This window comes from Bartonella phoceensis (assembly GCF_902825145.1).
Lineage (GTDB): Bacteria > Pseudomonadota > Alphaproteobacteria > Rhizobiales > Rhizobiaceae > Bartonella > Bartonella phoceensis.
The window spans coordinates 1-45,488 of record NZ_CADEAD010000005.1; the positions used below are offsets into that span (position 1 = coordinate 1).

Here is a 45,488-nt window from a genome sequence, read left to right on the forward strand (position 1 = left end):
ATGTTTGTTGTATGAGACATATATTCTTCAGCACATTTTTTATGTGAAAAGAAGAGGGAAAGAATGGCAGATTTAACACACCTGAAAAAAGGGCAACACATTTTGTTGCCCTTTTTGATAAAATATACAGCTAACAATACACTTGTTGTTATGGCCTAGCCTTAAAATTGGTAGCGTATACCTCCTGAAAAACTTGCTCCAGATATACCAGTTTTTTGAAGCTTTTTTTCCTTGGTTTGAATTTGTTTCATAGGTACTTAGTATATACTTATTGGGTGAACCATTGATTGTGGTATAATCATTGACCAATTTAAAGGAGTCTTCTTCAGCTTTTCCAGAAATTTGAGTAAGTGAAAGCCTTCGTATATTTGAGCTGTAGAAGTATTTTCTTAATTGTCGGTCCCTTTTAAATAGCCCTTAACAAGAATATTTGTCTTTCCTGATACATCACCATTGATCAGAAGCCGATCGGTTTTTTGGTCAGAGATTGGTGCCCCATCACTCCAACAAGTATTGAAAGAAATCTGTGCATTCCCTGGGGCATTATAAACTGTTGTGGTGTCTGGTTTTCCCGAACCTATATGCAATGTGTGGTAATGATCATCTATGAATTCTGCAAAAACAACAGAGCTATTGTTGAGATTAAGCACAGAAACATCAGAGCGTGATCTTTGAGCGATATCACGGAGTTTTCCATCAGCGCCTTTTTCTTTTGTACTGGTTGTCAGCGTCCATTTCGTATCAGTTTCAGGTGAAAGAATACGTTTCTCCGTTGTGCAGTATTTACTCTACCTTCTAGAATAGAATAATCTGCGTTTAAACGGATTTCTGAATTTATGGGATTGGCTGTACCGATTGACAGATTGGTAAGATTTTTAATGGTATTACCATTGGAAGTTTCAAATGAGAATTCCAGTGCCATTGTTGACATGAATTTTTGTGTTAGTCAAATTGATCTCAGCGTTTTAATAATTTTTTGAATCATGTAATTCATTTGAAAAAGTAGAAAGAACAGATGCAAGCTGCAAACCACCGATTTTCCCTGTTCCAGAGGCGTTTGTAACATCAATGTGCCCTCGTTTGCATATAATCCAGCACCATTAGATGAGATAATTTCAGCTTTGTCTTTTAAAGTAATGATGCTATAACAGTAGATACTCCTAGAGTGCTTGTAGAAACTGATCCCCCTGATACTGTTATTTGAAAATGATCATCAGCATGTGTGCTTTAGGTATGCTTGAGTAATTGTTACATTTTTCAAAGAGAGTTGGCTTTTTCTGAAAATATATACTCCGGTGGATGGTGTCTGATCATCTTTAAAACTTGATATCACCACATCTTCCAGTTTATTTTCATCACTGTTACTCTCAATATAGTTAGCTCCTATGGTAGAAGCTGTAATGGAACTTCCGATCATCTTGATTGTGCTATCCTTTTGTACATCAAGCCCGATGGAAACATCTTTAATTGTTGTGCCATGTAACTCAATTACACTGCCCTTGTCCCTTACGAAAGCACCAGTTCCTCTGTTATAGCTCTTGATGCTATAACAACATCTGTAACATCAATGTGACCTCCGTTTTCTGCAAACAATGTTCTTAGAGTAGTATCCGCTTACTGTGCCTCCCGTCATCGTGATCTTGGATTTTGGATCCTCTGCATGTAAACCACTATAAAGCGATGAGGTAATCTTAGCATTGTGGTCTATAGTAATGTTGCTGCCTTACTTGGCAGATATTCCATCAAGTTTTCCATAAAATTTCCCTCCTGATATTGTTATTTGAGAATGATTATCTGCCCTTAGAGGATTGAAAACATGAACGGTTACTCCTTGTAAAGTAAGATTGTTGTTCTCACTAACTATTCCTGAAGATGTTTGCAGGTCATCATTTGCATTCGTTATGAGTACATTTTCTATTATATTTTCGTTGCTCTTTACTATTGTTAAAAGAAGCAGAAATGCCGAAAGTTATAATAGAAACTCCAATTATTTTGATTGTCGCACCGTCTTTGGCTTAATGAGGTGGAAATATTATGATAACTCATTGTTTTTACTCACATCATTAAATTCATGGTGTATCAAATTGGATTTTATCAGCAAAAATAACAGAAAGGTTTTTAAAGGTTTTAAAAAATTCTTTGAAAGTCCAGAAAACTGTAAAATTCTTTGAAAAAAATAAATTTATACAAAACTTAAGTGTAAAGATATACTGTAGTTTGACACTAGGTTTTATACTAAGTGGGAAAAGGTGGGATTAGGTAGGAATACGTGATAATTTGTTGTTTTTATGTATAAAATTTAGCATTAAATGCGCGTTTTGTCAAAATAGATTTTGACACCTAAAATTGTAAAAAAGAGCGAAAAAGAGTGAAAATCAGAAAAAAGTGCGTTTTCATGGTAAAAATGAGAGAAGGCTTTGAAAGGTCTGTGAAAACCCTGTGAAAAATTTTGAAAAGTCTGTGAAAGCCCAGAAAACCGCCTTTGAAGACCCTGTGAAAAAAATTCGGTAAATTGTGAAGCTCACTCCGAAATCAGCCAAAAATAACCAAAAAAGCAAAAAAGATTTTCACCTATTGATGATTATCTATTTTTATAGGAAATATATACTTATTAATCAAATGGTTATATTATTTTTTTAATGTAAAAAGATTTTCATATCGATTTTTCATATTAAAGAGGCATTAAGCTATATCTTATGTAGTTTCTAGATGTACTCTTTCAGCTTCTATTTGACGCTTTAAATGAATTTTAAGAAGAGGGAAAGTTGCTTCGACCTCTTCCGTGTCGTTGATGTCTTGAACAAGCTCTTGCAACTTTATACAAAGCTCTGCCGCTAATTCCGCTATATCTTCAGGGGGGAGTTTTATATTTGCATCGCGATAAGTTGTATAAGCTATGCGACCAAGTTTTTTCATGAGACCAGCAGGGATGGTTTGTGGTTTAAAACCCGCTGCTTTCGCTTTTGCCATGTCACTAAACATTTCGCCTTCACCAGTGAGAAGCCAATGAAAGTCTACACCATAAATTTTGTGATAGGCAATTACGATAGATGCTGGTGGCTCATTTATACCGAGCTCATAATTTGCAAGCGTATTTTTCGCCAAATCAAGAGATTTTGCAAAAGCACCACGTTCTTCGTTTCCGAGGATTCGTCTTATTTCACGCAGGCGTTTTGCTAGTTCTGTTTTAGGTTCTAGTTCGGGGCGTGCCAAAAGTGCTCCTTATTTATATTTAGGTTAGCTTAAATTACAGGATTTTAAAAAGAGATTCCCCATTCATCTTAGAGAGGCATTAAGCCGAATTTTGTGCAGCTTTGGAGTGTTCTTTTTCAGCTTCGATTTGGCGCTTTAAATGCAATTTTAGAAGAGGCAAAGTAAGTTCGACCTCTTCCATGTCGTTGATGTTTTGAACAAGCTCTTGCAGTTTTCCATAAAGTTCCGCCGCGAGTTCCGCTATATCTTCGGGGGGGAGTTTAATTTTTGCATCGCGATAGGTTGTATAAGCTATGCGACCGAGTTTTTTCATCAGTCCAGTAGGAATGGTAGGCGCTTTTAAAACCGCTGTTTTCGCCTTTGCTACGTCTGTAAACATTTTACCTTCACCTGTAGCTAGCCATTCCACAGATACACCAAAAATATTTTTGTAAATTACCAACATTGATACAGGAGGTTCGCGCAAGCCAGTTTCGTAGTTACTCATAGTACTTTCAGGTACTGCAAGATGATCAGCAAACTGTTTGCGTTCCAAAAAACCAAGGGCAAGACGTACTTCACGTAATCGTTTTGCCAGTTCTGTTTTAGGTTCTTTTTTAGGTCGTCCCAAAAAAAATTACTCCTAATCCACATTTAGGTTGACTAATTCACAAAAGCGAATTATATCTCATATTACCGCCCGCTATTTAGGGCGTTTATTGTACATTTAACCCCACAAAAAACGGATGGTTTGAGCATCCGTTTGAAGCAGGAGCGAAAGTTATGACAACCACCCAAACATGCATCCAAGTATGGGATCGCCATAGTATTTTAGCCGAGCTACGCCGCCGTAACATGACCTTGGCGGAGCTCGCGAAAGCTTATCAACTATCGTCATCCAGTGTTCAACATATCTGGACACGGTCTAACGAGAAAGCCGAACGTGCCATTGCCGATTTTATCGGTTTGCCCGTCGAGCAGGTTTTTAGCGACCGCTACCCCAAAAGTCGCCGTCGCATTTTTAAAGCAGCAAAACATGCCAATACAGATTCGCGTGCGCATTCTGCTTTGCGTGGGAATGCTGCTTGAGTTTCGTTACACGGCTTTGCGTTTTTGCGCATTTGCCATGAATTTATTACCATAAGATAAAAAGGTTTATCAATGTCTAAAGATCAGTACGAAATAGGCAAGATAAATTGCATAGAGTTGCATCATAGAACAGCCATTTGGATGGATTGGTTCTGGCGATTAGGGGATAATCATATTGTTTTTATAGGGGGTGGTTATGGTTGCTGCTTGTAATTTATGGACCCCAGATGCCAGAAGCGATATCGTTAATCCTTATTCAGAAGTTGAACGTTTACAGGTGATGCTTTCCTGTTCTTTAAAAGCCGTGAGTAGTGGATTTAAGCATCTGCCGATCCGGTATATTATTGACCCACCGCATGGCCTATTTGATGCGGCGTTAGCGCGACAGATTGTTATTCATATCTTGCATTATCAGTTTGAGGTGCCACGGCGGCGTATTGTTGCGATACAGGCACGTCAGCGGACTTCTATTTCTCTGTCACTGCAGGTGATTAACCGGCGGTTAATGGAACCAGTTTTTGCGAAAGCCTATCGAAGATGGGCGGAGCGTGCGATGGATTTATTCTTTAAAGAGATCAGAAAGGCGGCGGGGTGATGGCACAGTTTCAAGAGATTGCTTTAGATTTGATTGTGGTGCCGGAACGTATACGCCCTGTAGATGATGAGCATGCCAAGGCACTTGCGCAATCGATGGCGCGGGAGGGATTGATGAATCCGATTACGGTGCGCCATACCCCCAATGCTAAGGAAGGCAATTACACGCTGATTGCTGGTGCGCATCGGCTGAGGGCTGCGGAGCTTTTAGGTTATAGCAAAATTGATGCGGTTGTGGTGCAAGCGGATAAAGAGAATGCTGTGCTTTTGGAGGTTGCGGAAAACCTTTTTCGCAATGAATTATCGGTGATTGATCGTGCTTTGTTTGTCCAGACCTACCGCGAGTTGTGGGAAAAGAAGTATGGGGAAATTAAGCGTGGTGGGGATGGTAGTAATCAACATAGAGTCAAAAAAGAGCAATTCGGTCAAGTTGACCGAATTGCTCATACAGATGAAGAAAGTGATAAGGGAGTTACTTTTTGCTTTGCTAGACATGTGGCAGATCGCATTGGTTTATCTGAAGAGTCAGTGAGACGACTTAATCGTATTGCCCAGCATTTACAGCCGGAGTTGCGGTCTGTTTTGCGTGGGACGGCATTGGCGGATAATCAAGCGCAGTTGTTGAAGCTGGCGAAGATGGAGCCGGTTGCGCAACGGCGGGTGGCGATTGCTTTGCAACAGGTTGATGGGGATTTGAGGCGGGCTGTTGATTTGGTCAATGGGGTTAATACGCCGCCGCAAATTAATGAACAGGAACGGATTTTTGCTCAGTTATTAGGGGTGTGGCAGAGAGCAGATGCGCAGACAAAGGCGCGGTTTTGTGATTATCTTGCAAGAGAATGTGGGGAGGTGCTGTCATGAAGAGGCATGGTTGCGGGCAGCTTGATTTTTTCCAAAAGCCGGTTTTTCCCTGCCGCGAACCCGTTGCGCAGATTGATTTAGGGCGGTTTCGCTCGCGCATTAAGCGTGCGATGGCGCGGGCTTTGAGAGAATGCCGGCATGAGCGCAGTGTGATTGCGGAGCGTATGGCGCATTATTTAGGGATTGGGTGTTTAAGTAAGGCCAGTTTGGATGCTTATGTTGCGGAAAGTAAGCAGGTGGATATTTCTCTGCCGCGGTTTAAGGCATTTGTGCGGGCGACAGAGGCATTTTGGCTCTGGGATGAGGTGGTGAGTGAAGATGGATTATTGCTGTTGCAAGGAGATGAGGCGCGGTTAGCAGAAATTGCGCGGCTTCAGCAGGAACAGCGGGAGATTGCAGCGCAATTGAAAGCCATGCGCGCAACGCCGGTGCAAATTAAAAGGGGGCAGCCATGAAGGAATGGTTTACTATTGCCGAATTGGCTGAGGCAGCTTTGCCAGGGTTGCCGAAAACAAAGATTGGTCTCAACAATCTTGCGCTTAAGAAATGGCGTTTGAATAGACAATTGTTTCGCCAAACATTAGGCAAAACCAAGCCGGTTTGGGAGTATCACATCTCTTTATTGCCGGAGGGGGCACGGGCGGCATTGTTGGTGCGGTTTGGTGGGGTTTGTGTAGAAGGAAAGACAGAGAAAAGCGATCAAAAGGCAAGTATTTGGGTGCGTTATGAGGGGCTTTCAAAGGCGCATAAAAGGCGCTGTGAAGAGCGTTTGAAGGCACTTTGCTTTTGGGAAGATTTGCTCCATGCCGGTATGGGTGTGCATGATGCGGCAAGTTTGAGTGCGGTGCACTTTGGTGTGAGCCGGATGTCGCTTTTTAATTGGCGGCAGATGGTGGAGGGGTATGAGCGCCCTGATTGGTTGGCAGCTTTAGCGCCTTGTTATGGTGAGGAGAATGTTTCGCAATTTGCGCCGTGTCATGAGGGGGCGTGGGAGGTTTTTTGTTCGGATTATTTGCGCCCGTCTCGCCCTGCTTTTTCGGCGTGTTATCGGCGGATGGTTTCGGTTGCGCAGGAGCGGGGTTGGCAGCCCATTCCTTCAGAGCGGGCGTTACGCCGCCGTTTTAAAGCGCAAATTTCTAAATCGGTTGTGGTGTTGGCGCGTGAGGGTGAGGAGAAGGCCAAGAAGCTTTATCCGGCACAACGGCGTGATCGCTCGAGCTTGCATGCTTTGCAAGCTGTGAATATGGATGGGCATAAGCTGGATGTTTTTGTGCGTGTTCCTTGGACAGAAAAGCCCGTGCGGCTTTATTTGATAGCGATACAAGATCTTTATTCGGGCAAGATTTTATCGTGGCGGTTATCGGATGTAGAGAGTTGGGAAATCGTGCGTTTGGTGATTGGTGATATGGTGGAGTCTTATGGGATACCGGAGCGTATGACCTTGGATAATGGGCGTGCTTTTACCAGCAAATGGATTTCTGGGGGTGTGCAAAACCGCTTTCGCTTTAAGATTAAGCCGGATGATCCGCAGGGGCTTTTGACGAGTTTGGGTGTGCAATTGCAATGGACGACGCCTTATAGTGGACAGTCGAAACCGATTGAGCGGGCATGGCGTGATTTGGCAGAGGCGATTTCGAAGCATCCTTTTTGTGCGGGGGCTTATACGGGCAATAAGCCAGATGCGAAGCCTGAAGATTATGGCAAACGTGCGATAGGATTTGAAGCGTTTAAAGCCCATGTTGGCGCGCAGATTGTGGCGCATAATGGGCAAACAGGGCGCAAGGCGCTCAATTGTGCGGGGCGCAGTTTTGATGAGACTTTTGTAGAAAGTTTGACAGCAGAGGGGACGATTATCCGGCAAGCAACAGCGGCGCAGCGTGCTTTATGGCTTTTGACCTCAGAGGCATTGCGTACACAAAAGGGGACGGGGGAGATTCATTTTTATGGCAATCGTTATTGGGCGCGGGCGTTAAATGAGTATGCGGGGAAGAAGGTGATTGTGCGCTTTGATCCAGATAATTTACACCAAGATTTACGGGTTTATGATTTGAACAATCGGTTGCTTTGCATGGCAGAGTGTCTTGCGGATGTTGGCTTTTATGACCAGCAGGCAGCGCGTTTGAATGGGCGTTTGCGTAAAGAATATGTGAAGGCAGTGAAAGCAGAAAAACAGTTGGCAGCAAAGCTTTCGCCTGATCACTTGGCTGATGTTTATGGACGGGTCGAGAAAAAGGATGAAGCGTTCAAATCGAAGCTTCCGATAAAGCCAAAGGTGAGCCGCTTGATGCCAAACCATGTGGGGAATTTAGCTTTGAAAGCCAAGAGTTGTGAAGATTTAGGGGATGAAGAAGCTTTGGAACCCCAAGAATTTAGTCAACATTTGCACAAAGCTTTAAGACGGCTTTCTGCCTCTGATGAGGGGCGTGAAGTGATAAAGTTTCCTAAACGATAGGAAAGGAAAGGGGGGGATTTGCAAGAATTCTCACAAGGATAAGGGGGGACAAGGAAGCCGATTTTGTATCGCGTACGGCTTGAAGCATTAATTAAAGAAAGGGGGGGAGGAATCTTATCCATTTCACAGTCTTAATCAATACAATCAAATTTTTAGGCAATTTTTTAGGTAAATCTTCAGATGCCTTTGCCTGACCAGGTGAGGAACATGGAGTGATTCAACTTTCCCAAGAGGAGAGGGGGATTTTAAAGGGAGCCGGTTTTGTATCGCGTACGGCTTGAGGAGCAAAATGAATGGGTAGGTGGGAGCCTACCCATTCAATAAAATCTAAAATCAATACGAATCTAGATCAATACGAGAGGGAGGTTATAGATGAAAAACGCGATAAATGCAACGGTCGATAAAAATCCTTGGGCGCGACCTAAAAACCAGCCCAGTGGAACAGCACAAAACCGCAATAGTGATGATATTGCTTTATGGAATGAGCTTGTGGATGCGGTGAGAGCTTTGGCACAGATGAATGATTGGACAAAAGCAGAAGTGGCGCGGCGCATAGGCATGCCGGATGGGACGTTTTCGCAGTGGTATGCGGGCAGTTATGCGGGGCAATTGGGTAAGCAGAATGCGAAGGTTCACCAATGGGTTGAGGCTTTAAAAGAAACAGCAGGTTTTTTGGAGAAGATTCCTGAAAAGCCTGCGTTTCAGAGGAATCGAATTGCCAGCGAGATTATTGATACTTTGACGTTGGCGCAAAGCACGGGCGATATGGTGATGATTACGCTTGATGCGGGCAGTGGCAAGACGGAAACCTGCCGCTATTACCGTGCGACCCGTCCACATGTTTATCTGGTAACAGCAAGTCCACATACGCGCAGTGTGCATGGTATTTTGAATGATATGGCGGCGGAACTTGATGTGGTGGAATATAATCCTACTCGCTTAACGCGTGCGATTGGTAGGAAATTAGAGCGAGTTGGAAGTGGTACGTTACTGATTGTTGATGAGGCGCAAAATTTAACGGATGAGGCGATTAATCAATTGCGCCACTTTGTTGATATCAATGGGACGGGTTTGGCTTTGGTTGGGAATGATGAGATCTCGGGGCGTTTGGTTCACCGTCAAAATGGTCCCTCTTATGCGCAGATTAAAAGCCGATTGGCGATGCATTTAAAACGTCGCAAGCCTTATAGCGAAGATATTGCCGCGCGCATTCACGATTGGGGGATTGAAGATGTTGGTGCGATAAAGTTTTTGACGGGAATTGGTTTCAAGGCTGGTGCATTTCGGCAAATTGATAAGACGATGATGTTGGCACGCATGGCGGCGCTTGGGGATGGGTGTGATGTGACACTTAAACATGTCAAAGCGGCGTGGAAAAACCGTGATGTGGAGGAATTGGCATGATCCCTTTATGTGACAAAGAATTATCCAATACGCTTGTTGGTCTTTATGATGATTATCAACGTGGTTTTGACATTGGTGAACCACTTAAGCTGTGTGTTGATTTGGCTTTAGCCCTTGAATTGGAATTGAGCGTTCACCGCTTAAGTGAGGCCGATGCGGTTTTAGAGGGGCAAGTCGTGAAAGCATTACGTCGTAGCCAAGCCTCTTGTCTCAAGAGTGATGAGACAATTGATGAGAGAGGAAGAGTTATTCCTATGGATTTTGGAGGAGGCAAATAATGGAACGCAACCCTTATATGGTGAGAGAGTGCTTGATTGCTTTGCGCTCTGCCTTTTTGAAGTATGAGGTGAATGGCATTTTTATGAGTGCGCAAGATGTTCGAGAATTGACGGAGTATTTGCGTCGTCTTTCGGGTTATAGCCACATTTTAGGTCATGAGCTTATGCGGTGTCGTTGGCAATTAAAAGCGGGATGTGTGCCTCATCGAGGTGAAGTTGTGCCGTTTCGCCGGTTTCAAGAAACACAGGAGGAGTTTTGCGATGAATAAACAAATTGAGCTTGAAGGTGTGCATTATATGAGAGATGCAAAAGGGGCTTTGGTGCCGGTCAGTCTGATCCGCCCTGCGGATTTGCTTGAGGATGAAACGGTGCGTAAGGTTATGGGATATGCGAAGGAATTATCGGCAAGGATTGCACGTTTTAACAACCATACGCTTGCGGATTTGAGTGCTTTTGATGGCTTGCTTGCGCAGGAATATGGTGTGGAGCGTCGTGGTAAAAAGGGCAATTGTACGTACACCAGTTTTGATGGTTTGCAGCGTATTAAGGTGCAGGTACAAGAAAGCTTTGATTTTGGTCCGCAATTGCAAATTGCCAAAAGCCTTCTTGATGAGTGTTTGAATGAATGGTCTGCGGATGCGCGCCCTGAAATCCGTGCGATTATTACGCGTGCTTTCAATACGGATAAGGAAGGCAAGGTGAATCGGGGGGAAATCTTTATGCTGTTGCGTTTGGATATTGATGATCCCCGTTGGAATGAGGCGATGCGGGCGATCCGTGAAGCCATTCGTGTGACAACCTCTAAAGAATATGTGCGTTTTTATGAGCGTGATACGTTGGAAAGCCCTTGGCGGGCTGTGACGCTTGATTTGGCGAAGACGTGAAGGGCTAACATGTCTTTAGCGGCTATTCATATGGGCAAACGCGCGTTAGGTCTTGATGATGAGACCTATCGCGCCCTGCTTTTTCGATTGACGGGCAAGCAATCGGCAAAAGATTTGAGTGTTTCAGAACAGCGTTTGGTGATGCAAGAAATGCGCGCCTATGGTGGTGGGGTCAATGGCAAGCTTTTGAGAGGCAAATATGCCAAAAAGCTTCAAGGCTTATGGATTGCAGGGTGGAATCTTGGCATTATCCGTGATCGTTGTGATAAGGCATTGCTTGCCTTTGTCAAAAGACAGACAGGGATTGATCATATTCGTTTTGTACGCGATAGCGATGATGCTGCAAAAGCCATTGAGGCGTTGAAAAGCTGGTTGCAGCGAGAGGGTGGGGTTGACTGGAGAGGAAAAAGCCGCCAAGATTTATGGGGAATACACCCAAGCATTGCCATTTTGTGTGCCCAGTGGAAGCGTTTGCATCCCAATGCTGTATTTGACCCAGTGTCTGATCTTGAGGATTTTGCTCAAAGTGTTCTGGCGGTGAGTGGTAAAGCTTTTTGTGAGATGGATGCACGTGATTTTTGCCAAGTGATGAATGTTTGGGGGCGGAAAATCCGTAAAAGTATTAAAAGCGAGGGGTAAGCTCTTGATGCAGAATAAAACCTATAACCATTTTCCCCTTATACTGCGGGAAATAGCTGATGTTGCGGGTATAGATGCGGCATGGAATATGGTGCGGGCTTTTGGAGGACGACAGATTTATCTTCCAGGTCGTCTTGAAAATGCTGATTGGTTGATTGAGATTGTTGGTTTTGAAGAAGCTGGGCAACTGATTGCCCATTTTTGTTTTAATGGTGCTGGTGTGCGCCTTCTTATTCCTCTTGGCAGAGATGTTGAACGGCGGCAAAGAATGGTCAAAGCGTTGCAAAAAGGCTGGTCTGTGGATACCGCGGCTGCTGTTTCTGGTATGCATGTGCGCACGGCTTATCGCTTGAAGAAGAAGCTTTCTTTACAAGAGCCACAAGGTTTATTATTTCCAGAGTTTAATGACCCCAGAGTTTAATGACTTTAAATTTCACCATAGTGTTTAGGTTGTCTTGTTATGCTGTAAAACAGTGTCATGAGATTGGTGAGGACATCAATGACTGACAGTGTCAGACTTATATGAGAGGGATGAAATCCAATAAACTGCGAATGGATTTTTATTCATTCAGTGGTTTGTTATGATTTCAATAGATGCTTCTTTTCTTCATCGTCTTGCGCCTAAACTGGTCTATCATGCGCGTCAAGATTTTATTATTGTTGAAATGGCACGCGTATTGCCTAAAGCTTTATCTTATGGCGGGATAACGACGCGTTTACGTATTGCACATTTTTTAAGCCAATGTGCCCATGAGAGTGATGGCTTTTTTACCGTTTGTGAATATGCTTCAGGGCGCGCTTATGAGGGGCGGCGTGATTTAGGCAATGTCAACCCTGGGGATGGGGTGCGCTTTAAGGGGCGTGGTTTGATCCAATTGACGGGGCGCAATAATTATCGCCGTTTTACGAGGTTTTGGCGCTTAGTCGATGAACAAGCGGTTGATTGTGAAGCATTTCCGCAAGTGCTGGAAAAGTTTCCCGCTGCTCTTTGGTCTGCTGTTTGGTTTTGGCAAATGAAAGGTTTGAATAAGCTTGCTGATCAAGATGATTGTCTCAGGATTACCAAGGCAATTAATGGGGGAAGAAATGGACTTGTGCAACGTTTGACCTATTTGGATCGAGCCAAAAAGCTTTTGGGAATTGGAGGCGAGGTGGAAGCATGAAGCCGTCTTATCGTGGTTCTCGACGTTATTTATGGTGGTCTTTTTGGTTTGCTTGGGGGGTTATTTTTCTGCTGATTGCTGGTGGTTTGTTTGGTGCTCCGCGTATTGTTGATATGGCGAGCATTTCTATTCCTTCGATGGTGGCGATTATTGTTGGCAATCTGGGGGTGCATCGTGGTTTTGGTTCTGTAGATTTTTCCAATAGGAAGCATTCTCGTAAGCGGCATATCAGCTCCTATGATGGCGTGGAGATAACGGGGTGGGGGAATAAGCGCAATGTTTAGCTCTGTTTCAAAACTCTCTTTAGGGATGCTTTTTTCTGCAATTATAATATTGGCAGCTTTTGGCTTTATGAAAGCGCAAGTTTTAAAGGCAGAAAAGGCGCGTGATTTATATTGGCAGTTTGAGATTGCCAAAGCTTCTGCACGTGCGCAATTTGAGCAGGAGCGGCAAAGGCAAGCAGCATGGAAAGCAGAACATCAAGCTCAAGGAGCGATTTCTGCTTTAAGACAAGAGCTTATCACCATGGAGGAAGCAAATGGGAAGTTGCCGGTTCATCGCTGTGGCATTGAGCTTGAGCGTGTGCGCTTGCTCAACAAACAAGCCGATGGGTAACCTTTTCAATCACTCTTTATCGGTTGCTTTACCGGCAAGTGCAAGGGAGGCTTGTGAGCGCCCGTCTTTGTTACCTGGACGTGCTTTGAATGAGCAAGAAGTGGTGCATTATTGGGGGCGTGATCGTGCTGCTTTATTGATCTGTGAACAACGTCGAAAAGCTGTGGTGAGAGCAGTTTTGTTGAAATGAGGAGGGGTTTCGTGAACTTGGATATTAGTGTGGCAAATGGTTGGTTATCTTTGTTGTTATCGCTTGTTGCCATTTGTGGTGTTTTGAAAGCTTATTTTTCTTCTGGTGCGCGGGAAATGCTGAAAGATGTCACGGCGCTTAAAGAACGGGTGCAAAAGTTAGAAACGGAGATGGATTTTTTGCCTGATCGTGATGCGTTGCAAAGATTGGAAGTAAATATGGAGAAATTGAATGGTCGTCTCAACACGCTTTCTGCGCAATTACAACCGGTTGCAGCGATTAGTGAACGTTTGCAAGAGTTTTTACTGGAGAATGCCAAGAAATGAAAGCAGATATGGATAAAATCATCCGAGAAGAAGCGCGGTTGATTATTTTAAAAGGGCTCCTTTGTGAGCGTAGCGAAACCTTATCGAGTGCAATGATCGAGCGGCTTTTATACAGTTACGGCATCAGGCGTGATGGTGATTTTGTCCGTAATGAACTGGCTTGGATGGAAGATCAAGGGGCTGTTACGTTAAAATGTATGGGTTCTGTTTTAATTGCGGCTTTAACGGAACGAGGAGCGCGTCATTTAGATCGTAGCTTTTCGATTGAGGGGATTAAGCGCCCCAAACGTTCATCAATAAAAGACGAGGTGAAGGATGCGCAGGGTCGGTCGTGGACGGTTAACAGCGATTGATTTATTGCCGCAAGCTTGTGATCATATTATTGCAGTGGCGGCTGAGGCTTTAAATGGGCGCGAAAAGACGCAAATGGCTATTTATGGTGAGTTTAAAGCGTCTTTGAAGGCTTTACAAAAAGAAACGGGTTTAAATTTTTCTATTCCCTCCTTTTCCAGTTTTAATCGTTATTCTTTACGTTTAGCGGTGATGTCACGGCGTCTAGAACAGACAAGAGAAATTGCGGCAAGCCTTTCTCAGCGCTTTGATGCCAAAGCTTCTGACAATATTACTCTGTTGACGGCAGCAGCGATTAAAGAGCTTATTTTTTCGACGTTAAGCAGTGGAAAGAACCTTTCGCCAAAAGCGGCACAAGAGTTGGCGAATGCGCTCAAAGGGGTTTTGGCGGCTGAACATTTATCCACCACCAGACGACAAAAGTTAGAACAGGATTTTGTCGCAAAAGCAAGCAAAGCGGTTGATGTAGCGGCAGCAGCAGCGGGGCTTTCAGAAGAAACAGCGCGAGCTATTCGTGCGCAGGTGTTGGGGATGAGGCATGGCTGAAGGGCATGAATCTTTTGAACAGATTACTTTTAAAAGTCATGCCTATGCGCATCAAAATGCCTATAATATTTGGCAGGCAAGCATTTTTCCCAAAGAGAATGATCCCTTAGCGGATGGCGTTTTGATGGCGCATCAACGGGTATGGATTGAAGATAAGTCGCCGTTAAAACTGGTTGAAAAGGGGCGGCGGACCGGCATTACTTTTGCAGAAGCTTTGGATGATACACTGATTGCTGCGGCGGCGCGTGAAGCGGGGGGCGATAATGTTTTTTATATTGGCGATACCAAAGAAAAGGGTCGTGAGTTTATTAGCTATGTGAGCAATTTTGCCAGAGCAATTACGAGCCACAGTGGGGATGTAGAGGAATTTTTATTTTCTGATCAAAGGGAGGATGGTTCCACGAAATATATCTCTGCTTATCGAGTGCGTTTTGCTTCAGGTTTTCGGATTGAGGCGCTTTCTAGCCGCCCTGAAAATATCCGTGGGTTACAAGGTATTGTAGTGATTGACGAGGCGGCGTTTCATCAAGATGTGCGCGCTGTTTTGGATGCGGTGAATGCTTTGTTGATTTGGGGGGGAAAAATCCGTGTGATCTCCACCCATAATGGTGTGCTCAATCCTTTCAATGAACTGATCCGTGAGGCGCGAGCAGGTAAGGTTCCTTTTTCGGTGCATTGTTACCCCTTTGGTGTTGCTGTTAAAAATGGTTTGTTTAAACGGGTGTGTGCTATGAAGGGGGCGGTGTGGAGTAGGGGAGCAGAACAACAATGGGAAGAGCAAATTCGTGCCTCTTATGGGGTGCGTTTGAGTGCGATGCGGCAAGAATTAGATGCCATACCAGCCGATCAAGAAGGGGCGGCTTTAACGCGTTTGCAAATTGAAAGTTGTTGTGCACCAGATATTGCGGTGTTGCGTTTTGCCTGTGTGGATGATTTTAAAAATCAATCGGATGATCAGAGAAGTCAAACTGCTTTTGCTTGGTGTGAGAGGTACGTAAAGCCCCTTCATGCTGGACTTGATCGGCGGCGCCAACATGTTTTTGGCGTTGATTTTGCGCGCAGTGGGGATGCGACATCCATTGTGGTGATGGAAGTGGGACAAGATTTGGTGCGCCGTGTACGGTTTATGGTGGAATTGCGCAATATGCCCTTTGACCAACAAAGAGAGATTTTATTTTATGGGGTGAATGGTTTGCCGCGTTTGTTGGGAGGTGCGCTAGATGCACGGGGGAATGGGGCTTATTTAGCAGAAAAAGCGGCGCAACGTTATGGGGCTTGTGTGAGGGAAGTGCAATTGTCGCAAAGTTGGTATAGCAAAGAAATGCCAGCTTATTTAGAAGCTTTTGGGGATGGGACAATTGTTTTGCCGCGTGATTTTGATATTGTTGCGGATCATCAAGCGCTTGCTTATGTTAATGGCATTGTGAAAATTCCAGACAATCACCGTTTTAAAGGCAGTGATGGTTTTATGCGCCATGGTGATAGTGCGATAGCTTGTGCATTGGCTTATTTTGCCAGTCGCCAAACCCCTGAAATTTATGATTATACACCTGTGAGAGAGGTCTATGGTTTTGAGGAAAGCCCGCTCTTTTCAACGCCTTTTTTTTCAGGACCAAGATCAAAGATTTATTGATGGGATGATGAGATGGTAAAACTTGTGGATCAATGGGGTAGGGCGCTTAATATCAAAGGGTTAGAGCGTGAAGTCGCAGGCCCTACCATTGGCGGTGTTCGTGATGTTTGGTCACAAACTATTGTGAGTGGTCTCACCCCTGCGCAACTTGCTGATATTTTGCAACAGGCGGCAAAGGGAGCGCCAGAACAGTTTTTCCAGCTTGCCGATGATATGGAGGAGCGTGATTTACATTATCGTGCTGTGCTTGGCATGCGCAAAAATGCACTTACCGGCGTGGAACCTGGTGTGATTGCCGCAAGCAATAGTGCATTGGACAAAAAGATAGCGGATGCTGTTCGGGAAGTGATTAGTGCACCGACCTTTGTTGATGATTATGTCACGGATTTATTGGATGCTTTGGGGAAAGGTTATGCGGTTGTAGAAACCTTGTGGGACAAGAGTGCTAAGGAATGGTGGCCGATTGCATGGAAATGGCGTGACCAACGGTTTTTTCAATTGGATAGGCGGGATGGTTTTCATTTACGTTTAAAAGAAGAGGGGTCTCACTATGGTATTGAACTGCCTGCTTATAAATTTTCTATTCACCGACCCAAGCTTAAAAGTGGTTTACCCATTCGCACGGGGCTTGCGCGGCTTTCTGCTTGGGCATTTTTGTTTAAGTCTTATACGCTGAAAGATTGGATGGCATTTTTAGAAGTTTATGGTATGCCGTTGCGTGTGGGCAAATATGGGGCGAGCTCTTCTCATGAGGAGCGGCGGGTTCTCATTCAAGCGGTGCGTGATTTATCCAGTGATGCGGCGGCGATTATTCCCAAGGAGATGGAGATTGAATTTATTGAAGCGGCGGGGGGCAGTGGCAATGCGGTTTTTGCCTCTAAGGCGGAATATTTAGATCGACAGATTTCAAAGGGTGTGTTGGGACAAACGATGACGACGGATGATGGTTCGTCTTTTTCGCAAGCGCGGATTCATGAAAATGTACGTCATGATATTGCTAGAGCTGATGCACGCCAATTGGCTTTGACGGCTAATCGTGATTTGATCGTGCCCTTTGTTGAGATTAATTTTGGGCGCCAAGAGCGCTACCCCATTGTTTATTGGCCGATTTCTGAAAATGAAGATATTAAAGCCATTAGTGATGCGCTGGAAAAACTTGTTCCCCTTGGATTATCGGTTGGAGCCCAAGAAGTGCGCAATAAGATTGGCTTTTCGCAACCAACAAAAGAAGAAGAGATTTTAAAGGTTCCTGAGAGTGTTCCTTATGATGAGAGGGGAGAAAAAAGCCGTGAGGCAAGACAAAAGGCTGGTATTTGTGCTGATTGTGGTGGTGCTTTTGATGTTTCTTTGACAAGAGAGCGCCAAGGGGAACATAAGGGTGGAAAAGAGCAGGGTGGAAAACATTACGACGAATTGGAGCGGCTTTCTGAAGTGGCTTTAAGTGATTGGGAAGAGGATTTAGAACCCCTTTTAGAACCTTTTAAAAGGCTTGTGAGAGAGGCAAAAAGTTATGAGGATATTCTCAAAGGCTTAGATGAATTGCTTGGTGAGATGGATCATCACGCATTAGCAGCACGCTTGGCAAAAGTACAAATGATTGCACGTGGGCTGGGTTATCATGGATGAGGAACTTTTTAAAACGGCACCCAAAGAGGTCATCCGTTATTTTGAAGCTAAGAATATGATTCCAAGCTTTGATTGGCGAGATGTGGCACCAGAAGAACATGCTTTTTCTTTTACGGTGGCAAAATCGGTAGGCTATGATATTTTAGAGGATTTTAAGCGAGCGGTTGGAGAGGCCATAAAGCATCAAGTTCCTTTGCAAGAGTTTCAAAAAAATTTGATGCCGATTTTGCAAGAAAAGGGTTGGTGGGGAAAAAAGACAGCCATTGATCCGCTCACGGGTGATAAGAGTTTGGTGCAATTGGGCAGTCCACGACGTTTAGAGACGGTCTATTGGGCAAATACCATGAGTGCGCACGCTGCTGGGGAATGGAAGCGCACACAAAATAATAAAGAATTTTTGCCCTATCTCACTTATGCTTTATCCAGTTCAGAACACAAACGTTTAGAGCATGAAAGTTGGGTGGGGTTTACCGCACCCGTTGATGATCCGGTTTGGGATTGGCTTTATCCACCCAATGGTTGGCGGTGTAAATGCAGTGTGCGACAGGTAAGCCGTTATGAAGCAGAAGATTTAGGCTATGAAGAGGATTCGCCTCCACTTCAAGTGGAGCAGAAGGTTTGGCACAATAAGCGAACGGGGAAAATTGAGAAGATACCAAAGGGGATTGATCCTGGTTGGCATTCTAATCCTGGGAAACATCGCGCGCAAAACTTAAGCCATTTTTTGAGTGATAAAATTTCCACCATGGGGGACAATCGAAAGCGCATTGCCATTGAAGATATTGTGGGTTCGCCAATTTTGGAAGCTATGTTTGAAGGACGTATGCCTCGTGGATTTATTCCCATTGCCCCTATACCACAAAAGGTGGGTGATGTTTTTGCAGCGGAAAATTCTCTTATTCGCTTATCTTCAGACAGTGTGAAACATATTTTGTTAGAGCATCAGGGGCGTGATCTTCATTTAAATGATTTTCGTAGTGCTATTCAAACACTTATAAAACCCCATGGCGTTATCAGACGCAAAAATACGCAGGGTGTTATGTTTTTTGGTGAAAGTGGTGGGGCATGGTGGCGCTTTGCGGTCAAATGGGTAGCAAGCAAACAAGAATGGTGGCTTATCTCTATGCATAAAAAGAGTTTTAGAGAAATTAAACGTTTGCTAAATGCGGCTGAAAAAAAGGGCGAACGATTATTATAAAGAGAATGCCGCAAAGCCCTGCTGGCTTTTGTAAAAAGATTTGTTGTGGGGAGAATGAGAAGGCGTGGAGGGCGGTCAACTCCTCGCAGATCCGGTAAAACCGTCCTGGCAAAACTGGCTCACGCCGCGTGAGAAATGTATAACAGTTTAAAAGTTCAAAAGCAAATTTAAAAAACGGTTCGAGAGAGGTTGTTATAAAGAGAACGCCGTAAAGTCCTGTTTGGCTTTTGTGGAAAGAGAAGGTGTGAAGGAAAAAGAGAAGGCGTGGAGGGCGGTCAACTCCTCGCAGATCCGGTAAAACCGTCCTGGTATAACTGGCTCACGCCTCGTGGGGAATGTAACAGTTTAAAAGTTCAAAAGCAATCTTTGAAAAAACGCTCTAGGAGCAGCGTTGTTATGTGGAGTGATAAATCGTACCTCTTACTTCACGACGGCGCTCTATCGCCTTTGAAGTGCCTTTGAAAACGATTTTATGAGAAGGTTTGGAGGGAGGTTTTCTCTCACAAGTGATAAGAGGAGAAAAGAGTGCTTTTAAGGTGCTTTGAGAAATATTCTTTTGACTGACACTGTCAGACTTATAGCGTGAGCAAGTTTCATGCATTGTATTGCCAATGACAATTGTAAAGCAATAGGCAATGTATGGAGCAAGAATTTCACGAAAATAGCGAAGTTGAGTCTGCTGAGATATGTCATGATGGGACATTTTACGGCAAGTTTATTGACCTTTGCCAAGACGTTTCGCTTAAGCAAGCGCCTGAGTGGGTTGAGCTTTTGCCCAAAGCACCCCATGTGAAGGCGCGTGATGGACGACAATGGCATTATAACCCGCAAACTATTTTAAAAGCCTTTGCAGCCAATAAAGGACCGCTTGTGATTGATTATGAGCATGGGCAACATCACCGTGCGAGAAATGGTCTAGAAGCACCTGCCAGTGGCTGGATTGAAGAATTAGCAGAGCGTGATGGTGCGATTTGGGGGCGTGTCAAATGGACTGATATGGCTGCCAAGAAAATTATAACCCAAGAATATCGCTATCTCTCACCGGAATTTAGGCATTCGAAGAATGGTGAGATTTTGAATTTAGCGGGTGCTGGTTTGGTAAACCGTCCAGCCCTTGTCATGACGGCTTTAAGCCGAGAACAGCCTTTAACAACTTTTGTGGAGAAAATGATGGATTTAACAGCCATAGCCAGTGCACTATCGCTGGCAGAAGATGCTAAAGCGGATGAGGTTTTAGCAACGCTTAAAGCGCGCGAAAAGGAACGCGTGGAACTTTGTGCGCAATTAAAAAAAGCGCGAGAAGATTTAGCGCTTTTGCAAGAAGAGCAAAAAAATAGTGTCCTTGAAAGCCTTTTGGACAAGGCAATTGAAGCGGGAAAAGTTTTCCCTGCTGCGCGTGAAGAATATCGTGCGCTGTGCATGCTTGAAGGGGGTATAGAGCATTTTAAAAGTTTGGTCGAGAAGTTACCGGTGCTTGCAGAAGCAAGTCCTTTGGAGGCGTCTTGTTCCATGCAAGAACAAAAGCTTGCGCCAGAAGAGATTGCTCTTGCGGCGCGCCATTATCAAGAAGAGCAGAAGAAAAAAGGTTTCGACATCACTATTAGCCAAGCGGTCGATCATATTTGTGAACAAAAGGAGCGCTCATTATGAGTACGATGATTTTGATAAAATCTTTTCGCGCTGCTGCAGAAATTTCACCTTATTGCATTGTTGCAGCACGAACTGAGGGAATGGTGGCAACGGCTTCTGGAAAGGGTGATAAATTATTAGGCACTGCCGGCTCTTTGAGTGCAAAGGCTGGTGAGATGATTGATGTTGCTCAATGTGGTTGGGGTGAAGTGGTTTGTGGGGGCAATGTTTCCTTTGGGGATTTTTTGACCTCAGACTCTAAAGGGCATGCCATTAAAGCAGAAGGAGCAGATCACACCATTGGTATTGCCATGAGTGATGGTTCTGCTGGTGATGTTATTTCTTTTAAAATTAACTAATTGAGGTTTAAAATGAACAGACCCTTTCCCATTGATCCAACACTCACGGCTATTGCTATTGGATATCGTAATCCAGCGGGCTCTCTTGTTGGCGAGAAAGTTTTGCCCCGCGTTTGTGTTTTAAGCGAGGTGTTTAAATATAGTGAATTTCCCCTAGCGGAAAATTTTACCGTGCCTGAACTTGAAATTGGGCGTAAAGGGCGCCCGAATGTGGTGGAATTTTCCGCCTTTGAACGGGAAGCTAGTGTCAAGGATTATGGATTGGATGATTTGATACCCAATTCAGATATTGAAGCGGCGGCACGCGCACGGGTGGAAAAGCGCTCTCGTTATAACCCCGAAAAGACAGCGGTAGAAGGTCTTGCCAATTTGCTGGAATTGGGACGTGAAGTGCGTGTAGCAGCGCTTGTGCAAGACAATAAAAATTATGCGCCAGAGCGGGTGATAACGCTTAAAGGTGAGGATAAGTTTAGTGATTATGAGAAATCTGATCCTTACGCTGTTTTAGATGAGGCTATGGATAAAAGTCTCGTCTATACCCCCAACACCCTTGTGATGGGCAAAGTTGTTTGGTCAAAACTCAAACGTCATCCCAAAATCATCAAAGCCGTTAAAGGGGGTGGCACTGCTGATGGTTTTGTTACCAAGGCGCAATTTGCGGATCTGATGGAAATACACCCTGAACGTTTACTCATAGGAGAATCGCAAGTGAATTTGGCACGCAAAGGACGCACGGCACAATTGGCACGCGTGTGGGGCAATAAGATTGCGCTGCTTTATATTGATCCGACCAAACAACAGGCGGATGGTTCTGTGATTAGTTGGGGCTTTAGTGCTCAGTTGGGTGAGCGTGTGTCTGGAGTGATCAATGATCCAGATATCGGTTTGTCTGGCGGCAGACGGGTGCGTGTGGGGGAACGTATGTGCGAATTGGTGGCAGCGAAAGATGCTGGTGTGTTGTTGCAAGATGTCGTCTAAGGGAATCTTTGGAACATGGCTTACGCAAACAAAATATTGATTGAAGAGCTCTGGGGTCAAGATTTCTTAGATGATTTATGCGGAATGGCTGAGAATTCTGATCGTGGTGTTTTAGATCAGGCAATTGCCCGTGCGCTCGAACAGGCAAGTGGTGAGATTGATGTGCATCTTTCTCATCGCTACCCTGTCCCCATTGCTGGACAACCAATGGCGTTGGGCATGATCTGTGTCAATATTGCTGTTTATAATTTGGCTATTCGTCATACGGCACTGACCACCACCATTGAAGATCGTTACAAACAGGCGGTTGATTTATTGAAGCGTATTGCGGAAGGCAAGGCGGGGTTGGGTGTAGATGAACCCAAAATTATGAGTGAAGATGGACCTATTTGTGATGGGGCTTTTTTTACTGCCAAGCCGCGTGTGATGGGAAGGTAATATGTTTGTTGTAAGTCATATTGAGATTAAGGAAATGGGGCTTGAGGCGGCTTTATCCTTTTTGCAAAAGGGGGCTGAGAGCTCCATGGGAAGTTTGGCACAAGGGGTTGGGCGTCTCATCCAAGAGAGCACAAGGCGGCGGATTCAAAGCGAGAAAACTTCTCCTTACGGGGAGAAGTGGAAAAGGAATTACGCGCGCAGCTCTATTCTTTATGCCAGTGGGGCTTTGTCACGCTCGATTGATATGGTGGCATCACCGGAAAAGGTCGTTGTGGGCTCTGGATTAGTCTATGCGCGGATTCACCAATTGGGCGGGGTTATTCGCCCGAAAAACGCCAGTGCTCTTCGCTTTTGTCTCAGTAGTGGTAAGGCACACCGCTTTATTTGTGTGCGCCAAGTCACTATGCCAGCACGCCCTTATTTGGGGCTTTCAGAACACAATAAAGTGGAAATTGTCAAAGCAGCAGAAGATTGGCTGGGGAGAGTATTTTCATGAGTCAAACTGTCAAAAATGCTGGGCGTATTAATCAGTTTCGTGAGGCGGTGATACGGAGCCTTAAGGGTGCTTTGCCGGATGTGCGTGATTGCAGCTGTCAATTTGGGCGCTTTAATTTGGAAGAGCTTGAAACGCAGATGCTTGTAGTGCCGGCAATACGCGTTGCAGTGTTAGAGAGCCGCTTACATTGTGTAGCTTCTGGACAGATGCGTGCAGATCTTCATTTAGGGGCTTTTATTGTGACGGCGGGCAAAGAGCGTGATGTTCAAAATTGGCTTTTGGCAGAAGCACTTGCGGTGCTTTGCCATAGTGGGCAATTGTGGGGGCTAACGGGTTTGAGCGCTCCGCGGGATGTACAAATTGAACCGATTATCTCTGCGGCAATTAAACAGCGTGGTGTGTCGATAAGCGTGGTGGAATGGCACCAAGATTTGCATCATTTGGGATACGATATTTTTTGTGATGCGGGACAACTTAAAGCTGGGTTGATCTCATGGGACAATGAGGTGGGGGTATGAATGACGCACATCTCTTAAGTGATACCTTTCGACAAATCATGAAGCGTCTTGATGCGCTTGAGCGTTGTCTTGCCAACCAGCATATGCTTGGACGGGTTGCGCAAGTTGATGGTCATAGGGTGCGGGTGAAACTTTTCTCTGAGAGTGCCAATGGACAAGCGGTTTTATCGCCTTGGCTACAAGCGCAAGAAGCGGCGGGGGCTGTTTCCAGCAATATGCCCCTCCATGTTGGTGACCCGGTGCGGTTGTTAAACCCCCATGGTGAAATTGGTTCTGCCTCTCTGGTTGTACGCGATAGCTATAGTGAGGATATGCCTAATCCCGCACGCTCTTTTCAAGAGTTGGCGCTCTGTTATGCCGGTGGTGCTTTGCGCATCACAAAAGATGAACTTATTCTCTCCCATGGGGAAAACCAAATTCGTTTGAGTGCACAAGGTCTGGTGCTTTCTCATCAATCAACGCGTGTTGAATTAACGGGCAGTGTGCAGATTGAAGCAAAAGATTTACAGCACAATCAAAAATCTGTTGGTGCAGGCCATGTTCACGGTGGAGTCCAAATAGGTCCTTCCACAACCTCTTCCCCCCTTTAAAGGAGTTTTATCATGCGTGAGAACACTTATGTTATTTTAACCAATGCCGATTTTGTTGCTGGTCAACGTTCACCGGGAAAGGGTGAGGAAATTTGTTTAAGTGAAGAGGCAGCAAAATACCCTTTGCTGCTTGGTCAGATTGCTGAAAAACCAGCCCTTGTTGTTGCGGCGACCCCAACGGTTTCTACCACAAAGACAAGCAAAGGGGCTTAAAGCATGCGGTGCGGGATGAGCGAAAAGGATGGCTCTCTCTTGTATGGCTTTGCGCATTGCCAACAATCACTCCATAAATGTTTAATGACAAGGGTAGGAACACGGGTTTTGCGTCGCCATTATGGGTGTGATGTCAGAGAATTCCAAGACGCCAATGCTGATCCTGCAACGATTTTACGTCTTTATCAAGCTATTGCCTGCGCACTCGATGATCCAGAATGCGGAGAACCTGGGTTTTCATTGCAAAGAATTGATCTGAGCAAAGCAACGCGCGAGGGGACATTCCACTTTGTTTTAAGGGGCATTTTTTATCCCGATGGGCATTTGGGGGATTGGTCCCATGGGCAAGAGAGGCAATTTCCGCTAGAGGTCTGCTATGACAGAGTTTGAACATTTATCCCTTTCACAGCTTCCGCTACCACAAGTGATTGAAGAGCTTTCTGTTGAAAGGCTTTTAGAGCAAAAGATTAAGCGTTTAATGGATGTTTTTGCAGCCCATCATATTCCTTATAATGTGGAAAACACCGCCTATGACCCCGTGGTCATACAATTACAAGCGGCTGCTTATGAAGAGTTGCTGTTGCGCCAACGGATCAATGAAGTGGCACGGGATAATTTGCTTGAATTTGCGCGTGGGACAAGTTTAGACCATTTGGGGGATTTTCATGGGGTCACGCGCCTTTTGGATGAAGATGATGAGCGTTTGCGCCGCCGCATTCGCTTGAATAGACAAGGACATTCCACAGGTGGCACAGCGCCACGTTATCAATATTTTGCCCTCTCAAGCGATATCCATGTCAAAGATGCTTTTGTTTATCGTGAGGGTAAAAGTCCGCTTATTCATGTTGCGCTTTTTAGCGACGCTCCTTCAGGGGTGGCTGATGAGGCTTTAATTGCCAAGGTGCAAGCAGCTCTTGATGAGCCTCATGTTAAAATGACCAATGACCACATCTTTGTGAAAAGCGCGGTACAGCGGATGATCAATGTTTCTGCTGATTTTTGGTTGTTACCGGATGAAGGCTCCTTTGTTTTGGAAAGAGCGGAACAGAATTTAAGAGCAGAATGGGCGCGTGCGCAAAGGCTTGGGCGTGACTTGTCTTTAAGTTGGATACTAAGCCGCTTGATGGTTGAGGGCGTTCACCATGTGAACATAACGCACCCCTTTGAGGATATTTTGGTCGCACCGGATGAAGCTGTCGCACTAGGGGATATTGTCTTGTCTGAACGGGGGCGTGCTTATTGATGCTTTCCTCACTTTTGCCCCCAAATTCGAGCTTGTTTGAACGTTGTTTTGCAGAAGCAATGGCTCTTGACCCTCACGTTAAAATGGCACTCGAAGAAATACCCCGCGCGAAATTTATTACGCGTCCGCCTTCTTGGTTGCCCTTTTTAATAGACGAATATGGCTTACAAGAATTAAACCCTTATTTCTCTAACCTTTATGATTTAATTGATCAGGGTCTTGCATGGCAAAATATTCGCGGCTCCCTTGCGGCAATAGAGATAGGGCTTGAATGGCTAGGGATTTCGGCACGCTTTCAACCCACCTGGACGGGGCGAGCATGGTGGAATTCCTTTCAACTTGATTTTGATCAATTGCCTGAACAGAATTCTCTTGAAGCCATTGAAGCGATTGTGGGACGTTCCAAAAGTTTGCGCTCTGATTTTCGCCGTGGGACCTATGGTTATGATGTGGAAGCCATAGAGGGTGATATGTCACACCTTGATGACAGCATGCTGGATTTTGAGAGTGGCGTGCACTTAACAGCTGGGGACACTCTGTTTTCCTTTGGACGCACAACAGAAATTAATCACACGCTGACGAAAGAAGAAGGCACGTTGATTGGCAACTGGATTGATGATGTGGATGAGGAGTTAAGCTGGAACCAAATTGATTACCCTTGGGAGTTGGCAAATTTTCCTTGGTGTTCGGTCAAAAAGCACGAACGCGATATATTGATGGCAGAATGGTTCCAAAACCGTTCCCTTTATCTGGCTTTAAGAGATCTCGATAACGCTCTGATTGGGTTTCGCAGATGCTATGCTGTAGCGCCTGTTGAACGAGCTTTAGACGGTGTTTACAGCCATTGTGGCAACAGATTTAAGCCCTCGAAAACTGGCACCATGCTGTTTCTTGCAGCGCGCACAGATTTTGGGAATGTTGATGGCAAACAAACCGCCTCTGTTTCCCTTCTCGTTCATGCCACTCCAGCAGAACAGATACCTCCTGGCAAACTTTGGTGTGACGAGGGTGAACTAAATGAGGGTGTGGAGATTCTTAAAGCACCCGTCAATATTCCTTTGCGTGCTGATGTTCGCGAACAATTCAAGATTTTATTGAGGTTTTAACATGAAGCATGAAAGTGGTTTACCCTTTGCAATTGACAGATCAATCGGCAAAGAAGAGCAACAAAGCGTGGTGTTTTATGGACAGCGCCCTTTTCTTCAAGCGGGTGAACTCAATGAAGTTCAAACCATCATCAGGGGGCGTCATGACCGTTTGGGGCGCCTTGTGGCCAAAGAAGGAGACCGCGTTGAACGGGCTGATGCTTTTGTCAATAAAGACACAAAGACCGTGATGCTGACAGAGGGAAAGATTTATATAGCAGGTGATATTTTCCCTGTTTCAAAAGCTATTCTCAAGAATGTTTCCATGGTTGGGCGCTTGGAAATCGGTGTAAAATTGCAAAAGAAATGGGTAACTCATGAGGATGATCCAGAACTGTTGGGGCAAGTTCCAGGGTCCTTGGCAGAAGGAGAGCCCGGAGCCGCCCGTGAGATCGCAAAACTTGTCTGGGCTCTCAAAGATGATGACCAGCAAGGGACTTTTTTTCCGGTCTATATCTTACAAGATGGCGTTTTGATTGATCAAAAATCCCCCTCTCTGCTTGAACCAGCCATGCAGGCCATTGCGACGTACGACCGCGCCCATGGGCATTATATCGTGGGGGGATGCCGTGTAAGTGCATTGGGAGCAAATAACGGTTGCCAAGTCTTTAGTATTCAAGAAGGAGAAGCCAATATCAATGGTTTCAAGCGCAAACGCTTGGCAGCTTTGCGCCATGAAGAACTTGAGGATTTTGCGAAAGGGTTAGTGCCTAGCGAAACGCATATCTTTGCGCCAAAAGGAAAAGAACAAAGCTTTAGCTTTCAAACCTATTATGCTCCCATTGCGGAGATAAAATCGCTGTTACTGACAAAGGAAAAAACCGTCACGATAACCCGTGGTGCGATTGCCGCTGGGCGTGATGGTGTTCCTGATAAAAGTATCACCGCGTTTATTAAAGTTGTTCAGGGCAACAAAGAGTTTAAAGAAGGAACGGATTTTAAGAAAACAGGAGACAGCATTGATTGGGCTCCCATGGGAGATGAACCTGCTCCGGGGAGCAGCTATAAGGTGACTTATCGTTACCGTTCAAAAATCACGGCTGATAAGGTAAGTGCGCAGGAAATTACCGTCTCAGGTGGGGCCGATGGCGGTGATATCATTGTGAGTTACACTTACAAATTGCCCCGCATTGACCGTATTGGATTAAATACAGGAGGTGATGTTGTTTATATCAAAGGGGTTTCCTCAGACCACCCTATAGCCCCCAGTGTTCCTGATGATGTGTTGTCCCTTGCAACCATTACCAACAATTGGCTTGAAACGCCGGTTGTGGTCAATGATGGCACACGGGTTGCCCCCTATGATGAAATGTGGCGCTATTTTCAACGGGTGCTTTCGCTTGACCGGTTGATGCAATTAGAGCGTATTAAAAGCAATGTTGATGCAAAAGAACCCGTTGCTAAAAAAGGCATATTTGTCGATCCCTTTCTGGATGATTCTTACCGCGATGAAGGTTTTTTCCAAACAGGCGCTGTTGGCAATGGTATTTTACAGCTTGCCATTGACCCAACATTCTATACTGCTCCTTTAAAAGCACCTGTCACCCTTGACTGGACAAATGAAGTGATCATTGCACAAGAATTGACAACGGCTTGTGAAAAAATCAATCCCTATCAAAATTTTGCCTCTCTCCCCGGCACGGTTACATTAATCCCTGCGACAGATTTTTGGCATGTGCAACGTACCGATTGGCTCTCAAGTGTGACCAATCAATTGAATATGGGCTGGAACCGTGGCAGAAGCATCCGTAAAACGGAAATCAGTGATGATTTGGTACGTACAACCAAAGAACAAATTGATTTTCTAAGACAAATTAAGTTGAACTTTAAGATTGAAGGTTTTGGCAAAGGAGAAATTTTGGAAAGCCTTACCTTTGATGGTGTGGATGTTTTACCAAAGAGCCGCCTCGTTGCCGATAGTAAAGGCACCCTTGAAGGCACTTTCACGATTCCACAAAATATCACTGCTGGGACAAAAAGCGTTGTGGCACGGGGGAAAGGTGGAACAATGGCGACAGGTCTTTTTACCGGTCAAGGTGTGATTGATGTGAAGGTAATGCGGCGCACCACTACGGTGAAGATATGGACGAAATTTGATCCGCAAGCACAAGTTTTTATCCCCGATGAAACACGACAAATAACCGGTATTGACTTTCATCTTTGTAAAATCGGTAATCAAAACCATGATCTGGTGATTGATTTGGTCACCACCGAAAATGGCTATCCCACCGCTGATATCCAAGCACAAAGTTTTTATTCCATGAAGGACGCAAAGGTAGGATGGGCTGAGGCACGCTACGAAGTTCCCCTGTTAATCCCTAATGATCGTCTCACGGCTTTTGTGATTAAAACCGATGATGCTAATCATTCCGTCTCATTGGCAAAGCTTGGAGATTTTGATAAAGAACACCAAAGATACGTCTCAAGCCACCCTTACGTGACGGGACCACGCTTTTCTTCTGTCAATGCGCAAAGCTGGACTGCTCATCAAGATGAGGCATTGGCTTTTCGTGTGTTAGCGGCGCGCTATACACAAACGGAAAAACTTGTCGATTTAGGCAGCTTTGATCTTGTTGATTGTTCTGATCTACAAGTGCGTGCAGCCATTGAATTGCCTTCGAGCGCGTGTTCTGTCATCTTTGAAATTGAAAGAAACAATGGCACAATTTATCAACTGCTCCCCTTTCAGTTGCTAAGTCTTACCGAATATATCAGTGAAAAGGTTCATCTTCGTGCTATTCTTAAAGGCACAGAGAAACTCTCACCAGTTTTGTTTGCGCCTGTTCAGTTGATTGCAGGGAAAATCCATAAGGAAGCCACCTATGTCACGCGTGCTTTTGCCTTTGGTGAAAAGGCGCGTCTTACCAGCTATATCAAAACATTTTTGCCGGGCGGTTCAACTCTTTCACTGGAGATGCAGCTGGATGACGGCGCTTTTAGTCCTCTCACCTTAGACGAAACAGAACAATTATCCGAGCCCCTTTGGACAGAGCAAAAATTTATGAGCAGTGACAAAACAGCCAAACAAGCACGTTTAAAACTCACGCTTACGGGTGGTCCATCCGCGCGTTCCATGGCGAGTGATTTTGGCGCTGGCATATTGTGATGGGAGAAAACAGATGGAAAAAACAAAAAAGCTAAAGATGGAATTGCCCAAAGAAGGACGTTTTATTAGTTCTGAATTCCCAATTTTGCGGGAAAATTTGGGCAAAATTGATCAAGCAATAGCAGATATTGAGAAAAAGGTAGATGGAAAAGCGGCTATACAGCATAGACATGCCATAAGTGATGTTACAGATCTTGAAGCAACTCTCAAAGATAAAATGCCAGCGGATAGAATTTTTTCATTTTCTGATTTAAGTGATGTAGAGGGTACCCAAGATGCAGCCAACAATTATATTCTCTACAAAACAAGCAACAATAAATTTACTTTCGGCAGTGCGATATCCTTGTTAGGTCCGCACCAACATAAAACGAAAGATATTGTAGGTCTAGACGAATTCCAAGCCAAAATTAATGAAGATCTGACAACCTATTATACGAAAAGTGAAATAGATCAATTAATAGCTTTATTAAGCAAAAAACCTGTCGAAATCCTCATGACAGAAAGTGGCCCCATTCCATTCCCTGAAGGTGTGACCGATGATACAGAAGTTGAAATATGGGCATGGGGAGGCGGCGGCGGAGGAGGCGGTGATGGTGGCAATAATAAAAACGGAGGAGGAGGTGGTGGTGGAGGTCAACACGCGCGTGTTAAAATTAAAGTGTCTGATCTAAAAAAATCGCAAACAGTTCAAATTGGTCGTGGTGGATCTGGTGGCAGAAGCAACGGAAATTGGGGTGGAGATACAATTATCAAAGGTATTATTTGCGCAGGTGGAGGTGGCTATGGTGGTGGCAATGACAACACTCCTGGTGGCTACGCGAATGCCTATGGCGATCGCGGTAATGGAGGGATAGGCGGATTAGGAGGTAAAGGAGGAGGCACTTGGAAAAATAATCAACAAGATGGTCCGCAAAATGAGAGTTTTATTTTTTCCGGTGGCGATGGTGGTGCCGGTGGCGGTACAAACGGTAATGATCATGGAGGCCATGGTGGAAACAGTATTTATGGCGGTGGCGGCGGTGGCGGCGGTGGCAAAAATAATAGCAAAGGCGGTTACGGTGGCAATAATGGGGGAGGTAATGGTGGTGATTACGGTGCTAACGGCGGTGGCGGTGGCGGCGGATATTTTCGTGGAAAAGATGGGAGTAAAATTGGCGGTGACGGTGGAGACGGAGCTATCTTGTTGAAATTTTTTATATAGGAGTTTTTTTATGGACTATGCAGTTGTTGAAAATGGTGTGGTAACGAACATTATCGTAGCCTCAGAAGATTATGTTCACGGCTTTGACGGGGAAGCTATTCCTTCACATGAAGCACAAATTGGCTGGACTTATAAGGACGGAGTGTTCTCTCCTCCCGTATTGGATAAAAACAAAAAACAATCCGCATCTGGGCAACCAGCAGAGAAAGACGCAATCATAGAGCCACCTATAGGGGAGCCACAAAAAAGGTAAATAAGCTAAGTTATAGGAATGCTTGTTGTATAAGCGGACTTTGTATGATTTGTCCTTTTATTGCTCTTTTAAAGCCCTTTTAAAGGACTTTTTTTGACTGACACTGTCAGGCTTATGAGAGAGGATGAGTGTTGTTATGGTCTCTTCATTGATTTGGAGAGCAAAATGGCAACAGAATTTAATCATGGTATTCGCCTCATTGAGGATGGTCAAGCTTCTCGCCCTTTAGAGATGTTTAGCCAAACTGCCATAGGGGCGGTTGTGACAGCCCCTGATGCGGATACACAAACCTATCCCCTTAATGAGCCCGTGTTGGTCTTTACTCATGAGACAGAGAAAATCCAAAAGCTTGGGACAAGAGGAACAGCCCTTGATGTTATCAATGCCGTGCGCGCGCAAGGGATTGAGGCACAAGTGATCCTTGTGCGGGTAGAAGAAAAGTCAACCATTGCTGAGACACAAGCCGAAATGGTGGGGTCAAGTGTTGCTTTAACCGGTGTTCATGCGCTAAAACATGCTAGAGGGCATTTAGGTGTGGAACCTGGAATTCTTTTAGCACCGGCTTATAGTGCAGGGCGCCTTGATAATGCTAAAAATCCGCTAGCAGATGCTTTAGAACAGGTTGCTGAAAAGCTACAAGCCATTGCCGTGTTCGATACGGGGGGCAAAAATACGGAAGAAAGCCTTGCCTTTCGCGCGGATTTTTCCTCACGCTTTTGTTATCTGATTGATCCCTTTGTGCGGGTAGCAGATAGTGATGGTGGTGTTAGTGTTAAACCAGCAAGTCCTTTTGCTGCGGCGATGTTTATCAAACGTGATAAGCAAAGGGGCGGTGTTTTTTGGTCTCCTTCCAACCAAGATGTCAAAGGTATTTTAGGCACAGCGCGCCCGATTAGCTACTTTGATGGGGAAATTGATCATGAGGCTAATCGTCTCAATCAAGCTGATATTGCCACCTTTATTCCCGCCCGCCTTAGCCAAAATGCTCATGGGAAAACTGCTGCCAATGGGCGCATTTTATGGGGCAACCATACCACTTCGAGTGATCCACTCTGGCGTTTTGTCAATGTGGTGCGTACCCGCGCAGCCTTGGAAAAAACCATTATTAACAATTTACGTCCTTGGGCCAATGACGAGAATCTGACCGGTCAACATGTCATTGCCATTACCCGCAGCCTTACACAGTTTCTTGATGACATGATTGCGCGCGGTGCGCTTTTAGGGGGGCGGGTTTGGTTTGACCGTGATTTGAATTCAAACAGCAATTTGCAATTGGGAAAATTGCGGGTGGAATTTGATGCAGAAGAAGTGCCCCCTCTCGAAGACTTAAGCTTTGGAAGCCGGCGCAATGGTGCTTACTTTAATCGGCTCTCTGAAGATATCCAAAATAAAATGACCTATGCATTTGGCGATACGCTTGACACCTATCGCAAGGCAGCAAGGAGTGATGTATGACTTTAAGAATTGTTCGTGGTTTTACCCTGATTGTTGATGATGATGTCAATCTTCATCTTGATCTTGAAACGCTCAAACTTCCCACGTTGGAAGAAATCACCGAAACCTATCAACCAGGGGGCTCTGACATGCAAATTGATGTGAGTGGTCTTGGTGTGAAAGCTTTGAGCTTGCAAATGAAAATCCGCAGTCACACCCCAGAAATCATCGGTATCTTTGGTGGTCCTCCTGGTCTTCGTCATAAATTTACCGGCAAAAAACATGTGGTGTCTGAAGAAGATGGTCGCGAGCATGAACATTCCATTGATGTTACAGGGCGCTTGGTCAAAGTCGATAGCGAAAGCTTAACGGCTGGAAAAGCAACAGGCTATGATTGCGAGATCAAGAATGTTTGGGATTACACAGAATTTTGGGATGGCTCTGTTTTACATCGTTTCTCGTTTAAACGGGGTGGTTGGCTCGTGCGCAATGGGCAAGATATTGGTGGGCGTCGCCGTTCTATACTTAATTTATAGGAATTGATCATGACAAGTTTAACAAGTTTACAAACCAGTATTGAGGTGGAATTGCAGGTTCCCATTCTGTACCAAGACAGTGAGGGTAGGCAAGCGACACGGCATAAATTGACTTTTTATCGCCCCACCTTCAAACATGCCAAGCAATTGTCTGTGCTGATTGGACCACAGTTGACAGAGCTGCTTGTACCTGAATTTGCAGAGCAAAAAAAACCTAGCAATGATGTTCTCATTCTTAAGCTTTCACAAGTTTTGTTTACCCATGAGGCGACAGAAGGTATTACAGCGCTTTTGGCAGAGATGTCTCATGAATCTGTTGAACTTATTGATCGTCTTGATGTTGTTGATCTTGTGGCAGTGTTTAAGGCTTTTTTTGCTTTTTTTACGCAACGCCAATCCCCTATGCTGGACAATTTGGAGCAGAGCTAGCTCTTTATTATCACTGGTCGGCTCTAGAGATTAACCAGATGGATTGGCTCGATGTTGTCTCCTATCGCTATGAATTAGCTCGCCTGAAAGCCCAAGAATATGAAAGCTAAATGTTAGGATGAGATGCGATCATGGATGTTTCCCTTGTTGTGCGTTTTGTGAATCATCTGCAAGAGGGGATTGCCTCTGCCAAGCGAGACCTTGCAGCTTTCAGTAGCGATGTTGCGCATTTCCAAAACAAGACAAGGCAACACTTTAAAAATTGGTTTGACCCTAAGCACTTGAAGGAAGCCACAGCCAATGCGGAAAATGCTTTTATCCATGCACGTGGTCGTATGGTAGGAGCCATTGGCCAAACCGCAACCTTAATTGCTCCGCTCTATAAAGCCATGCAATTTGATCAATCGATGAAAGGCTTGGAAAAGGTTCTGGATGCCCCCCTTAATCGCTTAAAGGAATTGCGCCGTTTTGCTTTGGAAACCTCTACCAAAATCCCTCTCGCCGCCCGTGAAGTTTTAGAACTGATGACCAGTGCCAGCCAAGCAGGAATTGGCGAACAAGATTTAGAAGCTTTTAGTGTTTATGCTGCCAAGGCAGCAGTTGCTTTTGATATGAGCGGGGATCAGATTGGTGAGCGCTTTGCCAAATTGCGCAATGTCTTTAAGCTTAATCAAGCAGGCATTGAAGATTTAGGGGATGCTATCAATCATCTCTCTAACCACATGGCAGCAAAGGCCAGTGAAGTTTCTGATTTTACCAATCGTGCCACCGGTGCAGCAACTATGTTTAAGTTGACAGCCCGCGAAACAGCAGCATTTGGTACAGCGATGATTTCTGCTGGGATTGTCCCAGAGAGTGCAGCGCGTGGTTTTAATGCCATGAGTGCGCGCATTCAAGCAGGGGGCAAGCATATTGAAGATGCTTTTGCCAATATTGGGCTTTCCCGCGAAAAATTCATGGAAGATCTGGACAAAGATGCCACCGGTACTTTGGTGCGCTTTTTTGATGTGTTGGGCAAATCAGAACAGGGTATGCGTTCGCTGATTGCCATTGCTGGGCGAGACTTTACCGGTGATTTTGCTAAATTGGTTGGCAATCCCGAACTGTTAGGGAAAGCTTTAGAGTTTGTAAAAGATCCACAAGTCTTTAAAGGTTCGGTAGAACAAGAAGCTGATAAACAAGCAACGGGCGCTATGCGGCAATTTGAACTTTTGCAAAACCGTATTGTGGCTTTGGGGATTACCATTGGTGAAGTGTTGTTGCCCCCCCTCAACAGTTTGATGGAAAATGTTGGTGGTTTTATCAATGTTCTTATGGCGTGGGCGAATGCTCATCCCACTTTAACAAGCGCCATTATCAAAACCATTGCCGCTCTGATGGCTTTTAATATTGCTTTGCGTGTGTTGCGCTTTACTTTTGCTGGCACACGTCTTGGGATTCTTCAATTGATCACGTCTTTTATCAAGATGGGTGCTGTTAGTCGTGGTCTTGCTGCAAGTTGGCGCAGGCTCTTGGCTTCAGGGCGCTCACTGGGCTTGCTAACCGCGGGTCTTGGGGCAAGTTCACTTCAGCTCTTGCGTCCCATGACTTTACTCGTGGCTGCGTTTCGGGGAGTAGCCGTCTCAGGTGCAGCATTGGTGAGTAGCTTTGGTTTTGTTGGAACAGCAATAGAAATGGTTGGAACCGGTATTGCCGCCGTTGTGGGGGCTATTTTTACCCCAATAGGGGCTTTGGTTGCCGCTGTTGTGGCTGTCATTATGGCGGCTGGCTTTGCTTTGTGGAAATATTGGGATCGTTTTTCTTCCTTTGTCAAAGGTTTTGCACGGGGGCTAATACGCGCTTTTGGGCATGCCTTTGAAGCCGTCATGCGCTTTTTTGGTGCCGATACCACCACCATCACCAAATGGAAAAACATCATTGCTGCTGCCTTTGATTTCTCTGCCCATTGGCAAAAGTTCAAACAGGGACTTAGCGCTGTTGGCAAATGGTTTGGCAATGTGTGGGAGGGCTTTAAACAAAGCCTTTCCAACTTTTGGAGCTGGTTGGGGAGCTTTTTTGCCCGCGAAAAGCTCTCTGAAGATGCCAAAGCAGGTATGGAACAAGCAGGGGAAGACTTGGCCAGTTGGATTGTCGATGGCTTTATGGGGACCATCACAGGCTTGATGGATTTTTTTAAATCTTTGCCCAGTTGCATAAAGGGCTGGATTGGATCGATTGATTTATCCAACCTGTTTCATTTGCCAAGTTGGCTTGGGAGCAAAACAACCATTCAACCCATAGCACAATTTGCAGGTCATTCTTATGCCAATCACTTGGGCTTAGAGCAAAGAGAAAAAGACCGCTCCGCCATCACCCACACTCAAAATGTTACGGTGCATGTCAATGGCGCGCGTGATCCCATTGCCACTGGTCGTGCGGTTACTCACGCCATTCAACGGGCACGCGCCAATGCCCTCCATGGAGGGACCGAATAATGGCAGGAAGGCAATGAGGGGAGGGACACACAAACTTATGTATCGCACTCAAAATGTTACGGTGCATGTCAATGGCGCACGTGATCCCATTGCCACTGGTCGTGCGGTTACTCACGCCATTCAACGGGCACGCGCTAATGCATTGCATGAGGGAATAGAATAATGGGAGGGAGCCTATGAGAGATCCTTTGATGATGTTAGGTCCCCATCTCTTTTATGTGGATTGGCTGAATTTCCAATCCTTTGAGGAAGAGTTCTCTGCCTCATGGGTTTGCCTAGAGCGTTTTGGCAGGTCGCCCGGTTTGCAATTTACTGGTTATGGTAATGATCCCAAAACCATCCACGGGGTATTGTTTCCAGAAGAATTTGGAGACCGTGCAGCTCTTGATGCCATCACCAGAACCATTCGTGCAGCCAAACCCGTTCAGATGATTCGTTGGCTGAGTGATAATGGCTATAGTGCCATTCTCCATGGTTCTGTGGTGATCACCAGTATCACGAAAGACCACGACTATATTAGCCGCTCCGGTCAATCGGGGCGTATTCGCTATGCGATCAGTCTCTTGCCCTTTTTTAATGGCGGAAAACCGCAAGGACAATACCAAGTTGGACAATATCAAGAGGGATATGATCAATATTCCCAAGGAGGAGAAACGCCATGAAGATACCAGAAAAGCACCTTGTTGTAACACTAGAGGATATGAGTCTTGATCTGATCTGCTTTCAACATGCCATGGCTGTGTTAGGAGCTAAATCTCAAGTTGGTTTCCTTAAAGGGTATTTAGAAGCTACACTTGAAACCAATCCGGGTATTGCAGGATATGGAGCTCTGTTGCCACGAGGCTTAAAAGTCATTCTGCCTGAGTTTGTCTGCCAAGAAAAGAACAGCGTGGTCAAGCGGCTATGGGACTAATGCGTACACATCCCTTTATTGAGGTGAGGGTGGGGGAGAGGCTTGTTCATGAGGTTTTTTACCAGCGTCTTTTAACGGCAACCATCACCGATCATGCAGGCAATGAAGCCGATACATTTGAAGCCGAGTTTGATGATAGTGGCCATGATTTAGAGGTTCCTGCACGCAACAGTACCCTACAGGTCACCTTTGGCTATGAGAACAGTATTCGTGCCTTTATGGGGCGTTTTGTTGTTGAGTCGGTTATCAGTTTTGGTGGGAGTGATGGAGAGATTTTGCGCCTTTGTGGCAAAAGCGCTTCGATGCAGAAAGAACTTAAAGAACAGGCGAGTGAACATTTTGACCACCAAACCATTAGCGAGATCGTTGAGACACTTGCTAAACGTCATGGTTATCAAGCAAAGGTCAGTCCCCAGTTTACCAAACAAACTCTTCCTTATGTGATTCGCACAAATCAATCTGCTGTTGACTTTTTAACTCGTCTTGCCGATCGCATGCAGGCGCGTTTTTTGATCAAAGACCATAAGTTTTTATTTTTAAGCGGGGACAATTTACCAGCCCTCACCCTCCATCAACATGACTGTTCTAGTTGGGAATTCACATTAGAGCCACGTACGCAATATGGCATCATTGAAGCTTCTTATTTTGATCGTTCAAAAGGGCAACAGTGCCAAGTCAAGCATCAAACAGGTTTTAGCGGTCCTGTGCGTCGTCTGCGGACTTGCTACCCTTGTGAAGAGGAAGCACGAGCTGCCGCCGCCTCCGAGTCGGACAGGCTGTGTCGTGCTGTAGGCAGTGGCTCCTTAACCTTAGAAGGACGCCCTGAAATCATGGCCGATCAACCTCTGCTCCTACAAGGGTTTCGTGGAGAAATCAATGGACCATGGAAAGCCGCTACCGTCACCCACAGCTATGAAAAACAAAGCGGATACATCACACAAATCACCCTCAAAGCTCCAAACAAGGGAAAAGAGGCAGGAGAAAAATAAACCTTGGAGAGACAGAAAATCAAAGGGTAATGTTTACCCTTTGATTGGTGATGAAGGGCATTTAGAGGAATAGGTGCAAGTTGCACCAATTGCTAAAACGAGAAATAGGATCAAGTTGATCCAATTGCATGAGTACAGCAATAGGGTAATGTTTACCCAATTCCTCAAAGGAGCAATGGTGCAAACATTGCACAATTGCATACTGAAGAGCAATTTGGTCAAGTTGACCGAATTCCTTAAACGCTTCTCTTTTTAATAATGTCCTGATTAATAATGTCCTGAATAATGTGCTTAGGATACAGAAAAATCATCAGTCAATTTATGCTAAAAGAGGTGAATACATCTTATATACGCTTTATATACACTGCTTCTCAAATAATACGATTCCAACTCAATGATTGATCATCAAAAATTGCGATTTTGAGCAGAAAAGAAAAAGAGGCTTTAAATGATCTTTGAAAGGCCTTTGAAGACCCTTTGAGAACCCCTTAAAAACTCTTTGAAAAAAAATAAATTGGTACAAAACCTAGTGGCAAAATATACAAAACCTGCCGTCAAGCTACATATACAAAACCTGCTGGTAAACTACAGGTATATTTCAAAAATTACTCTGAAAAGAATGGTAGCGGAGGAGGGATTTGAACCCCCGACACAAGGATTATGATTCCTCTGCTCTAACCTACTGAGCTACTCCGCCGAAATTGATAAATATGATTATCAACTTATCTCATCTTTTGCGGATATAAGAGGTAGAATAGTAAGATGTCAAGCATCGTTTTTAAGCTTTTTGCTTGTCATTCTATTTTATCCTCGATATGGAGTATAGGGAAATTTTTTATATGATGAGGTGAGGTAAGGCATAAAAATGATGCCACGTGTAGCGGTTTTAGGATGCGGTTATTGGGGTGGAAATCATATACGAACGCTCCAGAGTCTTGGAGCTTTAGTAGCAGTTTCTGATGTTAATGCTAACCGTGCCGCAAGTTTTGCAAATATGTATGGCGTGGCCGTTGTTGCGCCTGATGATCTTTTTACGCATAACGGTATTGATGCGTTGGTGTTCGCGTTGCCTCCACAATTCCATACGGCAAATGTTATACGTGCTGTTCAAAATGGTAAAGATGTCTTGGTTGAAAAACCCATTGCCCTCAATGTCGCTGATGCTGAACGTCAAGTGCAGGTTGCAAGCCAATACGAACGGATTTTTATGGTAGGTCATATTTTACGTTTTCATCCTGCTTTTGAAAAAATGTGTGAATTGGTGGAAAAGGGAGAACTGGGAGATGTGCGCTATATTTATTCCCACCGGTTAGGATTTGGAAAATTTCATATACAAAGTGACGCTTTATGGGATCTGGCGCCTCATGATCTTTCAATGATTTTGGCTTTGACAGGATGTGAACCCTCGGAAATTCGAGGGGAGGGGGCTGCTGTCATTGATCAGTGTTCTGATTTTGCTCATATTCATATGACTTTTCCAAATGATGTACGGAGTCATCTTTTTACTTCACGCTTGAGTCCCTATCGTGAAAGACGTTTAACTGTTGTCGGTACAAAGGCCACGCTCGTTTTTAATGATATGGAGCCATGGAATCGTAAATTGGCGTTACACCGTTTTGCCGTTTGGAAAGAGAAAAAAGAGTGGGCTTTTAGCACTGATGAGTTGAATTACATTGATGTTTGTGAAGATTTGCCACTTACTTGCGAATTGCAGCATTTTCTTCATTGTATTAAAACGCGTCAATCGCCTCGCACAAATGGCGATGATGCTGTTGCTGTTTTACGGATTTTAACTGCTGCTAGTATCAATTATCATCGATAAAAGAAATCAGTAGTGCTTTTGCATTATTATGATGACCAATGGAGTTAATATGCAATTCATCGATCTTGGGGCGCAGCGTGCGCGTATTGAAGACAAAATTAATTCTGCAATTGCGCATGTGGTCGCCAGTGGTAAATATATTTTGGGGCCAAAAGTAACAGAGTTTGAAGAGCGATTGGCAGAGTATCTTGGTATTAAACATGTGATTGCCTGTGCCAATGGGACTGATGCGTTGAAGATGCCTCTTATGGCTCAAAATATTGGTCCAGGGGATGCTGTTTTTTGCCCAAGCTTTACATTCTGTGCTACTGCTGAAGTGGTTGCATTGGTGGGTGCTGAACCTGTTTTTGTTGATGTTTTGCCTGATACATTCAATATTGATGTTGAAAAGCTTTGTACTGCAATCGAAATGATTAAAAAAGAGGGACGCCTTAAACCAAAGGCAATTATTGCTGTTGATTTATTCGGGCTTCCTGCTGATTATGCACAAATTGCTAGCGTGGCGGAAAAAGAAAACCTTTTTGTTATTGAAGATGCTGCTCAATCAATGGGAGGAAAAGGCGATAATATTATGTGTGGGGCTTTTGGAGATGTGGCCGCGACGAGTTTTTATCCTGCAAAACCATTAGGGTGTTATGGCGATGGAGGTGCTATGATGACCAATGATGATAATTTGGCAGCGCTGTTACGTTCTATTCTGTTTCATGGTAAAGGTGAAACACAATATGACAATGTCCGTATCGGTATGAATTCGCGTCTAGATGCCATTCAGGCTGCAATTTTGCTGGAAAAGTTTGTTATCTTCGAGGATGAAATAGAAAAGCGTGTAGCCATTGCTCAATATTATTCCAATGGTTTAAGAGATATTGTTACGGTTCCGGAAGTGGCAGAGAATATTCGCTGTGCCTATGCACAATATACTATTAAGGTACAGGAGCGTGACAAATTAAAGGGCTATTTACAGAAAAAATCTATTCCTACAATGGTTTATTACAAGACTCCCTTGCACCAACAGCAAGCTTATAAACATTTTCCTTATGTAAAAGATTCTCTTTCCGTTTCTGAGTCTTTAGGAGACTGTGTGTTAAGTTTACCGATGCATCCTTATTTGACGCAAAATGATCAGGATATCATTATCCAGCAAATAAGAGATTTTTATCATTCTTAAGAAAATATTTCTCTGTTTTAAGCTATTAAAGAGTAAGTTTTATCTTGGTTATATTTCTCGGAAGGTATTTTGGGGTTTGTTATGAAAGAACAAAATTAAAATCGGAGACTTTGCTATAAAGAGAAGAGTGCAATATTGAAGGCATGTCTTATGTTTTTTCGCGCTATGGCAATGAAAACGTGTTTCTCATGCAAGATACGCTTATCTTTTATTTATCTGGGTATTTATTTGAGCCGCTTTACAAGTCAATTTATGTAAGAGGTGTTTTTTTAGTGCAGGTTATTTTCTTGCGAATGCGCGATGCGAGGTCGTCTTTGCTTTTGGAATCTTGAACTAATGTTTTGATAGGAGATGCTTCTCCCTCTTGTAAGGCTATTTGAGCAGCTAATGTTGCCGCTAATTCCTTTGTTTCTTCACGTAGTTCATCTAGGAGCTGAAGATGATTCTTGGTGTTGGGATCATTGGTTTGCATTTTTTGTAAACGTTGCTGATAATGTGCGATTTTTTCACGCATAGTTCTAATTTCCATTATGAAAGTGTTTGTTGCGAAAGCACTTTGTTCGTTCGCAATAGCTTTTTTGGAGGAGGAAGAAATGTCTTGTGGAAGACATAATCGATAAAGCTGCTCTGTTAACTGGCTCACTTGTATTTTCTGTTGGGCATATTTTTGTTGCAAAGAAGCGTATTTTTGTTCGTTGTGGGCTAGTTTTACAGCATGTTGTGCACAGAGAAAATCATGGTTTGCTTGTATTTCAGTGTAGGATAACGGCATTTGTGTAGATGTAAATTTATGCGCAAAATGAACAGCTTTTCGCCAAATAAGAGGGGCGAAAAGCACCAGTAGCCAGGAAGTAAAGGCTACTCCAAGAATAAAAAAAAGAAACGATTGAATAAGCATAAATTTCCTTTTCAATAAGATTACATTTAAAATGGATTCCATGTCGGTGTGGGGGTTAATTTTAAATACCCTACATTGATACCGAGCCGTGCGCCAATTCCTGTACGTATTGGAATTAATAAAGTATTTTTGTGTTTAAGGACATGAAAACCAACACCTGCAATTAAATAGGCCGAACCTGCAATACCACCATAGCGTCCCCATAAATTATTTATACTATTAAGATCGTAAACTAAGACCATTAAACGGGAACCTTGTCCGCCAAAATCCCATCCCACAGAGGGTCCTTGCCAAAAAACTTTATGCTGACCATAGGTTTTTGTAAAAAGTGTTCCTTCGCCATAAGTTAATCCAGCAAAAAAAGCACCAGAAGCTTCTTCTCCTAAAATGTAGGCATTTGGATAACCGTATCGGGAAAAGATATTTTGAATTGCTACCGCTATACCGCTGGTAGTTTTTCCAAAAAAAGTATGACCGGAATCGATAATTTCTTGTAGCGAATAATGTGGTTCGTTTTGGTCTATTGGTCGAGGTTGAGCATTTGCAATGTTTATAATGACCAATAAAAGGAAGGTGAAAAATACAATGTTTTTGTACCAGCGTTTTGGAAGAAAGAGAGCCATAGAGTTTTTCCCTTTTATTAGTTACAAACAAAAAGATAATATTAGGATTTATATTCTATTCAAATAAAAAAAGAGGATGTGAGGTTATTAAAATTCCTGAATTTGTTTCTGAAAAATTTAGTGTGATTGTGAAATTTTCCTATATGTGTGCATTGGATATTAAGAGTTTTTCTTTAAAATAAAGCTTATTTTTAAAATTTTGGGAGTTCTCAAGAATTATGATGTTAGCTATTTCTTTAAAGCCTATGGATTTTGCTGCTTTGCTTTGTAGCCGTATTTGCCATGATTTGATTTCACCTGTTGGCGCTATTCAGAATGCAATGGAGCTCTATGATGAAGGAGGGGCTGAAGAGGATGCTTTACAATTGGTGCGTTGGTCTGTTGCCAATGCTTCTGCACGTCTACAATTTGCACGCTTAGCCTTTGGTTTTGCAGGAGCTAGTGGGGGACAAATAGATACACGTTCTGCTGAGCAGGTTGCGCAGCAATATATGAGGGAAGAAAAAGCAATTTTAAAATGGCAAGCTTCTTCTCTCCTTTTACCAAAAAATGAAGTTAAACTTTTGCTTAATTTGTTATTGATTGCAAATGCAACAGTTCCTCGTGGGGGAGAAATTCTTGTGATGATTTTACAGGAGGAAGATAAACGTTCTTTTCGATTTGAGATCTGTGGTAAAAATTTGCGTATTCCTTCTCATTTTATTGCGTTATATAATGGAAATGTTCAAGAAGAACTGATTGATGCCCATGTCATCCAATTTTATTACACAGTATTACTCGCTGAAATGACAGAAATGAAAATAAACATCGATAAAACGGACAATTGTATTATTTTGGAAAGTGTAAAGAAATTCTAAATAAAATGAAGACAATTGAGCCATGTTAGGAAAAATGGCTTAAATTATATCCGTGAACGACAAAATAATATCCGTAAATGAGAGTTTTGGATTTTTTAAGCTTTAAGTATTTTCTCTACAAGAGATTTTCATGTGCGAACCTTTATAGTACAACAGAGAAAAAATCTCGGCCCGCTACACTCCGAGATTTTACAATGTGCATTTTCATTGTTTAAGCGGTTTTACGTACGTTCTCTTCAACTGGATCACGTAACACATATCCACGTCCCCAAACAGTATCAATGTAGTTTACACGAGAAGAGACTGCTTCCAATTTCTTCCGTAGTTTACAGATAAAAACATCGATAATTTTAAGTTCTGGTTCATCCATTCCACCGTAGAGATGATTGAGAAACATTTCCTTAGTAAGGGTCGTACCCTTGCGTAGAGAGAGAAGCTCTAGCATTTGATATTCTTTACCAGTCAAATGAACAGGACGTCCAGCAACTTCGACTGTTTTTGCATCGAGATTAACAGTAAGATCGCCAGTAACAATAACCGATTGTGCATGCCCTTTCGAGCGACGAACAACTGCATGAATACGCGCAATGAGCTCATCCTTGTGGAAGGGTTTTGTCATATAGTCATCTGCACCAAAGCCAAAACCACGGACCTTGTCTTCAATGGCGTTCATGCCTGAAAGGATGAGGACAGGGGTTTTTATTTTTGCCAATCTTAGGGTCCGTAAAACATCATATCCTGACATATCAGGGAGATTCAGATCAAGTAAAATGATATCGTAATCATAAAGCTTTCCTAAATCGACTCCTTCTTCACCTAGATCAGTGATATAAACATTAAAGTTTGCTGATTTGAGCATTAACTCAATGCTTTGAGTCATTGCTTTGTCATCTTCAATTAATAATACGCGCATTTTAGATCCCTCACTTTGCTCCTTACGAATCAAAAGAAGCACTCTCATTTTATAACAGTTGATAAAACCACTGTTTATAAAAAAATTCATAAAATCAAACACTTATTAACAAAAAGTGTTTATGAACATTTCAGTAGTACGCGTAACAATCACCACCGAATTCCCCACTATCTACAATAGTGGTTAACAAAATATTTTTATTTTTAAAAGAGGTTACAAAATTATTTTAGAAAAATCGCATATTTTTTAGCGCAATGAAAAGTGAAATGCCTTCTACATTAAAACATAACTTTAAAAAAATATTATAATATATTATTTTAAATTACTTTTTTACAATTTTTTGTTTATTTACTGAGCCTTAAATCTCTTCGTTCTATAGTGGAGGTGAAAAGTGAAAAAATGGTTATTCCTCTTTAAAAGTACGTTGTGTTTGCAGGTGCTTTAAGAAAAGGCAGAAAATTATAGTTTCGAATTAGAAAATGAACTGTTTTCATCAGAGGAAGTATCACTGAAAATAGATGTAAGGATGCGAATTTTAGGTTGGCGTAATCAAGGAGTAGTGAGTATGAAGCCACGGGAAAGTATAGTACGATTGAGGATGTTCCAAATACGTGGGAAGCGTCGTGAAATTGCACAACTTGAGATAATGATCGCAGAATTTGAGCGAATGGTGCTAGAATTGGAAGCACAAATTATTAATGAAGAACGTAAATCTGGGAACAATGATGTTCACCATTTTGCTTATTCTGCCTTTGCTCGTGCAGCACGGCAGAGGCGCGATAATCTTATAAATTCGATTCGTGATTTGCAACTTCAAAAAACAAATGCTGAAATTTCTCTCCATGAAGTCAATACAGAACTGCAACGCGTAAAGCTTCTTGAAGCACGGGAAAAGAAGGCGTCAGCAGATGATGAGGGTGATTTAATGCCATCTAACTCTATGACTGGATAAGAAAAGCTAGAGTTTGAAAACAAGATCTTTGATATCCTTATGTGCTGAGAACACAAAAAAAACAGCCAAACTCTCATCAAGTTTGGTTGTTTTAAAAATATCTTTTAAGCCTTTATCAAAGCATTATCAATGGCAACTAATGCCTGTAATGTTGAATTCTAGTCGTTCGTAATCCAGCTAAACCGTGTTTATCTATTAAACTTTGCCATGAAAGAAACTCTTCTACGGTCAAAGTATAGCGTCGACACGCTTCATCAAGACTTAACAAC

General features: G+C 43.8%; 55 protein-coding genes and 1 tRNA gene. 47 read left to right on the top strand and 9 right to left on the bottom strand.

From position 1 onward, the window contains the following. Positions 1 to 389: 389 nt before the first annotated feature. The 3 genes from J7R07_RS06010 to J7R07_RS06020 all read right to left on the bottom strand — a co-directional run bounded on the left by J7R07_RS06010 (position 390) and on the right by J7R07_RS06020 (position 3,823). On the bottom strand, positions 390 to 650 hold the full coding sequence (locus J7R07_RS06010) for an autotransporter outer membrane beta-barrel domain-containing protein (RefSeq protein ID WP_208435984.1): 261 nt from the start codon (positions 648 to 650) through the stop codon (positions 390 to 392). Positions 651 to 2,694: 2,044 nt separating this feature from the next. Then, positions 2,695 to 3,213 (bottom strand): helix-turn-helix domain-containing protein, encoded by a 519-nt coding sequence (locus J7R07_RS06015; RefSeq protein WP_208435985.1) that lies wholly within the window; start codon positions 3,211 to 3,213, stop codon positions 2,695 to 2,697. 79 nt (positions 3,214 to 3,292) lie between these two features. Then, complete coding sequence (locus J7R07_RS06020; protein WP_208435986.1) at positions 3,293 to 3,823, bottom strand: helix-turn-helix domain-containing protein; 531 nt, start codon at positions 3,821 to 3,823, stop codon at positions 3,293 to 3,295. A 152-nt stretch (positions 3,824 to 3,975) separates the two neighbouring features. Here J7R07_RS06020 and J7R07_RS06025 point away from each other — a divergent pair, with 152 nt between their 5' ends. The 21 genes from J7R07_RS06025 (at position 3,976) to J7R07_RS06125 (ending at position 19,042) form a co-directional block, all read left to right on the top strand. Continuing rightward, a complete protein-coding gene (locus J7R07_RS06025; protein ID WP_005864619.1) occupies positions 3,976 to 4,281 on the top strand; it encodes a helix-turn-helix domain-containing protein in 306 nt (101 codons plus the stop codon). 196 nt (positions 4,282 to 4,477) lie between these two features. Continuing rightward, entirely contained in the window at positions 4,478 to 4,876 is a 399-nt protein-coding gene (locus J7R07_RS06030; protein ID WP_208435987.1) for a hypothetical protein, read from the top strand. Further along, a complete protein-coding gene (locus tag J7R07_RS06035) occupies positions 4,876 to 5,736 on the top strand; it encodes a ParB/RepB/Spo0J family partition protein (RefSeq protein ID WP_208435988.1) in 861 nt (286 codons plus the stop codon). The genes J7R07_RS06030 and J7R07_RS06035 overlap by 1 nt, the downstream gene beginning before the upstream one ends. Next, the gene (locus J7R07_RS06040) at positions 5,733 to 6,191 is read left to right on the top strand and encodes a hypothetical protein (protein WP_208435989.1); all 459 of its coding nucleotides are present in this window, start codon (positions 5,733 to 5,735) and stop codon (positions 6,189 to 6,191) included. Before J7R07_RS06035 ends, J7R07_RS06040 begins: the two co-directional genes overlap by 4 nt. Then, positions 6,188 to 8,188, top strand: coding sequence for a transposase domain-containing protein (locus J7R07_RS06045; RefSeq protein WP_208435990.1), 2,001 nt, complete (start codon positions 6,188 to 6,190; stop codon positions 8,186 to 8,188). The genes J7R07_RS06040 and J7R07_RS06045 overlap by 4 nt, the downstream gene beginning before the upstream one ends. Positions 8,189 to 8,560: 372 nt before the next feature. After that, a complete protein-coding gene (locus tag J7R07_RS06050; protein WP_208435991.1) occupies positions 8,561 to 9,592 on the top strand; it encodes an AAA family ATPase in 1,032 nt (343 codons plus the stop codon). Further along, complete coding sequence (locus J7R07_RS06055) at positions 9,589 to 9,870, top strand: hypothetical protein (RefSeq protein ID WP_208435992.1); 282 nt, start codon at positions 9,589 to 9,591, stop codon at positions 9,868 to 9,870. The genes J7R07_RS06050 and J7R07_RS06055 overlap by 4 nt, the downstream gene beginning before the upstream one ends. Next, the gene (locus J7R07_RS06060) at positions 9,870 to 10,139 is read left to right on the top strand and encodes a hypothetical protein (protein WP_183194524.1); all 270 of its coding nucleotides are present in this window, start codon (positions 9,870 to 9,872) and stop codon (positions 10,137 to 10,139) included. Before J7R07_RS06055 ends, J7R07_RS06060 begins: the two co-directional genes overlap by 1 nt. Then, the gene (locus tag J7R07_RS06065) at positions 10,132 to 10,755 is read left to right on the top strand and encodes a DUF3164 family protein (protein ID WP_183194523.1); all 624 of its coding nucleotides are present in this window, start codon (positions 10,132 to 10,134) and stop codon (positions 10,753 to 10,755) included. The genes J7R07_RS06060 and J7R07_RS06065 overlap by 8 nt, the downstream gene beginning before the upstream one ends. A 9-nt stretch (positions 10,756 to 10,764) precedes the next feature. After that, positions 10,765 to 11,394: a regulatory protein GemA gene (locus tag J7R07_RS06070; protein WP_208435993.1), complete on the top strand. Its 630-nt coding sequence runs from the start codon at positions 10,765 to 10,767 to the stop codon at positions 11,392 to 11,394. Between the two features lie 7 nt (positions 11,395 to 11,401). Next, positions 11,402 to 11,815 carry a helix-turn-helix domain-containing protein gene (locus J7R07_RS06075; protein ID WP_183194534.1) on the top strand — a complete coding sequence of 138 codons (414 nt, stop codon included), beginning with the start codon at positions 11,402 to 11,404 and terminating at the stop codon, positions 11,813 to 11,815. A 160-nt stretch (positions 11,816 to 11,975) separates the two neighbouring features. Next, positions 11,976 to 12,557 carry a glycoside hydrolase family 19 protein gene (locus tag J7R07_RS06080; protein WP_208435994.1) on the top strand — a complete coding sequence of 194 codons (582 nt, stop codon included), beginning with the start codon at positions 11,976 to 11,978 and terminating at the stop codon, positions 12,555 to 12,557. Continuing rightward, positions 12,554 to 12,841 (top strand): hypothetical protein, encoded by a 288-nt coding sequence (locus tag J7R07_RS06085; RefSeq protein ID WP_208435995.1) that lies wholly within the window; start codon positions 12,554 to 12,556, stop codon positions 12,839 to 12,841. Before J7R07_RS06080 ends, J7R07_RS06085 begins: the two co-directional genes overlap by 4 nt. Further along, positions 12,834 to 13,172 (top strand): hypothetical protein, encoded by a 339-nt coding sequence (locus J7R07_RS06090; protein WP_183194519.1) that lies wholly within the window; start codon positions 12,834 to 12,836, stop codon positions 13,170 to 13,172. The genes J7R07_RS06085 and J7R07_RS06090 overlap by 8 nt, the downstream gene beginning before the upstream one ends. After that, a complete protein-coding gene (locus tag J7R07_RS06095) occupies positions 13,165 to 13,362 on the top strand; it encodes a hypothetical protein (protein WP_208435996.1) in 198 nt (65 codons plus the stop codon). The genes J7R07_RS06090 and J7R07_RS06095 overlap by 8 nt, the downstream gene beginning before the upstream one ends. Positions 13,363 to 13,373: 11 nt before the next feature. Then, a complete protein-coding gene (locus tag J7R07_RS06100; protein WP_007346596.1) occupies positions 13,374 to 13,688 on the top strand; it encodes a DUF2730 family protein in 315 nt (104 codons plus the stop codon). After that, the gene (locus J7R07_RS06105; RefSeq protein WP_183194517.1) at positions 13,685 to 14,041 is read left to right on the top strand and encodes a VpaChn25_0724 family phage protein; all 357 of its coding nucleotides are present in this window, start codon (positions 13,685 to 13,687) and stop codon (positions 14,039 to 14,041) included. Before J7R07_RS06100 ends, J7R07_RS06105 begins: the two co-directional genes overlap by 4 nt. Further along, the gene (locus J7R07_RS06110; protein ID WP_183194516.1) at positions 14,004 to 14,585 is read left to right on the top strand and encodes a phage protein Gp27 family protein; all 582 of its coding nucleotides are present in this window, start codon (positions 14,004 to 14,006) and stop codon (positions 14,583 to 14,585) included. Before J7R07_RS06105 ends, J7R07_RS06110 begins: the two co-directional genes overlap by 38 nt. After that, positions 14,578 to 16,218 carry a hypothetical protein gene (locus J7R07_RS06115; RefSeq protein WP_183194515.1) on the top strand — a complete coding sequence of 547 codons (1,641 nt, stop codon included), beginning with the start codon at positions 14,578 to 14,580 and terminating at the stop codon, positions 16,216 to 16,218. The genes J7R07_RS06110 and J7R07_RS06115 overlap by 8 nt, the downstream gene beginning before the upstream one ends. A 12-nt stretch (positions 16,219 to 16,230) precedes the next feature. Continuing rightward, on the top strand, positions 16,231 to 17,844 hold the full coding sequence (locus tag J7R07_RS06120; protein WP_208435997.1) for a DUF935 domain-containing protein: 1,614 nt from the start codon (positions 16,231 to 16,233) through the stop codon (positions 17,842 to 17,844). Continuing rightward, a complete protein-coding gene (locus J7R07_RS06125; RefSeq protein WP_208435998.1) occupies positions 17,837 to 19,042 on the top strand; it encodes a phage head morphogenesis protein in 1,206 nt (401 codons plus the stop codon). The genes J7R07_RS06120 and J7R07_RS06125 overlap by 8 nt, the downstream gene beginning before the upstream one ends. A 394-nt stretch (positions 19,043 to 19,436) precedes the next feature. Here J7R07_RS06125 and J7R07_RS06130 read toward each other — a convergent pair whose 3' ends face one another. Further along, positions 19,437 to 19,643, bottom strand: a complete 207-nt coding sequence (locus J7R07_RS06130) for a hypothetical protein (protein ID WP_208435999.1) — start codon at positions 19,641 to 19,643, stop codon at positions 19,437 to 19,439. Positions 19,644 to 19,681: 38 nt separating this feature from the next. Between J7R07_RS06130 and J7R07_RS06135 the strand changes: the two genes are divergently transcribed. The 22 genes from J7R07_RS06135 to J7R07_RS06235 all read left to right on the top strand — a co-directional run bounded on the left by J7R07_RS06135 (position 19,682) and on the right by J7R07_RS06235 (position 37,986). Beyond that, positions 19,682 to 20,692 carry a phage protease gene (locus tag J7R07_RS06135; protein ID WP_208436000.1) on the top strand — a complete coding sequence of 337 codons (1,011 nt, stop codon included), beginning with the start codon at positions 19,682 to 19,684 and terminating at the stop codon, positions 20,690 to 20,692. Further along, on the top strand, positions 20,689 to 21,030 hold the full coding sequence (locus J7R07_RS06140; protein WP_208436001.1) for a DUF2190 family protein: 342 nt from the start codon (positions 20,689 to 20,691) through the stop codon (positions 21,028 to 21,030). Before J7R07_RS06135 ends, J7R07_RS06140 begins: the two co-directional genes overlap by 4 nt. 12 nt (positions 21,031 to 21,042) lie before the next feature. Next, complete coding sequence (locus tag J7R07_RS06145) at positions 21,043 to 22,008, top strand: major capsid protein (protein ID WP_208436002.1); 966 nt, start codon at positions 21,043 to 21,045, stop codon at positions 22,006 to 22,008. Positions 22,009 to 22,023: 15 nt separating this feature from the next. Continuing rightward, positions 22,024 to 22,446, top strand: coding sequence for a gp436 family protein (locus tag J7R07_RS06150; RefSeq protein ID WP_208436003.1), 423 nt, complete (start codon positions 22,024 to 22,026; stop codon positions 22,444 to 22,446). Position 22,447: 1 nt separating this feature from the next. Continuing rightward, on the top strand, positions 22,448 to 22,942 hold the full coding sequence (locus J7R07_RS06155) for a phage virion morphogenesis family protein (protein WP_208436004.1): 495 nt from the start codon (positions 22,448 to 22,450) through the stop codon (positions 22,940 to 22,942). Continuing rightward, complete coding sequence (locus tag J7R07_RS06160) at positions 22,939 to 23,460, top strand: hypothetical protein (protein ID WP_208436005.1); 522 nt, start codon at positions 22,939 to 22,941, stop codon at positions 23,458 to 23,460. Before J7R07_RS06155 ends, J7R07_RS06160 begins: the two co-directional genes overlap by 4 nt. Next, positions 23,457 to 24,050, top strand: coding sequence for a phage baseplate assembly protein V (locus J7R07_RS06165; RefSeq protein WP_208436006.1), 594 nt, complete (start codon positions 23,457 to 23,459; stop codon positions 24,048 to 24,050). The genes J7R07_RS06160 and J7R07_RS06165 overlap by 4 nt, the downstream gene beginning before the upstream one ends. A 12-nt stretch (positions 24,051 to 24,062) precedes the next feature. After that, a complete protein-coding gene (locus J7R07_RS06170; RefSeq protein WP_183194505.1) occupies positions 24,063 to 24,263 on the top strand; it encodes a hypothetical protein in 201 nt (66 codons plus the stop codon). 3 nt (positions 24,264 to 24,266) lie between these two features. Beyond that, positions 24,267 to 24,653: a GPW/gp25 family protein gene (locus tag J7R07_RS06175; protein WP_208436007.1), complete on the top strand. Its 387-nt coding sequence runs from the start codon at positions 24,267 to 24,269 to the stop codon at positions 24,651 to 24,653. After that, positions 24,640 to 25,506, top strand: a complete 867-nt coding sequence (locus J7R07_RS06180; RefSeq protein ID WP_208436008.1) for a baseplate J/gp47 family protein — start codon at positions 24,640 to 24,642, stop codon at positions 25,504 to 25,506. The genes J7R07_RS06175 and J7R07_RS06180 overlap by 14 nt, the downstream gene beginning before the upstream one ends. Next, complete coding sequence (locus J7R07_RS06185; RefSeq protein ID WP_208436009.1) at positions 25,506 to 26,612, top strand: phage tail protein; 1,107 nt, start codon at positions 25,506 to 25,508, stop codon at positions 26,610 to 26,612. Before J7R07_RS06180 ends, J7R07_RS06185 begins: the two co-directional genes overlap by 1 nt. A 1-nt stretch (position 26,613) precedes the next feature. Then, on the top strand, positions 26,614 to 29,757 hold the full coding sequence (locus J7R07_RS06190; protein WP_208436010.1) for a DUF4815 domain-containing protein: 3,144 nt from the start codon (positions 26,614 to 26,616) through the stop codon (positions 29,755 to 29,757). Between the two features lie 13 nt (positions 29,758 to 29,770). Continuing rightward, positions 29,771 to 30,958 (top strand): Bgr_08870 family protein, encoded by a 1,188-nt coding sequence (locus J7R07_RS06195; protein WP_208436058.1) that lies wholly within the window; start codon positions 29,771 to 29,773, stop codon positions 30,956 to 30,958. A gap of 10 nt (positions 30,959 to 30,968) precedes the next feature. Next, on the top strand, positions 30,969 to 31,211 hold the full coding sequence (locus tag J7R07_RS06200) for a hypothetical protein (RefSeq protein WP_208436011.1): 243 nt from the start codon (positions 30,969 to 30,971) through the stop codon (positions 31,209 to 31,211). Between the two features lie 165 nt (positions 31,212 to 31,376). Beyond that, the gene (locus J7R07_RS06205; RefSeq protein ID WP_208436012.1) at positions 31,377 to 32,666 is read left to right on the top strand and encodes a phage tail sheath C-terminal domain-containing protein; all 1,290 of its coding nucleotides are present in this window, start codon (positions 31,377 to 31,379) and stop codon (positions 32,664 to 32,666) included. Continuing rightward, positions 32,663 to 33,181 (top strand): phage major tail tube protein, encoded by a 519-nt coding sequence (locus tag J7R07_RS06210; RefSeq protein WP_183194498.1) that lies wholly within the window; start codon positions 32,663 to 32,665, stop codon positions 33,179 to 33,181. Before J7R07_RS06205 ends, J7R07_RS06210 begins: the two co-directional genes overlap by 4 nt. Before the next feature lie 9 nt (positions 33,182 to 33,190). Further along, positions 33,191 to 33,610 carry a hypothetical protein gene (locus tag J7R07_RS06215; RefSeq protein ID WP_208436013.1) on the top strand — a complete coding sequence of 140 codons (420 nt, stop codon included), beginning with the start codon at positions 33,191 to 33,193 and terminating at the stop codon, positions 33,608 to 33,610. A gap of 131 nt (positions 33,611 to 33,741) precedes the next feature. Continuing rightward, positions 33,742 to 36,084: a phage tail tape measure protein gene (locus J7R07_RS06220; protein ID WP_208436014.1), complete on the top strand. Its 2,343-nt coding sequence runs from the start codon at positions 33,742 to 33,744 to the stop codon at positions 36,082 to 36,084. A gap of 37 nt (positions 36,085 to 36,121) precedes the next feature. Then, positions 36,122 to 36,247, top strand: a complete 126-nt coding sequence (locus J7R07_RS08525) for a hypothetical protein (RefSeq protein WP_281384549.1) — start codon at positions 36,122 to 36,124, stop codon at positions 36,245 to 36,247. Positions 36,248 to 36,260: 13 nt separating this feature from the next. Beyond that, positions 36,261 to 36,746 carry a phage tail protein gene (locus tag J7R07_RS06225; protein ID WP_208436015.1) on the top strand — a complete coding sequence of 162 codons (486 nt, stop codon included), beginning with the start codon at positions 36,261 to 36,263 and terminating at the stop codon, positions 36,744 to 36,746. After that, positions 36,743 to 36,997 carry a tail protein X gene (locus J7R07_RS06230; RefSeq protein WP_183194589.1) on the top strand — a complete coding sequence of 85 codons (255 nt, stop codon included), beginning with the start codon at positions 36,743 to 36,745 and terminating at the stop codon, positions 36,995 to 36,997. Before J7R07_RS06225 ends, J7R07_RS06230 begins: the two co-directional genes overlap by 4 nt. Continuing rightward, positions 36,988 to 37,986 carry a phage late control D family protein gene (locus J7R07_RS06235; RefSeq protein ID WP_208436016.1) on the top strand — a complete coding sequence of 333 codons (999 nt, stop codon included), beginning with the start codon at positions 36,988 to 36,990 and terminating at the stop codon, positions 37,984 to 37,986. The genes J7R07_RS06230 and J7R07_RS06235 overlap by 10 nt, the downstream gene beginning before the upstream one ends. 620 nt (positions 37,987 to 38,606) lie before the next feature. On the opposite strand, the gene J7R07_RS06240 is transcribed toward J7R07_RS06235, so the two are convergent. Continuing rightward, positions 38,607 to 38,683: transfer RNA gene (locus tag J7R07_RS06240), tRNA-Met, on the bottom strand. 168 nt (positions 38,684 to 38,851) lie between these two features. Between J7R07_RS06240 and J7R07_RS06245 the strand changes: the two genes are divergently transcribed. Then, complete coding sequence (locus J7R07_RS06245; protein WP_208436017.1) at positions 38,852 to 39,808, top strand: Gfo/Idh/MocA family protein; 957 nt, start codon at positions 38,852 to 38,854, stop codon at positions 39,806 to 39,808. A 49-nt stretch (positions 39,809 to 39,857) separates the two neighbouring features. Continuing rightward, on the top strand, positions 39,858 to 40,976 hold the full coding sequence (locus J7R07_RS06250; protein WP_208436054.1) for a DegT/DnrJ/EryC1/StrS family aminotransferase: 1,119 nt from the start codon (positions 39,858 to 39,860) through the stop codon (positions 40,974 to 40,976). 250 nt (positions 40,977 to 41,226) lie between these two features. Here the strand turns inward: J7R07_RS06250 and J7R07_RS06255 are convergent, their stop codons facing one another. Together J7R07_RS06255 and J7R07_RS06260 are read right to left on the bottom strand one after the other, a co-directional pair. Then, positions 41,227 to 41,874, bottom strand: coding sequence for a hypothetical protein (locus J7R07_RS06255; protein WP_208436018.1), 648 nt, complete (start codon positions 41,872 to 41,874; stop codon positions 41,227 to 41,229). Positions 41,875 to 41,900: 26 nt separating this feature from the next. Next, positions 41,901 to 42,497, bottom strand: coding sequence for a DUF1134 domain-containing protein (locus J7R07_RS06260; protein ID WP_208436019.1), 597 nt, complete (start codon positions 42,495 to 42,497; stop codon positions 41,901 to 41,903). A 218-nt stretch (positions 42,498 to 42,715) separates the two neighbouring features. Between J7R07_RS06260 and chpT the strand changes: the two genes are divergently transcribed. Beyond that, entirely contained in the window at positions 42,716 to 43,354 is a 639-nt protein-coding gene (gene chpT / locus J7R07_RS06265; RefSeq protein WP_208436020.1) for a histidine phosphotransferase ChpT, read from the top strand. Between the two features lie 211 nt (positions 43,355 to 43,565). Here chpT and ctrA read toward each other — a convergent pair whose 3' ends face one another. After that, positions 43,566 to 44,267: a response regulator transcription factor CtrA gene (gene ctrA / locus J7R07_RS06270; protein ID WP_208436021.1), complete on the bottom strand. Its 702-nt coding sequence runs from the start codon at positions 44,265 to 44,267 to the stop codon at positions 43,566 to 43,568. 565 nt (positions 44,268 to 44,832) lie between these two features. On the opposite strand from ctrA, the gene J7R07_RS06275 reads away from it, so the two are divergent. After that, positions 44,833 to 45,219 (top strand): flagellar export protein FliJ, encoded by a 387-nt coding sequence (locus J7R07_RS06275; protein WP_208436022.1) that lies wholly within the window; start codon positions 44,833 to 44,835, stop codon positions 45,217 to 45,219. Between the two features lie 136 nt (positions 45,220 to 45,355). Here J7R07_RS06275 and J7R07_RS08405 read toward each other — a convergent pair. Next, the coding region (locus J7R07_RS08405; protein WP_246464864.1) for a DUF1153 domain-containing protein at positions 45,356 to 45,488 on the bottom strand (133 nt) is incomplete at its 5' end.

Bases quoted from the DNA above. Each gene is read 5' to 3' on its own strand.
- J7R07_RS06025 (WP_005864619.1), top strand. From the start codon at position 3,976: ATGACAACCACCCAAACATGCATCCAAGTATGGGATCGCCATAGTATT.
- J7R07_RS06030 (WP_208435987.1), top strand. From the start codon at position 4,478: ATGGTTGCTGCTTGTAATTTATGGACCCCAGATGCCAGAAGCGATATC.
- J7R07_RS06035 (WP_208435988.1), top strand. From the start codon at position 4,876: ATGGCACAGTTTCAAGAGATTGCTTTAGATTTGATTGTGGTGCCGGAA.
- J7R07_RS06040 (WP_208435989.1), top strand. From the start codon at position 5,733: ATGAAGAGGCATGGTTGCGGGCAGCTTGATTTTTTCCAAAAGCCGGTT.
- J7R07_RS06045 (WP_208435990.1), top strand. From the start codon at position 6,188: ATGAAGGAATGGTTTACTATTGCCGAATTGGCTGAGGCAGCTTTGCCA.
- J7R07_RS06050 (WP_208435991.1), top strand. From the start codon at position 8,561: ATGAAAAACGCGATAAATGCAACGGTCGATAAAAATCCTTGGGCGCGA.
- J7R07_RS06055 (WP_208435992.1), top strand. From the start codon at position 9,589: ATGATCCCTTTATGTGACAAAGAATTATCCAATACGCTTGTTGGTCTT.
- J7R07_RS06060 (WP_183194524.1), top strand. From the start codon at position 9,870: ATGGAACGCAACCCTTATATGGTGAGAGAGTGCTTGATTGCTTTGCGC.
- J7R07_RS06065 (WP_183194523.1), top strand. From the start codon at position 10,132: ATGAATAAACAAATTGAGCTTGAAGGTGTGCATTATATGAGAGATGCA.
- J7R07_RS06070 (WP_208435993.1), top strand. From the start codon at position 10,765: ATGTCTTTAGCGGCTATTCATATGGGCAAACGCGCGTTAGGTCTTGAT.
- J7R07_RS06075 (WP_183194534.1), top strand. From the start codon at position 11,402: ATGCAGAATAAAACCTATAACCATTTTCCCCTTATACTGCGGGAAATA.
- J7R07_RS06080 (WP_208435994.1), top strand. From the start codon at position 11,976: ATGATTTCAATAGATGCTTCTTTTCTTCATCGTCTTGCGCCTAAACTG.
- J7R07_RS06085 (WP_208435995.1), top strand. From the start codon at position 12,554: ATGAAGCCGTCTTATCGTGGTTCTCGACGTTATTTATGGTGGTCTTTT.
- J7R07_RS06090 (WP_183194519.1), top strand. From the start codon at position 12,834: ATGTTTAGCTCTGTTTCAAAACTCTCTTTAGGGATGCTTTTTTCTGCA.
- J7R07_RS06095 (WP_208435996.1), top strand. From the start codon at position 13,165: ATGGGTAACCTTTTCAATCACTCTTTATCGGTTGCTTTACCGGCAAGT.
- J7R07_RS06105 (WP_183194517.1), top strand. From the start codon at position 13,685: ATGAAAGCAGATATGGATAAAATCATCCGAGAAGAAGCGCGGTTGATT.
- J7R07_RS06110 (WP_183194516.1), top strand. From the start codon at position 14,004: ATGCGCAGGGTCGGTCGTGGACGGTTAACAGCGATTGATTTATTGCCG.
- J7R07_RS06115 (WP_183194515.1), top strand. From the start codon at position 14,578: ATGGCTGAAGGGCATGAATCTTTTGAACAGATTACTTTTAAAAGTCAT.
- J7R07_RS06120 (WP_208435997.1), top strand. From the start codon at position 16,231: ATGGTAAAACTTGTGGATCAATGGGGTAGGGCGCTTAATATCAAAGGG.
- J7R07_RS06125 (WP_208435998.1), top strand. From the start codon at position 17,837: ATGGATGAGGAACTTTTTAAAACGGCACCCAAAGAGGTCATCCGTTAT.
- J7R07_RS06130 (WP_208435999.1), bottom strand. From the start codon at position 19,643: ATGCATGAAACTTGCTCACGCTATAAGTCTGACAGTGTCAGTCAAAAG.
- J7R07_RS06135 (WP_208436000.1), top strand. From the start codon at position 19,682: ATGGAGCAAGAATTTCACGAAAATAGCGAAGTTGAGTCTGCTGAGATA.
- J7R07_RS06140 (WP_208436001.1), top strand. From the start codon at position 20,689: ATGAGTACGATGATTTTGATAAAATCTTTTCGCGCTGCTGCAGAAATT.
- J7R07_RS06145 (WP_208436002.1), top strand. From the start codon at position 21,043: ATGAACAGACCCTTTCCCATTGATCCAACACTCACGGCTATTGCTATT.
- J7R07_RS06150 (WP_208436003.1), top strand. From the start codon at position 22,024: ATGGCTTACGCAAACAAAATATTGATTGAAGAGCTCTGGGGTCAAGAT.
- J7R07_RS06155 (WP_208436004.1), top strand. From the start codon at position 22,448: ATGTTTGTTGTAAGTCATATTGAGATTAAGGAAATGGGGCTTGAGGCG.
- J7R07_RS06160 (WP_208436005.1), top strand. From the start codon at position 22,939: ATGAGTCAAACTGTCAAAAATGCTGGGCGTATTAATCAGTTTCGTGAG.
- J7R07_RS06165 (WP_208436006.1), top strand. From the start codon at position 23,457: ATGAATGACGCACATCTCTTAAGTGATACCTTTCGACAAATCATGAAG.
- J7R07_RS06170 (WP_183194505.1), top strand. From the start codon at position 24,063: ATGCGTGAGAACACTTATGTTATTTTAACCAATGCCGATTTTGTTGCT.
- J7R07_RS06175 (WP_208436007.1), top strand. From the start codon at position 24,267: ATGCGGTGCGGGATGAGCGAAAAGGATGGCTCTCTCTTGTATGGCTTT.
- J7R07_RS06180 (WP_208436008.1), top strand. From the start codon at position 24,640: ATGACAGAGTTTGAACATTTATCCCTTTCACAGCTTCCGCTACCACAA.
- J7R07_RS06185 (WP_208436009.1), top strand. From the start codon at position 25,506: ATGCTTTCCTCACTTTTGCCCCCAAATTCGAGCTTGTTTGAACGTTGT.
- J7R07_RS06190 (WP_208436010.1), top strand. From the start codon at position 26,614: ATGAAGCATGAAAGTGGTTTACCCTTTGCAATTGACAGATCAATCGGC.
- J7R07_RS06195 (WP_208436058.1), top strand. From the start codon at position 29,771: ATGGAAAAAACAAAAAAGCTAAAGATGGAATTGCCCAAAGAAGGACGT.
- J7R07_RS06200 (WP_208436011.1), top strand. From the start codon at position 30,969: ATGGACTATGCAGTTGTTGAAAATGGTGTGGTAACGAACATTATCGTA.
- J7R07_RS06205 (WP_208436012.1), top strand. From the start codon at position 31,377: ATGGCAACAGAATTTAATCATGGTATTCGCCTCATTGAGGATGGTCAA.
- J7R07_RS06210 (WP_183194498.1), top strand. From the start codon at position 32,663: ATGACTTTAAGAATTGTTCGTGGTTTTACCCTGATTGTTGATGATGAT.
- J7R07_RS06215 (WP_208436013.1), top strand. From the start codon at position 33,191: ATGACAAGTTTAACAAGTTTACAAACCAGTATTGAGGTGGAATTGCAG.
- J7R07_RS06220 (WP_208436014.1), top strand. From the start codon at position 33,742: ATGGATGTTTCCCTTGTTGTGCGTTTTGTGAATCATCTGCAAGAGGGG.
- J7R07_RS08525 (WP_281384549.1), top strand. From the start codon at position 36,122: ATGTATCGCACTCAAAATGTTACGGTGCATGTCAATGGCGCACGTGAT.
- J7R07_RS06225 (WP_208436015.1), top strand. From the start codon at position 36,261: ATGAGAGATCCTTTGATGATGTTAGGTCCCCATCTCTTTTATGTGGAT.
- J7R07_RS06230 (WP_183194589.1), top strand. From the start codon at position 36,743: ATGAAGATACCAGAAAAGCACCTTGTTGTAACACTAGAGGATATGAGT.
- J7R07_RS06235 (WP_208436016.1), top strand. From the start codon at position 36,988: ATGGGACTAATGCGTACACATCCCTTTATTGAGGTGAGGGTGGGGGAG.
- J7R07_RS06245 (WP_208436017.1), top strand. From the start codon at position 38,852: ATGATGCCACGTGTAGCGGTTTTAGGATGCGGTTATTGGGGTGGAAAT.
- J7R07_RS06250 (WP_208436054.1), top strand. From the start codon at position 39,858: ATGCAATTCATCGATCTTGGGGCGCAGCGTGCGCGTATTGAAGACAAA.
- J7R07_RS06255 (WP_208436018.1), bottom strand. From the start codon at position 41,874: ATGCTTATTCAATCGTTTCTTTTTTTTATTCTTGGAGTAGCCTTTACT.
- J7R07_RS06260 (WP_208436019.1), bottom strand. From the start codon at position 42,497: ATGGCTCTCTTTCTTCCAAAACGCTGGTACAAAAACATTGTATTTTTC.
- chpT (WP_208436020.1), top strand. From the start codon at position 42,716: ATGATGTTAGCTATTTCTTTAAAGCCTATGGATTTTGCTGCTTTGCTT.
- ctrA (WP_208436021.1), bottom strand. From the start codon at position 44,267: ATGCGCGTATTATTAATTGAAGATGACAAAGCAATGACTCAAAGCATT.
- J7R07_RS06275 (WP_208436022.1), top strand. From the start codon at position 44,833: ATGAAGCCACGGGAAAGTATAGTACGATTGAGGATGTTCCAAATACGT.